Origin of the sequence: Mariniradius sediminis (genome assembly GCF_021491425.1) — a bacterium.
GTDB classification, from domain to species: Bacteria; Bacteroidota; Bacteroidia; order Cytophagales; family Cyclobacteriaceae; genus Mariniradius; species Mariniradius saccharolyticus.
Window position 1 is genome coordinate 1 of sequence record NZ_JAKEVZ010000006.1, and the last position, 57,671, is coordinate 57,671.

Below are 57,671 nucleotides of genomic sequence, written 5' to 3' on the forward strand. Positions count from 1 at the left end.
TTTTGAAGATAGGAATAGGAACTGCCACTTTCCAACTCCTCAACCACATGCTTCTTGAAGCCAATACTGTACCGCTTGAATTCCCGAACCGTTTTTGTCATATTTAACCTGATTTTAGTCTGACCTCTTCTGTCAAGCTATTTCAGGACATGTCACTCATATCTCATATCTTGCTTCTCGCTTCTCACATCTCCCCCATCATTTCTCAAACTCCACCTCGTACAGCGACATATATTTACCCAAATCGGAGAATTTGAAAAACAACCTTGCTTTTTTGCCCAATCGGAGGCTGGTGTATTTGTTGGCGACGTCTTCGGGCGTATTCAAGGGTTGGAGTGAGGGATACCAAATCACATGACCAGGTTTTTGGACCAGCAGTTGGGGTTTGGTCCAGGCTTGGGAATTGTTGCCTTCTCCAAGCTCTTTGTGGGGATTGAAGGAAATGTACAGCTTATCACCAATCCATGATTGGCCTTCGACCCTACCCATCAGCATGACCCAACATTCCAAATAGTCATTCCAACTGACGGATGGCCCCCAATGGAATCCTCCCTGAGGAGATGATGCTGGACCACCACCTTCTTCGGCAGGTATCTGTAAACTCGCCACAGGTTTGCCAATACCATCCCAAGCGGCATTGAAGCCTGTGCCATCCCATCGTTTGGCTTTCCCCTGCGGATCATCCAAATCCGTGATCTTGATGCGTGCGATGCTGATGCACTGTCCGCCCGCCTCGACCAACGGATCATAGCTCGCCGCATCAAACACGCCGGGGTAGCCATATTCTCCATAAAACAGGTACAGGTATTCGCCCACGGCCACCGCAGAGGGGTCACCGACACCTCCAGCAAAAGTCTTGGAGATATTGTGTGGTTTCAAGATCATGCGGGGTTGTTTGTCTTCCAAAAACAAGCCCTTGTTGTCCCAGGACCAACCCCCATCGGTGGACTTCATGACACCGATGCGGCAGACTGCTGCGGGCGTAATTCGCTCTGTCAGCCCAAGTGGCCAATCCTTGTCTATATAGCCCTCGCCTGTTTCAGGATTGTAGGGAAGGGTTTCGGGATAGTTCTCATTGTGGTAAATCGCATAAAGCGTCCTACCACTTGGATCCTTGGAATCCTGATAGACCGTCTCAAACCACACGGCCCCATGTAGGCCAGGCTGTCCAACAGTAGCGTTTTTGGGTAGTTTGGGAGCGATGTATTCAGAAGCGGGCGTGGAAAACACTTCGTCCGCATTGGATCCAGAGGCAAACTTCAAGTCCTCGGCAAATCCCCAAACAGGGTCTTCTCCATATTTTCCCGGAAAAATCCGCAGCGTATCTCCCACCCATACTTCTGCCATATTGCAGTCCACAAAATTGTTGAAATGGAAAGTGTCTGTTTCGATGAGGCGAAATTTGGGGATTTCGAAGGATTCAGCGGTTGGCGGCTCGGTTTTTTCGGTTTTGTTCTGACAGCTAAAAAGTAGGAACGCCGAAGCCGCGAGAGCCAATAGGAATGATTTCATGGTTTTTTGGGATTTTCCTACAATTTAAACAGGTAAACCCAAAAAAGACAAGGCCCGGACTTTCAAAATCCAGGCCTGGCCAAATAATTTGTTATTTCTCAGTTTTCCTCAATCGCCGTTGCCACTTGACCGACGAGATACCCCTTTCGCTGGATCAATTGATCGATGCTCTGGAGTTCGGGCTCCACGTGTTTGCCCTCCTCTTTCAGCTTCAGTAGAAATTCCCGGTATTTCATGTAGGATTCTTTGGCCTTGTCGGGTTGGTTGAGTCGGGAATAGACTATCCCCGCTTCTTTCTCCAAATCAGCCAAGGGCTCAATGGATTTCCGCTTGCCCTTCTGGATGTAATCCAAGGCCAGTTGAATGGAATAACGGTCATTGGATATCCTACGCTGAATCCTACTGAGTAGGAGGTAGTCCTTGTCCGTGGCCAAATCCAGGTTATTCAGCCTTTCGGTCAACTGCATGGCGTAGAAATAGTTTTTCAAATGGTATTCCTGCCAAGCCGCGGTGCTGATGGCGTTGGCTATCACTCCTGTGTATTGGTAGTCGTCCAAGCTTATGATTTCCGGGTATTGTTTCAAAAACGATTTCCCGTACCGCTGCGCCTTGATGCGCTGCTCGCTGGTATATTGAGCACCAATATCCTCCAAAGCGCTGGTCGAAAGGAAATACACCGACATGCCCAAGTCAGCCGATACGCTGTAATCCGGTACATAGCCGTAGTTGATCCCATCGATGGTCTGGGCAGTAGCCATCGTAACCGCTGCAATCGTCGCCCAAGTGCGGGCACGGGCTTCGGTCTTTAGCCGCGCATTGAGATTGATCAGGTTATGTTCCAAAACAACATGTGCCACGCATTCTGCCAAGACATTCAGCAACTCCGCCTCCGTTTTTGTGCTGGCAAGCATTCCCGTGGTGAGCACAATCATCCCATTGTCAAATGCAAATCCAATCTGCTCTGTCGAATTCAATACCACAATCGAAAAGTTGCTGGAGCGTTCTTTGACCAAAGGCGTGGGGTGAATCAGATTGACCATCTGGTACAGATAGTCATAGAGCATATCGTCCTCAAATACCATTTTGTTGCTGAGGGCGGTGGAGTAATAGTCCAAGGCCTCTTGGTGCAGCTCTTCCCTCCTGCCGCGCTCCCACCCGACCTTGTTGACGTTTTCGGCCCGATTTTCAATCCACACCATTTCCCAAAAGTCGTGGCCTTCATCCAATAGTGTGATCTTGTCCTCACTGACGGCCCTGACTTCCGTGAACACATGTACCAAGTATTGGGGTTTCAAGGTATTCGGATTGGTCCTTTTGGCCAAAATGGGGATGGTGTCGCCGACATGATAATGGGCAAAAGGCTTTGAAACGATTCCATTGAGGTAGATTTTCTGCTGCGCGGATAGATGTGTGGAAAACAACAGGACAACAAGTAGGGAGAGCGTCAATTTCTTTTTCATATCAAAAATCTTTATATCCATGATTGGTTACGGCTAATCCAAACTGGAGGTTACTAAAAAATTCGATAAAAGGAGAAAAATTGAAAGTCACACCTTGTGCAAATCAACAGTAATCCAGCCTCATTGTAGCCCATAATTTTCCCATCGTGGAAGTACCATTTCCCTTTTTACCAGCGCTTGAATCCCATCGACCGTGGTAACCGAATCTTGGTGTCGTGCAAAAAAAGCCGGCAAATTGGCAGCGTTGGCAATCACACGGTCGAGCTCGGGATCTGTTTTTCCGAGTTTGAGCAAAGCTCTCTTCTGTTCCAATAGGAGGGAGAGCAAGCTTCGGTTGGCATATTCGGGATAAAGGTTGTCATTGTCAAAAGCCTGCTTTTTGTCCAAACCCAAGGCAAGTTTTTGGACAGCGGCGATCTTGACGGGAACGCTGTCGGGACTTAATTTTTCAACATCCGCCAAGACCACATCGATAGCGACAAAAAACCGATTCAACTTATGGCCGATTTCGAGATCGAGTTTATCGACTATTTCCTCGTACTTGTATTCCTGTTGGACCTTGACCTGATAGTCGCTGTAAGCTTTGGCACCAATCCAGGTAAACGCCGCCGACAAAAGCCAAATTCCAAATTTGGAATCAAAAATTTTAAGGGTCTTAAGCAGGGTGGATTTTGGTGCCTTTTTCTCAAGAATTTCTTCCATTGTCTCGATCCGGTAGGTTTCGAGCGCTTTGATTCGATCTTTTTCTTCGGGCGAAAGCATGGGTAGTATGTTTAGCTCATTTATTTAGCTAAAAGTAAATACAATACTCGCTTTCAAAAAATAGGCACACCCAAGAACACAGCAACATTTATGAAAAATGGGCAAACAAGCCTACCAATTTTCCAAGATCGACAATACCAATCGGGAGGAATTGACTGAAGCAGGGCCGACAAATTGCTCGAAATTGGTGCGTGCATCGTGGTTTGCATTGTCGCTGCAGCTGCGAATCACTACGAAAGGAATCCCCAAGGTCCTACAGATATGGGCAACCGCTGCTCCTTCCATTTCGGCTGCCAAGGCGCCGTATTCCCCATACAGCCACTGCGCCTTGTCTGGACTACTGACAAACATATCGCCCGTCGCAATCAAACCGGTAAATACGCTGGGCTTTCGTCCTGAAAGACTATTGAATTCGACTTGATTGGAAGCAGTTTGGCTTTTGGATACCAACATCGGATCTGAGGGGATAAAAAGCTCCGTTTGGTGCCCGCCTGTGAGTTCGCGATAGGTTGTTACCGAAAAACCGTTTCCGTCGTACTTTCCAAAGTCATGCTGGAACAAGCGATCCCCGATCACCATATCGCCCGGCAAGGATTCGGGATGTAGACCACCCGCGACACCCGTGAAGATTAAGGCATCGACGTCAAAGTTCTGCACCAAAACTGCCGTGCTGTAGGAGGCGTTGATTTTGCCTACACCGGCTTTGAGGACGACAACTTTTTTCCCCCGGATTTTTCCTTTGTAAAAATCGATCCCGCCGATGGGCACTTTCTTTGGACGCTTCATTTCACCCAACAACAACTCAATTTCTTGGTCCAATGCCCCCATCAAAGCGATCCTTTGGGAAAGCGTCTCGGAGACCGGAACCAGCCAAAACACCAGCAAGAAAGTAAATGCCCACAGTTTTTTCATGCCACAAAGATCACAAATGCCCTTTGATCCACCATGGTTTTGGGATGATCGGAGATAAAAAACAAATCAGGGAAGAAAGTCGCTACAAAGACACCGACTTCATGATTCAAAATTCATAATTCGATGTTCGACATTTTTTTGAATTTTGAACAATGAACACCGAATACCGAACGTCGATCTCCAGTCTTGTGTCTTGCATCTTGTGTCTCAAATCTCAAATCTAATATCTCCTCTCTCCCCTACTGCCAAAGAAAAAACAGCGCCAAAACCGAAATCACCGCCAAAATGGGATTGACTTCTCGGTGGCCTCCGGTCAGCAGTTTCAGCACCGTCCAACTGATGAAGCCAAATGAAATCCCTGTCGACAGGCTGTAAGTAAACGGAATCAACACCATGGTCAAAAAGGCCGGAATCGCTTCTTGGGGAATTTTCCACTCAATCTTTGTCAGCGGAATCACCATAAATGAGCCTACCAAAACCAAGGCAATCGAGCTGGCTACAGCCGGAACGATGGAGAGTAAGGGCGAGAAAAACATAAACGGCAGAAAAAGCAAACCTGCCGTGATGGCGGTCTTTCCCGTACGACCGCCTTCCTCGATACCCACAGCCGATTCGATGTAGGCCGTGCCCGAACTGCTGCCCACCAATCCCGCAAACAAAGTCGCAAAGGCATCCGTCAGCAAGGATTGGCGCATATTGCGCGGACTTCCATCTGGGTCCTTCAAGCCCGAGGCTTCCGCCAAGCCCACAAAAGTCGATATCCCGTCAAACAAAATTGTGAAGGTAAATACGAATATCACGGGCAAAAACCCATACCGCAGTGACCCCAAAATATCGGCTTTGAGCAACAAACTGAAATCCGGCGTGGCAAAGAAACCGGAATAATTTACGACCGTCGCCATGCCGAAATTGAACGCAGAGGCGTCGCCCCACCAGCGTCCGATCGGCCAAGCAAAAAGGGTGGTAAACAGGATTCCCAAGATGATGGCGCCGCTTACCTTGCGGATGATCAGCGCCGCTGTCACCATCAATCCAAGCAGAAAGGTCAAGCTGACCGGATCTTTGAACGATGCCATCCCCACCAATGAAGCCGGATTGTCCACGATGAAGTGCGCGTTTTGGAAGCCAATGAAACAGATAAAAAGACCGATTCCAGCCGACACAGCATGACGCAGGGAGACAGGAATCGCAGCAATGATCTTCTCCCTCGTCTTGAAAATGGACAAAAGCAAAAAGATCACCCCCGACCAAAACACGGCACCCAAGGCTTCCTCGTAGCTCAATCCATATCCCTTGACCGCCGTGTAGGCAAAAAAGGCATTGATGCCCATGCCGGGGGCGACGACAATGGGATTTTTGGCATAAATCCCCATCATAATGCTCCCAAAAGCCGACACCAATACCGTCGCGGTCACCACGCCCGAGAATGGCATCCCCGCATCGGCCAAGATGGCGGGATTGACGATGATGATATAGAAACAGGCCAAAAAGGTACTCAGGCCCGCCAGGATTTCAGTTTTGGTATTGGTAGGTTTGATGCTTCCCATGTGATTTTTCCGAAATTGAAAAATAAAGGGAACCGGGATGAAAAGCAAAAGACAAAAAAACGCTACCCCAAAACCCAATACAGCAAATGGAGTATAAGGTCCCTACAGTCGAAATATTTCATAGGTTTGTTCATCCTTGATTTTTCCAATATGAACTTCATTGACCGGATCAACTTCCGAAAAGCAACCCTTGCTGACCGACAAGCCCTTTGGCAAATCATCCAACCCGTCATCCGACAGGGTGGAACGTATGTCTTTTCACCAGATTCGGATGAAGAGAAAATGATGGGCTATTGGCTAGGGAGCGACAAACAGACCTATGTGGCAGAAATTGAGGGAAAAATCGTGGGGACTTTTTATATCAAGGAAAACCAACCGGACCTTGGCAACCATGTCTGCAATGCGGGATTTATTGTGGATCCAAACACAGCCGGACAGGGAATCGGCCGACAGATGGGACTTTTTGCACTTAGTGAAGCGAAAAGGCTAGGTTACCAAGCCATGCAGTTTAACTTTGTCGTCAGCACCAATTCCCATGCGGTACACCTTTGGCAAAGCCTCGGATTCCAGATTATCGGGGAAGTGCCCGATGCCTATCGATATCCCGAACGTGGCATGGTATCGGCCTTGGTAATGTACCAAAAACTCTAAGACCTAATGAAAACAGACTTTTTGATTGTAGGTGGTGGCATTGCCGGACTGACGACTGCCATTGCGCTGAAAAATATCGGCATCCAAGCAATTCTCGCCGAAGCAGCTCCCGAAATCCGGGCCGTAGGCGCAGGCCTCGCCCTTGCCGCCAATGCCATGCAGGCACTTCGACAAATCGGCGTTTCGGAAGTGGTCATTCCGCTCGGCCGGGAACTGAAAGCCTTCACGATCTACGACCAAAAGGGGAAACCCATTTCCAAAACCAATACCGACCCAGCCAACTCCCGGTTTGGCATCAGCAATTTCACCATCCACCGTGCGGCACTGCACAGTGCCTTATTGGCACAGCTCGATGCGGGGCAGGTATTGACGGGAAAACGGTCCATAGACATCGCTGAAGAAGGGGCTTGCTACCGGGTTGATTTTGAAGACGGCAGCTCGATAACTGCGGAAAATGTAATCGTCGCGGAGGGAATTCACTCCCCCATCCGAAAAAAACTCCTCCCCTCATCCAAAATCAGGTACGCAGGCTATACCTGTTGGCGGGGCATCACAGACAATCCAGCGCTCCAAATCGAGGAAACATCAGAAACCTGGGGAGCAAAAGGGCGCTTTGGCGTCACGCCGTTGGCAAACGGACAGGTGTATTGGTACGCGTGCATCAACAGTCCACACGCCAATTCAACTTTGAAGGATTGGGGGAAAAAGGAACTGATGGAGGTTTTCAAGGACTTTCATAGGCCGATTCCGCAGGTGTTGTCGGCGACCAGGCCCGAGCGGATCATTTGGAACGATATTCTGGACTTGGAGCCCATTGATCGTTTTGCCTTCGGACGAATTGTCCTGGTCGGTGACGCAGCCCATGCCACCACGCCCAATATGGGCCAAGGGGCCTGCATGGCAATCGAAGACGCAGCGATTTTGGCGAGTTGTTTGTCCAAGAACACGGACGTCGCGGAAGCTTTTTCGGCCTTTGAAAAAAGAAGGCTCAAGCGCACACACAATATCGTCAAGACTTCTTGGACGCTTGGCAAAGTCGCCCAATGGGAAAACAGCTTGCTCCGCGCCATTCGTGACAAGGCCTTTCGGATGATTCCAGTAAAGCAAAGACAAAAGCAGATCGAGGCGCTATATGCCGTGGATTTAGGTTAGGAGCCCGTAGTATTCAGCCCCCGTCTGTGTAAATGGACCGTTTCAGATTGGTGGCTGACACGATGTTTTCTAAATTTAACCATTCCCAAAATGGACTATGAAACTTGTAAGCCCCCACTTCTACGTTGTCTTCATTCTGATCCTGGCTTTTTCCTGTGGTCAAAAAACCGAACAAACCTCAGCCCCACAGCGCCCCAACATCGTCTTCATCATGTCAGACGACCACGCCTATCAGGCAATTTCAGCCTATGACAACAAGCTGATCAATACGCCCAATATCGATCGGATTGCCAAAATGGGCATGCTGTTTACCAACGCCAGTGTCACGAATTCGATTTGTGCACCGTCGCGGGCGACCATTTTGACGGGTAAACATTCGCATATCAACGGCAAGGTGGACAACCATTTTCCCTTTGACACTACCAACGTCACCTTTCCGCAGATCCTCCATGCCAATGGCTACCAAACGGCCATGTTTGGAAAGCTGCACTTTGGCAACAGTCCAAAGGGATTTGACCAATTCAAGATTCTACCCGGACAGGGCAATTATTACAATCCTGATTTTATCACCAAGAATGAAGGAACCGTCCGCGTAGAAGGGTATGTCACTGACATCATCACGGACATGACCCTGGATTGGCTGCAAAACGAACGCAAAGCCGACCAGCCTTTCCTGCTGATGTACCTCCACAAGGCTCCTCACCGGGAATGGCTTCCCGCAGAGCGACACTTGGCCGAATACACCCAAAAGACTTTTCCAGAACCAAGCACCCTATTTGACGACTACTCGGGTCGTGGAAGTGCGGCCCGCGAAGCAGAGATGAACCTCCTCAAGCACATGAACTGGGCGGGCGATTCCAAAGTCTATCCCGAAGTGATGCAGGAACTCGGAATTCCAGATCTATCGGGCTGGGATAGGCGCGCCTTCGAAGGAGAGCGTGGCAGGCAAAATGACAGCCAGCGTGCCAATTGGGACAAATACTACAAGCCGCTCAATGAAGCATTCAAGAAGGATTTTCCAAAAATGTCCGAAAAAGAGAAGATGCAGTGGCGGTATCAGCGCTACATGCAGGATTATCTCGGTACCATCGCAGCCGTGGACGAAAACGTAGGCCGGGTATTGGATTACCTCGAGGCAAACGGACTGATGGAAAACACGATCATCGTCTATACTTCGGATCAGGGATTTTACTTGGGCGAACACGGATGGTTCGATAAGCGCTTCGTGTACAACGAATCCTTCAAGACCCCACTACTTATTTCATGGCCCGGAAAAATCAAAGCCGGAACCCGCTCCGACGAAATGGTGCAGAACCTGGATTTTGCGCAGACGTTCTTGGATGCGGCGGGGATACCTGCCCCGAGCGAAATGCAGGGCGAAAGCCTGATGCCTCTTCTGACCGGAAATGCCAACCAATGGACCCGTGAGGCGGTTTACTATCATTACTACGAATATCCGGCAGTGCATATGGTAAAGCGGCATTATGCCATCATCACCAAGGACTACAAACTCGTGCATTACTACTTCGACGTGGATGAATGGGAACTTATCGACCGCAAAAACGACCCCAATGAAATGCGCAATGTGTATGATGACCCTGCCTACGCCGAGATCAAAAAGCAACTCCATGCCCAATTAGATGGCCTCAGGGAAAAATACGGTGACAATTCCCAAATCAGCCAAAGCTACATCGACCGCTACCTGCAAGATATTTCCAAACAACGCGCCTTTGGTGCCAACCAACAAAAGGTCAAGGAAATACTCGACAAAAAGGGGCTAAAGGCGGCTTATGAGTTTGATTGATGCGGTGTTGTTCGACGGTTGCACCGTCGGACACCTCGTGAAATCGCTTGTAGCCAGGCAAATGATCGAGCCAAAGGCTCTAAATTCAGCGATCCAAAGGCACAGCCTTCGGAGAACTCGTTTTTCGACGGTTGCATCGGCAAACTCTTTGTGAAGTCGCTTGCAGCGACGAACTAAGAAACCGAGCTGCAGAATCCTTACCCAGAGATCTTAACGTAGAGCTTCAGGATTTCTTAAATCTCAATCCTAAGCCTTGATTCTTTTTTTCAGCCAAACCCAAAAAACAAGCGTCGTTGTGATCCAAACTGGAGGAAGAATAACGAGGAATATAAAAAACCCGTACCCGAAGTTGGTCGATCCGTCATAGTCATAGTCACTTGGTATGACAATCCATCGAATTATAAAAACCAGAACTGGGATAGAGAAGATCGAGAAAACGACCGTCAATAGAATTCTCTTCACAACATTCGATATCGTCATAAGTATGATAAGGGGTTGCCTTCGCTATTTGAGCCGGTTTTTTGTATATTTTTTAATGATATTGTTTAGTTCACTACCTTCTAGCTTCTTATCCGAATCCACAATTACAACACCACTTGCTCCTATCATTTTTGAAAAATCATTGTAAATCATTTTCTCGACCAAGCTGATCTCATGGAATCCTGGTTCCATAGGGTGTATTAGTACCCATACTGCCCTCATCGTTAGGTATTTGCCGCATAGATTCTTCATCATCGCCCTACCCAAATTCTCCGCAAAAACATTATCCGCTATCAACAACCGATCAGTTGAAAATGGCTGATCTGAGTGATATGCTATTGTCCTCCCACTTTTGAGATGGGTGATTTCTATTTTGTTTTTGGTCAAAACCAAGTAAACGAAACGCTTTTCTCGGAATAACCGAATGATCAACAGAAAAAAATCTACAAATAAATTCACATTAAAATTGTTTTGGTAGTTGAAAGATATGAATAAGATGACAAAAAAAGCCGCTTGGTTTCCCATAGCGGCTTTTTTTAATCAATGCGAATATTTTTTCCAACTACTGTTGCTCCCTCGCATTCATAAACCTGATTTCCTGGATGTTCATCAATATTTCTTCGGGTTTAGCTTGGGGATTTTTGAAGATAAAGTAGATATCCTGTTTTCCTTCCACAGCTTGGGTCAGGGCGACTTGGGCCTTGGTGGCATTTTGCCTTCTCCAATCAATTGGATTGACACCTGCGGGCGGACGCATAAAGCCTTGTTCCTTTGGCGCTACCGCATTGCTTGTGCCAATCAACGTGCCTGTAGGTGATCCCAAACGTACTTCCACTTGACCACCTTTGGCTTGTACGCGGGTACTGACCTGCACATACAGGTCGATTTGCTGCACCCCGGTCAAATCAATATCCTCAAATCCGACTTCAGCATCATTCCCTGAAACAAAGAAATTGACTTGCGGAGTGGTCATCAGTTGGACGCCTTTTCTATGCGTGGATACCTGTGGATTAAGATATGGATTCTTCAAAGCCAAAAAGTCCACACCTGACAAAGAACCAACTTGTCCTGCACCTTTATCGGCATAAAACGCCCGCAAAAGATATCCTCCCTGTCCATCTTCACCTTCTGGAACGGCTGGCTTGACACTTCCCTTTAAGGGCAAAGAGGCAACCGTTGGCTTCACTTCATTGACAGACAGGATATATTCAACCATCCTCCTGGCATCTGCCTCACTCAACCCTGGGTGTGCAGCCATGCCATGGTCGCCCCATACGCCGCTGCCTCCATTGATCACCTTGCTGATCAACAGCTTCACGTTTTCAGGGGTTTTCGGATAGCGCTCCGCGACAGCTTGGTAACTCGGGCCGATGGACGTTTTGTCCAATTGGTGACAAGACTTACAATCACTGCCTTCGATCAGGTTCTTTCCCAGGTTCAATACAGCCATACTTTCCGCACCGCTTTGCTTGGACGCGATTTCGATCGGGTCAAAACCTCTTGGCACATAATCAAAAGTGATCGCAACTTCCTCGGGCTTGATTTTTCCGTCAGCCGTACTGCCGTCTTCTTTGTCCTTCACGCTTACCTCGTAGGTGATTTCAGGTTGACCAAAGTAGAAAGTGCGGTTACCGGAAAAAGCAATGGAGACCTGAGGCGGCTCGTTGCCAGCGGTGACTTCGAGGGTTTGGGCGTTCTTTTCGCCTTTTGTATCCGTGACGGTCAACGTCACCTGATAAGTACCCGGTTGGGTAAATTCAAAGCTCGGATTGGCTTCCTTCAAGAGGGTGTTGACTCCGTTGTCGGAACTGATGAGCCATTCGTAGTTGAGCTTGCCTCCATCGTAATCATCATAGTCATTGGTTCCTTCGGAGGAAAACTTGGCAGTAAATGGCACCGCTCCCGCATTTTTATCCACTGCCGCCGCCACGTTGGGCTTGCGGTTGCCGGCATTGTACTCGATTTTGATAAGACGTGAATTGGCATTTCCCCTGAACCAGGCACTGCCGTATTCCAATACGTACAATGCCCCGTCCGGCCCAAAGGTCATGTCGATCGCCGAACTAAAGGTATGGCTTGGCATAAAGCGCTCCATGGAAACATAGTCTCCATTTTTGTCCATCGTCACAGCCATGATCCAGCCCCGCATAAAGTCCACGATGAGCCATTTTCCTTCGTAATAGGCTGGAAAAACAAACGGCGCATCCTTTTTGAAATCCGCTTTTCTAAACACGGGACCACCCGTGGCGCTTCTTCCCGAGCTTCCCAACATGGGAAATTCCTCAGAAATGCCATAGGGATACCAGATCATCGCAGGCACCACCGGCGTCGGTAGCTCCCGCAGGCCCGTATTGTTGACCGATTCGTTGACCGGCTTGTTCACATCGTAGGGCGCGCCATATGTCCCGGCAGCATGGTCGTGGCGGGTATAGGCTTGGTTGTTGCCGATGAAATAAGGCCAGCCAAAAAAGCCCGGCCCCTTGGCCTGATTGAACTCATCGTAGCCTTTTGGTCCCCAAATGGAATCTACCACGGCATCCGGTCCAACTTCACCCCAATAGATAAATCCCGTCTTGCTGTCCCAAGAAACCCGCCAAGGGTTGCGGTGGCCCATGGTGTAGATTTCGGGTCTTGTTTTTTCTGTTCCTTCGGGAAAAAGATTTCCCTTCGGAATCGTGTAGGTACCATCAGGCTCGGGATGGATCCGCAAAATTTTGCCACGTAGGTCATTGGTATTTCCGGGGGCGCGCTGGTCATCGGAGTTTTCATGCCCAGGCCTTTCATCCAAATTGGAACTGCCTTCCCGCGGGTTGACGGTATTGTTTCCAACGGTCAGGAACAGGTTACCATCCTTGTCGAAGGCCATACCTCCACCCGTATGGCAGCATTCTTCCCTTTGGGTCTGAACTTCGAGTACGACTTTTTTGGAGGATTCCACCAACTCATTCCCTTTCAGTTCCCAGCGTGCCAAGACGTGCTTGGGCACATCCGGATCTGCATAGTACATGTAAATCCAGTTGTTTTTCTCATAATTCGGGTCCGCAATCACACCCATCAGGCCTTCCTCCGCTTCCCGTACAACTCCTTCCTTGTTGGTATACTTCGTATTGACAGGAATCGTGGCCACAAGTGTCACTGTCTTGGTCGTTTCGTCCAAAATCTTCACGCCGCCCTTACGCTCGACAAATAGGATGCGCTTACCGGGAAGAAAAGTCATTGCCATGGGTTCGTCCATCCCCTCGGTCAAGACAACTGGCGTGAACCTGTTTTCGTCAGGTTTGACAGCTGGATCGTCTTTTGGCCCACATGCGGCAAACCACAGAAACAGGATTCCCATGGCCAACCATGGGGATTTTTTGAAATGGGAAATATTCATAGTTGTGTTGTTGATTCAAGGAAAAATTAGACCAAGGCCTTTCTGCAAAACTCCAGACATTTTTGGACCTCTTTGACGGCATCCGAACCTTGGGGTACTTGGTATTCGAGCTCAATTGTCGCCGGAAACTTGTACTTGTTTTTACGCATGGTTTGGAGGATTTCAGCAATCGGCGTATCGCCGGTACCCCAAGGGAGGTTTCCTTTGCCATTGGCTGGGGTTTGGCGGTCTTTGACGTGCATGCTCCAAATCCGATCCTGCCATTTTTCGATCAAGGGCATCATGTCTGTATGGCCCGCAGCCACATAATGGCCCGTATCGAAATTCAAACCGTTGCTATCGCTCTGTCCCAAGGCCGTATCCCAAAAAGTGAAAGTCTGCTGCTCGTGGCCATGGTAGCCCACCTTCATTTTATTGGCATCGCCCAATTTGCCAAGACGCAGCGTCTGCTCATCGTTGGATGGATGCTCCAAGGTCACATGACTGGCACCGAGAATCTTCGCCGCCTTCATGCCATATGCCACTTCCGCATCGGAATTGTTTGCTCCAAAAGCATTGGGCTTGAAGGCGTAGACAGATATTCCGGCATCCTTGAACATTTTGGCCGCCTGCTCGAATTTCTTAAAATCAGCCTTGGATCTCCACTCGGATACCACCTTGGCATATGCCTCTGACTGTTTTCTGATGTCCGCCAATTCTGCCTTTTCAGCATCCGTGAGTGTTTCGCCACGGCGTTCCTTCCCCCCCAATTGGAATACTCTCATCCTGTTAAAGGTCGGCTGGGGCATTCCCGCAAAGTACTCCACAGGTTCGCCCATCATTTCCACGGCGCTGATGCCCGATTCCCGGATGTAGCGAATATTGGCCTCGAGACTCTGGTCTTGCATCGAGCGGTACGAATAGGTGATGCAGCCAATCTGTACGCCGTTGATTTTGGAATTGGGCTTGCTAAGGGACTGGATGATCGCGGGGGCACCTTGCAGCCAAGCTGGGGCAAGTGCCAAACCCGTGGCACCGAGGGCGGATTTGATGAGGAAGTCTCTGCGGTTGTTCATGTTGTATTGTCTCAAAAACGAGACAATGTAGATACACAAGCGCAATTTCATTTGCAATTCTTGACAAACGGCGGAAGGAATACTTGGAAAAGAATAATCGAAGAAATATGAAAAAAGGTGAACTGGGAAAATGCAGTGAAATGTTTGGAGACGTGGTTGTCCGGCGGTTGTACTGACTGACTGATGGTAGTATCGCTTGTGGCGACACAAAAGGTCGAGCCAGAGGTTTGAATACCCAAAAATCAGAAGGCACAGCCTCCAGGTAACGGAGGTAAAATTTTTTATCTTCAGAAAAAAACCAAAACCCTCCACATCTCCTTTTCTTTGGGAATCGTAAACCGTATATCCCGCATGAACCTTTTCGAACCTGTGATCGACAAAACCAAAAACCACCTTCCCAAGGATGGGATTGTGCATTACTTTGGCAGGATTTTCAATCAAAAGGAGGCGGATTTTTTCTATGAAAACCTGCTCCATACCATCGAATGGAAAAATGACGAGGCCTACATTTTCGGCAAACAGTACATCACCAAGCGCAAAGTAGCATGGTATGGGGACCGGGATTTTGAATACACCTACTCCAACGCCACCAAGCGGGCGCTGCCTTGGACGAAGGAACTGACAGACTTGAAAAAAGTGATCGAAAGGGAATCAGGAGAAACCTTCAATTCCTGTCTGCTGAACCTCTATCATTCGGGTGAGGAGGGCATGGCTTGGCATAGCGACGGGGAAAAAGACCTGAAAAAAGACGGTGCCATCGCCTCAGTAAGCTTCGGTGCTGAGCGGAAGTTTGCCTTCAAGCACAAGGAAACCCAAGAAAAAGTCGAATTCCTGCTGGAGCACGGAAGTCTGCTGGTGATGGCTGGTACCACCCAAACCCACTGGCTACATCGCCTCCCGCCCACCAAGTTGGTCAAACGGCCGCGGGTGAACTTGACGTTCAGGACGATTGTGGAATAAATTTTTTTATGAGCAGTAAGGGTTCATCGCACTCACTACACGAGTTACACAATCAAAACTTCGGCTTAAAATGATGGGTAATCAGGGAAATTGACTTTGTAATGGGATTGAATACCACCCAATTTGCACAGCCAAAGACCGTTATTTCAGTAGATTTACTTCCGTGAATCTTTGATCGAAATACCAAGCGTTGGGAAATGTAGTATTTGAACTGAAATTCCCGTCCCGCTGGGTAGGCTGATCGGCTTGAAGTACTAAATTCCATTGTTCGATTCCTGCGAAGTAATGCAACTGATAGCGATAGGCCACTTTTTCGAGAGTCCTGCTTTTATTTTCCTTAAGATTTCCCAACTCATCGACCCCGTTCTTCTTACTATACCGTTCAACTTTGCTTTGGGTAGGACTGACGGTAAGGACTCCGCCATCGGCTGAATATTGCCCGCTTTCCCTTACAAGTATGATGTCTTCGTATGCATAGCCAAAATTCCGCTCGGTGTACTGGTAGGTCCCATCCTGGAAAAACTCATACCGGCAAGTCGTGTAGCCCGAGCTGCCCCAAGCTGCTGGATTGGCAAAAAAGGAAGAAACTGAAGCGGACCTATTCCATTTTCCCAGGATTTGCTGGTCGACCACTACTTGCATAGAGGAGGATTTAGAAATAGGTTTTTCGCTGGAAGAAATCGCAGTTGGAAGGGAAAAAGAAGATAATTCCAAGGAACTCCCAAAGTCCTCCAAGTCCTTTTCATAGGCAGTCGTATTACTTAAAAAAACATAGCTGATTTTTTGTCTGCCATTGGATAAAGTTACCAAAACCACTGCCTGATTTTGGTTTTGGTACACGTAAGGTGCTACGCCTATGACTGCATTCCATTCAGAATTGAAAGAAGTTTTGGAAAAATCCGTTAGCTCTTTGGGTTGATAATTTGTTTCAATCAGTGATTGCCAATCTCCTTTAAAATCTTCATCCAATGATCCTGAGGAGGTTTCTGCCTGGTAGAGAATAATTCTGCCAAATTCGCTGGATTCTTGGTTGATTTTGGTAAAAGCCAAGTATCCATTTCCCTCATTTTTAACCCAATCGCCGGGTGGCAAAAAAGCAATATTGCCATATCTTTCTACCTGTTGGCCAAATACTACAGCCAAGGTCCCGAGGTTGATGACAATAGTCAGGAATATTTTCACAATTTGTTCGCAAAATACACCGATTCGTAAAGTACATGTCTTCATAGTGCCATTCAGCTGATTTAACAATGAAAATTATCCTCCTTTTAGGTGGTTGACCATCCCGTTTTTAGGGGATTTTTCTGAATCGGTTGATAAAAAAATCGTGCGTTGTTTTTTCGGTCAAATTGCCTGTTGGATACAGAGATCATTTTAGCAGCATGTTGTGGATTTCCTTGAAGTCCAAGCCTTCCATCATCTTCTGCCTGAAATTATATTTCCAGGCGTAACTTCCTGTTTTATCTTGCGCAGGAGCAGAAAGTTCCACTATGACGAATTGGGGAATATGGTACGGTAATTTCTTATCCATATATTCCTCATTGACAAATACCATGTGAAACCTGCCCTTACGGAAATTAATTTCCGGTTCGTTTTCCATGATGAAATTTCCATGGAAAAATAACTCAGAAACCTGCTTATTGAGCTCTTCCTCGCTACTGTTGCGCAAGTAGTAATCTACCCGCTTGACCGCATTTTCTGTCTGTACCTTAAACTCTGCAAGGCTCTCGTAAACCTGCGAATAACCCTCTGGAAACTTTTTGTATCCCTCCTCAATGCTTTCGATGTATATGTCTCTGTAAGTATAGAGTTCTTCCCTGAACTGGGTGAGGTATTCTTTGCGGGTAACGTACCTAAACAAAGGGACATTTTCTTTCCTGATGACAAACCACTGCTGTCTTGGTTCTCTGCCTCCGTAGATTTCCTCGGTATAATGATCCATCCAACCATTGCTACTGACAAAATTCTCGTGGATAAGAAATACCCTTTGTCCATTGATACCGTAATCTGATTCAGAGCCATTGACGAGGCCGATTCGTTGTTCAGTTCCGGAAATTTCCCGAGCTGTAATGGGAGAAACGAATGGCTCGTAATTGTTTATCTGAAAAGAAAGATAAACTCCTGTTTCATAAGTTTCAGTAACCTTGTCCCCCACCGTACAGACAAATCCCGGATGGCCTATATAAAGCCGGTAACCGAAAGGCAAATAATCATAAATATTAGTGAAGTCCAGGTACTTGTCGTAATTGACATTGCCGCCCATAGGTTGGGGATAGGCTTTTTTGGCAAGATTCAGGAGTTTTTCAAGATTGGCATTTGCTACGCTCTTATCGTAGCTTCCGGGTTTTGCCTTGATGTGTCCTGGCGCTGAATATAGATCGAGCTGTTTCCAAGCCCCGGGATAATTGCTTAAGTTATCGGTGGGACAGGGTGAAGCAGTCTGTGCAGCTGACGAAAACACCTGAAAAATCAAAACAAATGCACAAATGATGCCGGCCTTATACCTGCCATAAAACTTACCAAAATGCTTTTTCATATTTTTAGGGGATGTGTTGGAGTTGATTTAATTAGTAAATTCACTTGATCGGGTATCCCTTACTTTTTACTGAAAATATTCCCTACCGTAGTCACCTTCGGTCCGGTTCCCCTGAACCCGCTCAAAATGGACAATTCATACCCTGTGGAAGCGCTTATGGATGCGGCTTTTCTGATGTCCAATCCGTTGTCATTTGGATCGGTTGATTTGGGGACTTTCAAACCCAATTCAGCCCCAGCGGATGCCTTGACGATTATATCCTTCAAATTCCAGTTGCCGTCAAATTTTACTGTGGTTACCACTCCCGCGCTGAGATCTGAAGCAAGGGCTTTTCCGATGTTATCAGTCACCTTGCCAATTTTCCCACCGAAATAAACTGAGTGCTCAACGGTCTCGAGCGTAGATGGATCATATTTTTGGCCACCGCCGAATTCTACTCCGTAAAGCTTTCCACCAATAGTTGCCTCCTTACAGGTGAACTTACTTTTTACAAAATAGAAATCCAGGTCCCAGTGGGTGATGCAATGCGTGTCCTCCCACACTGACATCTTTCCTTTGGGGTTAACTGATTCACTGACCTGCGATTCGCAACCTTCTTCAGAATAGATGATTACCGGATAAGGATAATATTTCTGAAGTTGGGATAAAGTACTCAGGTATTCTCCATATAAAGCGTATGCAAACTCTGTAGGGTCCTGAGGAAGAAAATACAGTGTGTACCAATAGGTATACTCCTGCAATCGCTGAAATGCCAGCGATTCCATTTGCTGCACGAAAGCATTGTTGATGGGCGCTGTTTTTTCTATTCTTGTTTTGTCCAAATTCTTCCTCATCTCGCAGAGTTGTTTTATCAAGGCATCAATCTCCGCTCCCGACCCGTCACCATCTTCCAGGACTGCGATCCGTTTGGAGATTTCGCCCATTTTTTGGATGTCAGCAGCAAAAGACTCCTCCAGTGCCTTTATTTGCGAATCTCTGGCTTCCTGCAACCTAGCTATCCTTTTGTTGAAACTGCTGGCATAGGAATCGTCCAATTCTGTCATCAAGACTTCCTGCGCCTGAATTTTGAATGGATTCCAGACTTGTGCAGCAAGACTGTATTGCTTTTGCACGTCTTCGAGACTTTTCATGTTCCGGTTATTGACGACCATTTGAGAAGTAATCTTTTGATAGCTGTCGAATAGCTTATCCGTTCCGGAGGGATATTTTGTGTTCAATGCATCTGCAGTGAGGGAGAGACCATGAAAAAAATTAGCGATTTCCTGTTCACGACTTAATGCCCTCTCATTGGACTCCGGCACTACTGGCATCGTAAATCTTTTGGTTACCGCTATTTCCCGGTAATTCCTTTTATGATCCAACTTCAAAATTTCCATCCTATCTTCTTTTCCATTGGGTTCCAAATCCCTCAGCTCAAAATAGGCGTCTTGGGAGAAGCCTCCTTTAAGCGCATTTTTCAGGTAGGATTTCGCCATCGCAGTGTTGTTTTCTTTCATTGCAATGCGTGCCAGACTACGGTTGGCTTCAGGGTGTTGCTCGTATTCACTGACTGTCTGTTCGAGAAAGGGTTTGGCTTTTGCTACCTGACCTAGGCTGAGCCATGCCTGGCCCAGGTTGTTGTTGACGATACTGCTTTGGGGATTTTTTTGATGCAGGTATTCGAGGATGGGAATGCTGTTTTCCGCATAGCCTGCCATGGTGATGACCGAGGCGAGATTGCTTAGCAAAAGCTCATCCTGTGGATCAGCAATGGAGGCCTTTAACATCAAGTAAGCCGCGGGTTCTTGTTTACCGGATAACCACAACATATAGCCTGCTTCTTTTGTCTGCTGCCCTTTGTTCAAATGCGGAGCAACATCTGCGTGTGCCTCGGGGCTCAAAGCCTGATCTGCCCCATTTTCAAAATCCTTCAGGAAATTGAGCATCTCAGCTTCATTCCTCGGAGTGGCTTTAATACTTGCTATCGCATTTTCATCTCGATTGGGAATGGCTTTGGGATCTGCGTCTGCCCCCTCTTCACTCATTTTTCTTTTTATGTCTTCCGGGTCCTGGCCAAATTGCCGGATCATTTTTTCCATCATTTTATCTGGATCATCCTCATCTTCGTCAAATTTTTCCTCATCCGGATCCAGTTCCCCTTCTTTAGACTCCCCCTCGCTTGTTTCGGCTGTTTCACCCTGTGGTGTCGTTTCTTTTTCTTTTGTTGACTTCCCTCCAAGTCCGGCGGGGACTGCCTTTTCTTTCAACTTGGAACCCAAGCCTTTCAAGGGCGATTGTTTTTCTCCTTTATCTTGTCCCTGTGTTTGAAGGGTCACTAGAGACAGGGACAAAAGGATCAAAATCATTTTTAAGGAATGTAAAATCATGTTGGTTTTCATATCGTATTCAAATTTATGGGGCTAATCAATGTTCAATTTGGTATCCATTTCCTGTTGTTTTCCCGCTTGGTCTTTGACACATCGGCAGGAGTAGCCGTTTGTTGCCAGCGTGTATATTCTGCCGACGGCATCTGTATTGTAATGCACGTGGTGGTTCCAGAGGTAAAGCAGCCCATAGCGGTCATCATAGACGGTAGAAGTCCAAAAATTCCCGTATTGGCCCAGGGTGACAAACTCTCCATTGTCTTTTCGGGCACCTGCAGGTTTGATGGTGAGGCCACTGGAATTATCACCTGAAAACTCGGAGGAATTCCAACCGGATGGGCTTTTCAGTTTGGGAGCAATATTTCCCCGATCACCCGTCTGTTCCAATTCAGCAGCAGGTAGCCCAAGAAAACGCTCCAATTCAATCCATTCTTTGTCGGTAGGAATATGCCAGCCCTCAGGACAGAGTCTCCCTGTGGCCACCGCATAACCATTGTACAGGAATCCGTATTGCTCCTTGTTCTTAGCTTCATTCTCGAAAAAAGCATAAGCCCCGCTTTTGATTTGGGACCATTCATTAGCATCCTGCCGGTGGGGAATTTTCACCGTGTCCCGGTAATGGGTCGTCCTAAGATTCTCTTTGAACCAATACTGATTACCGATTTTGATGATTTCGTAGCGGTTGCTGTCGATGTCATAGACAGGCCTAAGATAGATGTCAAGGCTGTCTGATTTGGGATTTTCTTGGGCTTGTTCTTGGCTGAAAGCAATGCTTGCGGAAAGGACAAAGAGTAGGGTGAGGCTGAATCTCATGACTTAATTGCTTAACAGTGAAACTTCACCAAGTAATGATTTCCCTTTCAATGAGGGCCCACTGTTCCAGCCCCAGCGGGCTTCTGCGCCGATGAGCGTCAAGGAAGGATCATCAGAAAAACCCAAAGAGGCTTTGTTATCGGTTATATCGCCCAGATTTGTTCCGAATGTGGCTTTCGCACCCGCCTTCACTCCTACATCGGTTATTCCTTCCCCGTCGAATTCAATAAAGCCTGATAATTCGCCCTTTAGTTCTGCTTTTACTGGACCGAGTTCAGAGGGTTCTGCCAAGTCCACATCAAAGCCAATTTCCACTGATCCTTGGATAATCTCATTGGTATCCATATTCTCCCTGATTTTGAATTTCAAAAACTTGGAGTCCAGCTCAGTGGTCATCTTATTGCATTCGAGGGTAATGGAACCCACTACCATGTTGAGCTTACTTTTCTCTTTGCAGTTCAAGTCATAGAAATCAGCCAATTTCCCGGTGGTTCGTGCCGGCACTTCATTGTATTCACAAAATTTATTTGGGCTGGTAAATTCCACTTCCTGTCCACCGATAATTCCAAGCCATAAAGCCTTTGAGTCAAGAGTTGTCATTTCATACTCTTCAGGTAGAAGTGTAAACCGGTTGTAATTCATCTCTCTGCTGAGTTTCTTTCTATGGTAGTCGATCCATTTGGCATTTCCCTCTTCCAGGTAAGCATTGACTGTTCTTAGGTGTGCACTTTGAATTTCGTTCCATGCCTCACAATAGGCTTGCCTGTCTGCATCGCTGGCTCCTTCCCCGATCCTCCCTTTAAATCGTTCGTCCAATTCTTCAATTTGTTTCTCTACCTCCTTTTCCATGTAATACAGCTTTTCAGGCCGGGTATTTATTTCCTCGATCAATTCCTCATACTTCTGATTTTCAAATCTTTCGTCATTCTCCTCATAATACCTTCTCAAAGCCTGTGCTTTAGGGGCAAAAACCAACTGTGTAATCGGACCTCCACCGTCCATCCTGCCTCCTGTCATTCTGGTCAAGGGGTCATTCATGGAAGATTCCAAAAAACTCTCTGTGAGTTCCTCATTTCTTTGGCTGATTGCTTCAGCTTGGGCATTGATCTCTGACCTGTAAGCCTCCCATTCCTTTTCTAGGGCTTCGCTTTCAAAGACATTTTGGGGATATTTTGGCCAGTTCATGTGGACCAGACCAAGCGGATCTTCATTCAGGGGAGGTTGCCATCTCAGGTCGTTTGGCGTTACTTTATGCCCCAATTCACTGATCCTGTCTTCTTTATCAGGGTTATATCCTGATTTGAGACTCTTTTTCAATGACTCTGCTGCGGCAGTTCTGTTTCCCTTTCTTTCCTCGATGATTCCTTTGGTGAGATTTGCCTGACTGTGATAGGCATAGAGTCGGATGGCACTGTCCAGATAAGCTTCTGCAGTAGGAAGGTCACCAAGACCGAACCAGGCCTGTGCAAGGTTATTGAGCACTGTGCTGTTTTTGGGGTAGCGTGAATTGAGGTACTTCAGTATAGGAAGTGCTGCTTCTTCAGCGCCTGCCATGGTGAGAAAAGCTGCATAGTTGTTCAAGTAGTCGGGGTTTTGTGGAGCAGTTTGGACCGCATTTCCCAAAACCAAAATGGCATAATCCGGCATGCCAAACATCCAAAGCCCATTGGCCAGATGGGCCTTTTCGCCAACATTGGGAGAGTTGGCCATCATTTCATTTGCAGAGGAGGTTCTAGTGCCACCTAGTTTAGTTGCAATTGAGCTATGGACATTTTTAAGGTAAGCTGGCAATTCGGCCTGATTCAGGGAGACCTTTTTTGCCTTTGCGATTCTGGATTCATCCCGGGAGGGGATTTGCCATTTGGCTTCATCGGAATCATCAAAGTCGCCGGATATCATGGACAAATCCGGAAACTTGATGCCCATCTTTTTCATCATCTCTATCTCTTCGGGGTCTAATTCCTCCATCATTTTTTCAGCCTCACTTTTCGTGGAAGGCTTTTTCTGAGCCAAAATTTGACTCGGGCCGAAGAGTAAAATCCAGAAGAAAACCGTCAAGGAGGTAAAAAACAGCTTTTTCATAGTTTGAAATTTTGGATGGAGTGAAATTCCCATTGCAGTAGAAATCTAAGAGGACTCTTTCCAAGTCGAAATCCTGTAAAAAGGGGATTTTTGGCAAAAGCAAACCTGCCTGAAATGGGCAAATACAAAAAATCCCCGAACTCATTCACTGAGTCGGGGGCTACCTAATAGAGGAAACAACCTCAAGAAGACGGATCATCATCTCTCGTCTATAGTCCCTCGTATTGATCTACTTCGAAAAAAATCAAAACTCCAATCTCATTGTCACCTGCGATTGATCTGCAAGCAATGCTTTGAATTCATTGATATTTTCTTCAATGGCTTTAGAAATAGTGGTATAGATATGTTCAAATACCGGATCGCCATGACTGATGGTAAGGACAATGCTAAACATCTGGGGAGCAGAAAGTGGGAGCTTGGTATTGTAATAAGACAAATCAGGTTTGATTAGAATATCGGAATATTGCTTTCCCATTTCCACAAAATCAGAAAGCGGGAAACCATCACCCCTACTTGTTATAATAGCTGGTTCTGAGAGCTCCTCTTCACTTAGGGTTTTAAGCATATTGTTGATTTCATCTATCGGTTTTTGAAACCAAGCCCTAGTAGAAGCATGACTTTCAGTATAATATCGCATGTCTTCTGCTGGAAAGTTTTTGGTTTTAACTAAAGCATAGTTTTTGTCTGCCTCCTCAATCTTGGTATTAAAAATATCCAACATGTTCAGCAGGTATTCCTTCTTGGTGACGTTCCGATATGGCAACTTGTTGTCATAGGTGAAGAGCCAGGTGTATTTTTTGATTTTATCGTTGTAATCCACATCTTCTTTAAAAAAATAGTACCCCTCTTTATTTTCCGGCAGGCTTCGAAACCTAAAAAACTTCTCTTCCCTATCATCGGCAATTTCAGCTGCCTTTACCCAATGAAACTCATTAAAATTAACATACAGGGAAGTAGGCGTCGCCACGTCCACATAATGTTGTCCCGGTTTTTGTTTATCACAAAGGTAGCGAAGGAAATAAGCGCCAAATCCAAATGGATTTGCCGCCCAGTCTTTAGCTACAGCAGGATTGTAGCCATAAACTCCTGACCATGACACTTCACAACCCATGGGCTGGTAATGCTCTTTTATGATATTGAATACTTTTGCTACAATTTCTTTTTCTTTTGCCAAGTCGACTGCTGAGACTCCACTTGTTGAGCCCTTTAGGCCGGCTTTCCAGACTCCAGGCATCTTTGTAAGTTCTTCTTGGCGGCAGGTTTGGGCGGAAGCACCCGAAAATACCCAAGCTACGAATAACATGATAAAGAAAACGTCCATTGTTTTCATAAGCGTTAGCTTTAATTTTTAAATGAAATCATCTTGTGGATTTACGAAGTAAATTTTGGGGAAATTCTAATTTCAAATTAGTATTCCCAATCCCTTAAAAAGAGGATTTTTGATGCGAAACAGCGATCAGCAAATCCTCACCAGCATGTATTCCTCCCCTGCCCGATTGTTTAGATAGAGCAAACGTCCGCCCTTGACCGCCTGGAAATGTGCGTCAAACTGCTGGTTTTTGCCTTGATAGCGATTGGTGAGGGTAACATTCCAATTTGAAATGGTTGAATTTCCTTTGTACTCCTGCTGAAAGGTATTCATCGCTCCTACCGTACCCGTAGTTCCGTTGTGGATGCTGGAGTAAATTTTCCCGAAAAAGAAAAAGTAGCACTTGAGGTAGCGATCTTCGCCCCGGCATAAGCTCCGGTGAAGGAATCATACCGTTGAGTCATTTGACTTCCGCCATTCTGCCAGCTGCAGTTTAGGTCATTGGGGCCGATTGCAAACTTGTTGTATCGGCTCATGGCTACCAGATCGGAAGTCCACCCGTCACCAAGATTGCTGGTGGTAAACTGAAAACCGGAAAACAAAGCCGCGGAAGGGTTTTGCATTGCTTGGTTTTGGCTAGACGCAGGAAATTTTGATGGTATTTGTTGGATGCGGGAATTGCTCGTTTTTGTTCTTGCTGGAGGCAAAGGGGGAATATATGGGGGCGTTGTTAGGTTGGGATTTTGATCTGAGGATTGTGATACTGCGTTCGGAATAGCATTGGACCTGGCGAGATAGAAATTCGTTTCTTCTTTGTCCATCGAAAAGTAAATCAGAAAAGCCTCCGGTCCCTTTACCAACCAAGAAATCAGCTCGTCGTCGGTAGGGATGATTTCGAAACCGGATTTTTCCAACTCTTTGACCAGAATATTGCGATCAAATCCTGACTTGGCAGTAGAAGGAAGCATATATACTTCGGTCGCCCCGAGCTTGATAGTTGGTTCCATAACCTCTGCTTCCAGCAAGGTTCCTGCTGCCACGGTGGAAAGAAACCGCTTGTCCTGCTTGCTTCCTTCGGGAAGTTTGAGATTCAAGGCAGTAATCTGATTTGCCGGGACAACATTTTTCTGGGCGAAGACCATCATCGGAACCAAAAATGACACAAGAATCAGCAGTTTGGACTTCATGGATATAGGGCATTTGAGCGATATAAACCTAGCGTTAATTGTCTCCGTCCAAACTCCCTTAAAAGGAGGATATTTTCTCCCCCAAAAATCCTCTAAAAAGGGGAGGTTTTTGGAATCGGGTAATTTCTTAATTTGTAGTGTTTATAGACACGCCGACTCGCTTCATGAAAAAACTCCTTTTCATTCCAATCATTATCTTGCTGAGTCATGAACTAGCTGCACAACAGCATTTGGTAGACAGCGTCAGATTGACGCTGCAACAAAATCTACCTGATACCACCAAAGCATACAATCTGATAATGCTCGCCATGTACACCGAACCATTGGATTTGGCGAAGGCACACGAAATCTATCAGGAAGCGGTTGATTTTTCCTTAGAAAAAAAATTAGAGTATTATGCTGGACTTGCGTTGTTCTACGAATCCACTCCCCTGGAACTAAGCGGCAAATACCAAAAACAGAAAGAAAACCTGGATCGTGCTGCATCATATTTCAAGCAATCCTCCCACCCCAATGCCAAAAGAGAGGAAGCACGCGTTTTTGGAGGTTTGTCCAATTATTATCGAAATGCAAGTATGCTGGATTCCGCGGTGGAAGCATCACTCAACTCAATCGCACTGCTCGAAGATTTGAAAGATTATGCAAGAGTTTCGACCCATTGCGTGAATTTGGCGATGATTTTTCAGCAGCTTAGTCTCCCCGAGAAACAGAAAGAATATGTGGACAAAGCGTTGGATTTTGCAAAAAAGGCAAATCACCCTGGTAATCTAATGCTTGGCTATTTGCAGCAAGCAAGTTACTTCACGGAAATTCGGGATTTTCAAAAAGCGAAACTTTACGCTGATTCGGCCTCGGTCTATTACAGCGGTAGTTTTGACTTTACGAGGAAACAAAACTTTTTTTTGATAAAGGCTGGTACGTTCCAGAATATCAGCGAATTCGACAGCGCGATACATTATTTCAAGCAAGCATTTGAAAATGGCAAAGAAGCCGGTTCACGCTGGAACATGACAGAGCCCCTCATGCAGATCGGTTACATTAATTTTAAGCAGAAAAATTACGCTGAAGCGGAGAAGTATGTCAAAATGGGACTCGAGATTGCAGAAACAGATTCAGTCCTGGTTTTTATGAAGGAAGGTTACGGTACCCTGAGTGATATCTATGCCGCTAATGGGAATTTTAAAGACGCATACACCTTTCTAACCCGCTACAATACCATCAAAGACAGCTTACAGAGTGAAGATAGGAAAAGATATGCGCTTGATATCGAAAAAAAATATAAATCGGAGAAACAGCGCAACCAAATCCTTCAACTCGAGGCACAAAACGCCAACCAATTGGCCGAGAACCAAAAAAGAAAGCTGACCATCTGGATGCTGGTGATTTTGGCAGTGTCATTGGGAGCGATCATTCTCCTAATATTCAGGAAAAACCAACACAAACAACAGCTTCAAGTTCAGAGGATCAAGGAACTCGAAACTGAAAAACAACTTGCTGCTACTGAAGCAGTCCTCAAAGGCGAAGAACAAGAGCGAAGCCGCCTGGCCAAGGACCTACACGACGGCTTGGGCGGCCTGCTTTCCGGAATTAAATTTTCATTTCAAACTATGAAAGGCAACCTGATTTTAACCCCAGAAAATGCAAGGCTTTTCGAAAGAAGCCTTGATATGTTGGACACCTCGATCATGGAAATGAGGCGGGTTGCCCATAACCTGATGCCGGAAAACCTGATCAAGTTCGGTCTGGATGCGGCTTTGAAGGATTTTTGTGAGGACATCAACCAAAGCGGAGTGATCGATCTCCGCTATATCTCAATAGGTATTGAGGGAAATGAAATCGATCAGACCACCGCAGTTTCGATTTATAGGATCATTCAGGAATTGGTCAACAATATCCTGAAACACGCAGAAGCAAAAACCGCCCTGGTGCAACTCACCAAGAATAGCAATTTGATTCTTTTAGATGTCGAAGATGACGGCAAGGGCTTTGAGCACTCAAAAATGCTGCTTGGAAAGGGAATCGGATGGAGTAATATCAAAAGCCGCCTCGAATACCTGAATGCGAAGTTTACACTCGACTCTGCTCCCGAAAAAGGCAGCAGCATCCACATTGAAATCCAACTTTGATGAAGGTCCGACTTTTTATCGTGGATGACCACTATATGGTGATTGAAGGTATACGCTCACTGCTGCAGCAGGAGGAAGACATCGAGTGGATGGGGCATGCCACCAACGGTGAATCCTGTTTGGCGTTTTTGGAGAAAGATGAACCCGACGTCATATTGATGGACATTAGTATGCCCGGGATGTCTGGCATTGAGCTTTGCAAAGAAGTGAAAAAACAACATCCTGGAATCCGGGTATTGGGATTGAGTACATTTGACCAGCGAAGCTTCGTGGAGAAAATGATTGAAAACGGGGCCAATGGCTATGTACTAAAAAATGCCGGTAAAGATGAACTGCTGAAAGCAATACATGCAGCAAAAGCGTTCAAATCCTATCTGAGTTTTGAAGCAGTGAAGGCACTGAAAAGCGAATCGGGAGAAGCACCAATTTTGACACGAAGGGAAAAGGAGATTTTGGAGCATATTGCCGAAGGCCTGACAAATCAGGAAATCGCCGAAAAGCTTTTCATCAGTGTCACCACAGTCGATACCCACCGCAAGAACCTGATGCTGAAATTTGATGCGAAAAATGTCGCCGCCCTGATCCACCTTGCAGGCAAGTGTGGTTATTTGTGAGAAATCTCCGCTTTATTAAGAAGGGTTTCGTTGATTTCCTTTATTTGCCATACCAAAAACCTTTACTCCACCCTCACCACTGGAAACTCCGTGATCCTAAGTGTCGTGCAGCCATATGGCACCAGGGTGATTTCACGTTTTCGGCGCTCAAGCTCAGCGGGGGAAATAACTTGTGGGATATTCTCGGAAAGCTCGGGTGCGCTCTTGACAGTCCTCCACTCGGGCAAGTGGACTCCCTTTAACCTCAGCTCGATCGGCGCATTCTCCAGATTCCAAGGGTATTCGCCGTTCCATTCTCTCTCTATCAATGCCACATTGCCAGAAATGTTGCCGAGGAAACTTTCTTCCAACGCATAATTCCAATCGCTTTTTGGAAACACTTCCCAAAATGCCCTGAAGCGGTCCTTTCTATCTTTCTGCCGGTTTTCCGACTCGACCTTTAAGCTGAAGACCAATGGTCCTCGTTCTATGGCTACCATTCCTTTGTACCAAGTTGAGGTTTTCAATTCCATGGGCAGGGTTAAAGTAACTTTGTCCCCATTTTTCCAGGTTCTATTCAGGACTGCGACTTGATTGGTGGCTACAAAATCCACTGCCTGCCCATTTATGGTGATTTTGGGATCTTTCGCCCATGCCGGAATCCGCAAGTGGAACGGAAACTCGACTCCCTTGGAGAGTTCCAATGCGAAATCAACGCGATCACGAAACGGAAATCCCGTTGTCTCGACGATCTTGATCGTTACGCCATCGGCCACCGTCATTTGGACCGTACTTGGCGCATACAAAAGGGCCGCGACACCGCGGTCAGGAGTGGCATAGAACAGGTTTTGAACAAATTTCGGCCAGGACTGATGCATATTGGTCGTGCAGCAGGGATATCCGGAGAGCACACCGAACACAAAATCCGTCCCCTCGTGGTTGGTTTTTTCGAAGGAAGTTTCCAGTTGGTCGGTAAGTTCTACCTGATTGGCGGCCTGGAAATATTGTCTCGTCCGGTAATCGTCGGATGCCTGAGTCGGCAGGGCATTGTAGGTGATTCTTTCGAGCAGATCAGCAAATTCCATGTCGCCCGTGATTTTGAGGTTGGTTTCCAAGGAAAACATTTCTTCAGCAATCGAGCACAACTCGATGCCTTGGACGGGATTGTTGCCGTGCAAGGGCTCATCGCCTCCATACATCCCTGTAGGCTGACCGTGGTATTGCTTGAGGTCGCCCAAGGCTTTTTTGACCGCAGGGAGGGCTTGGGAATCCTTGCTCTTCTGGTAATATACCAAAGGTTGCTTTAGGCCTTGGGCCACATTGACCGTATGCAATCCGGGAATTTTTGAAATGGTCAAAACCGCCATTTCCGTCGAATCGAAAGGATAGCGCTTGAGTTTGTTGTAAAACCAAGTGTCGTCAAATTGGAAAGGATTTTCCGCATTGGTATAAATCTTTTGCCAAGGGAAGGTTTGCTCTTGGATCAAATCTCCCAGTTCAAGCAAAAATGCATCTCCAGTGATGTTGTACAGCCAATATACTACCATCAGGTTATCGCCCGCCCTTCGGTTGGCCCAAAGTGAAAGATGATCCAGAGGCTTTTCTGGAAGCATTTTCAATTGGTATTGGAAATATTTGGTCAAGGCTGTAATCACCCGCTCGTCACCCGTGGCTTGGTAATACTGCTGCAGCACTTTGAGCATGACCATCTTTGGCCACCAATCTTCCCTTGGGCCTTTTTGGATGCCGCGTTCGGGCTCAGGTTCCGTCTCAAAAGGAATAGGGCCAAGGTATCCGGATTCGGCTTGGTTGGCCAGCGTCCACTCTATCCAAGGCTGCGCCTTTTGTTTTAGTCGCTCATCGTCGAGGATATACGCCAAGGGCAACAAGCCATCGATCCAATACGGGCCTCTTTCCCAGCCGTCCCCATCTCCGCCAAGCCAGCCATTTCTAGTGCCGACGACCTCGGGATAAATCTCATCCAAATGCCCGGTCAGCCCATCAGCCATACGCCGCAATTGGTCCTCCAGCCAGCCATTGGCTTTGATGCTCCCGAGTGGCAGTTCCAAATACGGTGTAGCTGCCAAAGGCGACCGATTGCTGAGGTAGTGGGCGTTTAGCGCATCAGGTTTTTTTTGTTCAGGCTTGGAACAAGACAGCAGAACTGTCCATAAGAAGAATAACCAGACAGATTTGTACATGGATCGACGAGGTTGATTTTCGGAAAAACCAAGTTAACGATCTGTCTCACAAAAAGGAATAAATGTGCTGAGAGACGGGGGCTGGCCAATTCGGTCGGCGGATTTTTTGATCAAATTTTTTCGACACCATCCACGTCCACTTCAAAAGTCCAAACAAAATCCTGACAATCGTTGGACACATTTGATCCTGGACATTTTTGCTGGGTTCCTGAGATCAGGTAGCCGTTTCCCCCAGACACGGTTTCCAAGGTTTTCCCGTATTCATTGAAAAATCCCCCGTAGGTTTTTTGCCAAATGAGACTTCCCTCTTGATCAATTTTCAGGAGCAATGCATCATAATTTCCTGCCCCAAAGGAACTCGTAGAGCCAAGCACCAAGCACCCTCCATCGGCTGCGGCAAGGGCTTGTCCTGCACGGTCGTAACTGGTGCCTCCAAAAGTTTTTTGCCAAATGATTTTTCCATCAGAAGCCTTTTTGGTGACTTCTATATCGCATTCAGTGGGGGAACCGCAGTTGACTGTAGCGACTTCGAAAACAGAGCCATCGCCGAAATCTGATATTCCTGAGTCGGTCAAGGGCCAAAACAGGTAGGTAGAAAGTGCAAAACAAATAACTCCAATTGCTCCCAATACGGCGAGTTTGCTTGCTGTGAGGGTTTGAATAATGGCATTCATTTTTTGAAAGGGTTTGGATTGTGGTACATGGTTTTTCTCTTCCGACTCCAACAAAATCATCTCCAAATCCACCTCAAGTGCTCGGGCCAGAATTCTCAAGGAATAGAGACTCGGCTTCACTTCCGAGTTCTCTATGCGTTGGACCGTCCGCAGGGATACGCCGCTGCGATCGGACAATTCCTGTTGGGTCCACCCTTTTGCTACTCGAAGCGACCTGATTGTCTTTGCTGAAGTCACGGCCAAAATTCTCCTTTCATTTCCTGTTGTCAAACGTCGACACTACGTCATCCTCACGTCATTTGGATAAACCCACCTGAAGCCGTAATGTTTGTTGTTGTTTTTTTGATTCAAACATTGCTGAATCGTAATCCGTAAAAATCAACTAATTTTGTTTCCAAAATCAACATGTATGCAAGGTAAATTCAATCACATTTTTTGGGTAGCGATTATCAGTCTCTTCATTTGGACTGGATGCAAGGAACCCGTCGAGGTAATGGTTCCAATAGGCGACGATGGACAGGTTTTTGCCATCGACACCGAGGACAGTAAGATTCCCTACATCGTCATCGACACCCGCGGCGCTTCGATTCCCTACGAACCCGGTGTCGTTGCCCAAATGAAAATCTATGAGGAGAAAAAGCTCATCCAAAGCCAAAGGATCGACATCGAGTACAGGGGAAAAACTTCCTTCCGCCTTTCTGACAAAAAAGGCTTCAACTTCGAAACCATCGATGACGCGGGAGAAGGAACGGATGTATCCCTGCTGGGATTGCCAAAAGAGGAAGATTGGCGCTTGATTGGCCATGTGGTGAATGTATCCGAAAAATACATCTGGGACAGGAGCCTGATATACAACCCTGTGGCTTATGAGCTTTCCAATCGGATCGGAAAATACGCCAGTCGCGGAAAGCTTGTCGAGATCGAGGTCAATGGCGAGTACATGGGCGTATATTTTCTCTGCGAAAAACTGAAACGCGATAGCCAGCGGATCGATATCAAGTCCCTCAACGCCAGTTCTACCAACCTGACGGGAGGCTATATCCTCAAGATCGACAAAGCCGACGCGGGACCCGAACATGACGGCGCACCGCTTTCCTATTTTCTCAACAACTGGGACGATGATGCGCGCTACACCGCAAAAAACAGCTTTAGGAGTCAATACGACATCAACCGAAATGTCATCACGTTTCCACCTTTTGCACCACCGTATCACCCCAATCAGTATCTGGAGACCTATTTCATGTACGAGTATCCAAATGCGGAAGACATCACGGACGCGCAGGAGGCCTACATCGCAAACTATCTCTACGAGTTTGAGACCGCTTTGATCCAAGACAATTTTGGGGCGGGCCAAAGGACCTATGCCAACTATATCGAGATCGGGAGTTTTGTGGACTATTTCATCATCAACGAGCTCTGCCGCAATGTGGACGCCTATCGCCTCAGTACCTTTCTGGTGAAGGATAGGGATGGCAAGTTGGCCATGGGACCGGTTTGGGATTTCAATATCGGTTTTGACGAAGGAGGGAGAATCCCAATGGATGACTGGGTGATCAACTACAACAGCCTTGTAGACAGGGATCCTTGGATGCTACCCTTTTGGTGGACCAGACTGATGGAAGACCCCGTGTTCAGGCAAGCATTGAAAACCCGTTGGACAAGTCTGCGTAGTGGCCCACTGAGCAATGCAAACCTCCAAAACCTCGTGGCAGAAACTGCCAAGTATCTCCAAGACAACGAAGCCGTCACCCGCAACTACGCCAAATGGGAAGTAAGCAAAGACCGCACTTACGAGCAAGCTATCCTCGACCTACAAAATTTCCTCAGCCAACGCGCGAATTGGATGGATGGTAGGATAGGGGCGTTTTAGAAACAAACAAGAAGACTTGTCGGGTTTCGAATGCCTGACAGGTCTTCGATTTTCCCACTCCTGTAATTCCCCTATTCATCGCGCGTCGAATGCCTTATTTTTTGACTAAATACAAACCCATTCGACCTCTTATGAAAAAGCTTTACCTCGTTTTGATTTTGGCTGCCTTGTTCGGCCACATTTCGATCCATACACTTAGCGCTTATCCCAAAGTTTCTGATGAAAATACCGCTGCCGCCCCAGGTGATTACCGTTGGGTGGTAGAAGGATTTGACTGGGGACCGGCTGTCAACAAGGTAATTCTCTCGCTCAGTGAATCGGTCAAAGAAGCCAACGCTGCCCAATACCAGGTCTTCGCTTCGAGGAGTCTGGAAGGCGTAGAGATCGCGCCAGAAAGCTCATCCGGTAACCGCACTGTCGTGTATGCCTACGTTTCTGACGAAAAAGGAAACAGAGTCGCTGAGGGAAAACATATCACCTTGGTATTGGCGGTAAGCCCGGTGATGCCATTGGGTTCCCCATTCCAATATACCCGCATCAACAACCGCGGCGGCAACTATTGGGTGGACTATAAGCTGACCATCATCCATACCAGGACTGGACATATCTGGAACAATCCTGTCGGAAAGATCATGCCCCTCGTCGACAATTTTGACCTGACGGGAAAATTCAGCTACGGCAACAACCAAACCATGTCGTATGCCAGCTATACACCTTCAAAAACCACGGGTAAAGTCCCGTTGATCATTTGGCTGCATGGTGGCGGTGAAGGTGGATTTGATCCGACGGTGGCTTTGTTGGGAAATAGGGCGGCAAACTATGCCTCACCGGAAATCCAGGTCCTTTTTGGCGGCGCTTACGTCTTGGCCCCGCAAGCGCCCACTTTCTGGATGCAGGGCCCCGAGGGGATGACAAGGGGCAAGGACAATGACGTGTACAATCAGGCTGTTTTTGCCTTGATCCAGGATTTCGTATCGAAAAATCCCAACATCGATCCAAAAAGAATATACGTGGGTGGTTGTTCCAATGGTGGTTACATGTCGCTCAAGCTGATCTTGGAGCATCCGGATTATTTCGCAGCAGGCTATATCAGTGCGCTCGCCTTCAACAACGAGTTTATCACCGATGCCCAAATCCAAAAAATCAAGAACGTCCCGATTTGGTTTATCCACGCCAAAGAGGACCCAACCACCGTCGCCGACCAAACGGTCGTGCCGCTATACCACAGACTAAAAGCTGCCGGTGCGAAGAACGTCTATTTCACCTTCTACGACCATGTTACCGATATCACGGGATTTTATGGCGGGGAAAATTTCCACTACAATGCGCATTGGTCATGGATCTATAGCCACGCCAACTTGGCCCGCAAGGACGTCGATGGCTCAGCGGTAATGCTCAACGGCAGGCCGGTAACGATTATGGAATGGATGGCTGCACAGCGGAAGAAGTAATTCTGATTTCCAATAACATAAAACCTCAGCTAAGACCTGAGGTTTTTTTTTGCCTGTGTTCGATTCCCAGAGGTAAATCACCTGTTTTCCTGTTGTAAGATTTTATGATCTCCTCAAGATCATGGATCATGCTGGTGCGCTATAAGTCGAAATACGTTCTTCCAAAAAACTCCTGCTAAAAGGAACAGGAAAGCCTAAGTCAGCAACCGACTTTGTTTCCAGGGAACGCTAAAGTCGGCTGAAAATGAATCCTCAACCCCTTTCCCTCCTACACCTGTCGCTGCAATACTTGACTTCATCCCAGACTTTTTCCCACTTTTTTCTCCAGGAAAATGGGCGATTACAGACCACGCAGGTCTTGGTAGGAAGGTGCTGTTTTTTGACGTTTTTGGGCATAATCGTTGTTGTTAGGACTGCGGATCCATTTCTCCCCTGCGGGTATGAATAGCCAGTATACGTTTGTTTTCCTTGATCACGGACGCGTTTTTCCGGTGACCCCATATCTTGTCCCGGGCGTACCTTCCCGCGGCTTCCACATCCACAATCGGCGGTGGATAATCCAGGTTTTCTGACATACCGTACAACTGCCGCTCCATGGGCGACATCGCATAAGGTTCATGGATAAATTGCGCGGGTATATCTTGGAGCTCAGGCAACCACGTTTTGATAAAAATACCCTTAGGATCATGGTCCTGACTTTGTTTGAGTGGATTGTATATCCTTACGGTATTGATTCCGGTCACGCCGGCCTGCATTTGGAATTGAGGAAAGTGGATACCCGGCTCATAATCCAGAAAGAGCCGCGCCAAATGATGGCTCCCCTCCCGCCAGTCTTGGTACAGGTGATGACAGAGGAAACTCACCAACATGGCCCGCATCCGAAAATTGATCCAGCCCGTAGCCTCCAGGCACCGCATGCAGGCATCCACGAGGGGAAATCCTGTTCTTCCCTGTTTCCAAGCCTCGATCATCTCCGGCTTCCTGGGATGCTCTAGCAATTCATAGCCGGCGTTGATGCAATGATTTTCGTAAGTACAGTCCACCTCAAACTTTTGTATAAAATGGCAGCGCCATTTCAGCCGAGTGAGGAAGTTTTGCAAAGGACCTGGGAAACTGGATGTTCTTGCGGCATTTTTGACAAACTGGTAAGCCTGCTTCACGCTAATGTTGCCCCAACTCAGGTAGGGAGAAATACGCCCACAGCTCGTGCGGCTTTCGAGCGGCTTGCCGATATGACGGGTATAGTTTTTTCCCCTGTCTTGGACAAAAGAGCCCAAATACCGAAAAGCGAAATCTTCCCCCGCAGGCTGAAATCCACTTGGATATTGTGCCAATTGTAAACGCAATTCATCTGGAATGGGAAGTGGATTGTAAAACGGAAGTGGCTCTCTCTTGGAAAACGTATTGACGACCAAGGGTGTCTCCATCGTCCGGTACCAAGCCTCATCCCAACCCGCACGGTCGCGAATGCCGCGGACGATGCCATCGCGCTGGGATTGATGCCAATGAATTCCCGCTTTCCGAAAAAACGCGCTAAGCTTCTTGTCCCTTTGGTAAGTCAATCCAATACCGGACTCTTGGTAACTGAATACGTTCCTAATTTGGTACTTACTATGGATAAATGAAAAAGTTTCTATCGCTTCCGCATACATGACGACTATCTCGAGTCCATATTTTCCGATTTTCTTGTTTACCTGTAGGATAGAATGGTACTGGAACTGTAAGTGCCGCAGACTGGTATCGGGATAGGAAATGATCGAAGGCTCCAACAAAAACACAATCAAATAGGGCAAAGAATCCCTTTCGGCAAGCTGAAGCGGCAGGTGGTCCTGGGTACGGATATCCCGCTTCAGCCAGACTAGGTTGATTTCCCTCCGGTCAGTTTGAACATCGATGTGAATGCCATTTACTTCCATTGCCCTCAGATACGCTAAGACCGTTTGGAAATTTTGTTGCCGGTAATGGCACGCTGCCGATCGCATTTAAAGCGATCGATCTCAGGATTCCGCTTCTTGACGTGCTTTTGGCTGATTCCCTGGTTGACCCGCTTTCTCCACAGGTCAAAACTGCTGCGCTTGAGTTGCCCGCGCATGAGTTTGATGACCTCGGCCTCGCTCATTCCAAACTGCGCAAGAATAGCCTCGAAAGGTGTCCGATCCTCCCAAGCCATTTCGATGATCCGGTCGATGTCCGTAGCCGTCAGGTTCAACTTTTCCATGTCCCAAAAAGATCAACGATTGCCTTTTCCCTAAAATCAAAAATCTCCTTCAATTGCTTTTGGATGAACAATGCATTCGCAATTGCTCCCAAAAACCCAAGGGGTGGGCTGTAGGTGACTATGTCGGTCATTTCCACGCCGCCGTTGATTTCCTCCAGTTTATGCTGGTGATGCCAAAGCTTGTAAGGGCCGATGCGTTGCTCATCGACAAAATACTCCAAATCGCGCACGTGGGTGATTTCCGTCATCCACTGGATCGGAATGCCCAACATCGGTTTGACCGTGTAGGTGATGATCATACCGGGGTACATTTTGGCTTGGCCGATATTGCTCGTGACATGGAAATCCATGTAATCAGGCGTTATTTTCTTCAGATTGGCTGGACTGGAGACAAAGTCCCATACTGTCTCCAAACTTGCGGGGATTTGTTGTATGCGGGTGAATTGGTAGAAGGGCATCGAAAGGGGAAATATCCATTGTTTCAACAAATGCCCGCAGAACTTGTTTGAGGCTCAAACCTGAAAATTTCCTCAGGGTAAACAGAAAGACCTATTTCGAGGCGGTTTTTCCTAACATCGGAAAAAGCCGGATGATCTCCTCCTTATTGGGTTGGGTGCCATATTCGCAGACTTCGAAAGCTTCTGCAAATTGGACTTGTGCTGCCTGTTCCTTACCGTACCAAGATTCCAAGGCTTTGAGTACAGAGGCATTTGGAGTGGAAAAACGCTTCGATTTGAGCCAGGCTTTTCTCTCCGCCTGTCCAGTTGGAATCGGCTCGGTCAGGTTTCCGATCCAAGGCAGCCACTCATAAAACTGGGAAACATGGGCATCCATAGCATCGATTTTATTGTCAATCACCGGCGAGATATCGATCGCGATATCCGGCTGAAAGGGGTTGGGCTTTTTGAAATTGTCTTGAAAATAAAGGAAAACGGGATTTTTGCGAAGCGGCGGTGTATCGGCAGCAATGTTGGGTACGCCCACCATATAGGCTGCATCCTGCACCAAAATCCCAGTGTAGCGATGGTCGGGATGGTAGTCATTGTTTCGGTGGGAAATCACCACATCAGCTTCCCATTCCCGGATTTTTCGGATGATTTCTAGGCGATTTTCCAAAGTGGGCAAGAGTTCCCCATCGTGATTGTCCAACACATCGTATTGGATGCCCAGCCGCTTGGCAGCTTCTTGGGTTTCGGCGTACCGCCGCTTGGCAAGAACACCCCCGCCCATTTCCATGTGTCCGGCATCACCGTTGGTCACGGAGATGAACTTGACCTGATGCCCCATGGCTACGAAGAGCGCGGCAGTCCCTCCACCTTTGATATCACAATCATCCGGATGGGCACCGATCATGAGGATTTTGAGGACTTTGCCTTGTGCGAGGACCTGAAATACAGCAAGTGTCAAAAGGGAAAATACCAGTACGATTCTTTTCATGGCAAAAGGATTATGATAAAAATTTAAGGAGAATCAGCCCCACCTGCAATCCCGCAATGTATGGATGGTTCGTTTTTTCTTCACAAGAGCTGTGCCTTTGCCGGTTAATTGTCTGGTTTCATTACATTAGAAGGTCATTCAAGATTTATCTTCAATAAGCAAACCTTCATGAAAATCATTGTCAATATCTTTTTGCTGATGTTGTTTAGCCTCCCTGCCTTCTCCCAGGAAACCATCAAACTCTATCCTGGCAAAGCGCCCGGCTCGGAATCCTGGGATTGGACGGAGAAAGAGACGAGCCCATTTCCCAACAACCGCATGCTGTACAATGTCTCTGAACCTGTGCTGCTACATTATCCCGCGCCGAAGGAAAAGGCAACTGGAACATCCATCATTGTGGCTCCAGGTGGCGCTTTCCATATTCTGTCCATCGACAATGAGGGCATCCGTGTGGCAGAGTGGTTGAATTCGCTGGGGATTTCTGCCTTTGTGTTGAAATACAGGGTGGTCAAAAGCCAAACAGACAATCCCTTTGCAGAACTGATGCCGCTGATGCAAAACAAGGACAAACTGGACTCGATCAATGCACCCGTAGTCGAAATGGCCAAAAACGATGGCATAGAGGCCATGAAATTTGTCCGATCAAACGCTGTAAAATTCGGACTGGATCCCGGAAAGATCGGTTTTATGGGATTTTCCGCTGGAGGCACCGTCACCATGTCGGTGATGCTGAGTGCGGAAGAAAAATGGAAACCTGATTTTATAGCCCCTATCTACTTGTATAAAAAAGCTGTCCTCGGCAGCAATATGCCAAAAAAAGAGACACCGATTTTCGTGGTTGTGGCTACCGATGATAGCTTGGACTTTATGCCGCACAGTGTAGAACTCTACCTCGAATGGGTCTCCGCGGGACATCCCGCCGAATTGCATGCCTTTGAAAAGGGCGACCATGGTTTTGGCTTTGCGCCACGGGGAACTACCTCAGACATGTGGACCAAGAATTTTGAGTTTTGGTTGAAGAAAAGAGGATTGATACCTCAATAAACCAAAACACCGGCTTGCATCATGTCTTTTGAAAAATATTGGAGAGGCTACTCAAAAGGCAAGAGTATTGTTCAAATCCGTTAAATTGTATCTCATGAAAAATGTCGGCATTATATTCCTTTTCCTGATATTCCTGTTCACAAACTCCCAGGCCCAAGAACTTCCCCTCAAAATCGGCGTCGCCGGCCTCAACCATGGCCATGTTCCCTGGGTATTGAATGCCGATAAGCGGCCTGAAATCGACATTGTAGGCATTGCCGAACCGGATCGGGAACTGGCTGAAAAGTACTCCAAGCAATATGGATTCTCGATGGACATCGTTTTTGGATCGATCGACGAAATGCTCGAAAAAACCAAACCTGAGGCCGTCACGGGCTTTGGCACGACCTATCAACACCTCGAAATCGTGCAGAAATGCGCGCCGAAAAGCATCCATGTCATGGTTGAAAAACCACTGGCAGTAAGTCTCGACCACGCACGGGAAATGGCGAACTTGGCAAGAAAACACCAAATCCAGCTGCTGACCAACTATGAAACCACTTGGTATACCAGCCACCAGAAAGCGCTCGAAATACTGGAGTCCGAAAAAATCGGGGATATCCGCAAAATCGTCGTCCGGGATGGACATCGCGGCCCCAAGAAAATCGGCGTAGGACCCGAGTTTTTGGAATGGCTGACAGACCCTGAACTGAACGGTGCAGGGGCCTTGATGGATTTTGGCTGCTACGGCGCCAATCTCAGCACTTGGCTGATGGATGGACAAAGGCCCATATCGGTGACCGCCGTGGTCCAGCAACTCAATCCCGCTGACAACCCAAAAGTGGAGGATGAGTCGACCATCATCCTGACCTACCCAAGCTCCCAGACAATCATCGAGGCGTCCTGGAATTGGCCGATCGGACGAAAGGATATGGAAATCTACGGCCTGACGGGTGCGATTCTTGTCGACAACGGCAAACAACTCAGGCTGAGAATGGCGGAAGGATATGATGGCTTTTCGGAGGAAAAATTTGAAATGGAAAAACGGGAAAAGCCGCTGGATGATCCATTTTCGATGTTGTACGCGGTCGTGCGGGGCCAAATCACCCTTCCAAACGACGATCTCAGCGGTCTCGAAAACAACCTGATCGTGATGGAAATCCTAGAAGCTGCGAAGGAAAGCGCGCGGTCAGGAAAGACAGTTTGGCTGGACAAGCGCTGATGCGCACCAAGAACAAAGTATGACCTAACAGGTCAGCAGATGCAGGCAGGAGATGGGAGAAGCAAGAAGCGAGAAAAATTGAAGGGACGATGTCTTACGGCTATTTACCAAATAACCGAATTTCACTGGCCGAACCATGGCGATTGAAGTTTATCTTTTTCTAACGAGATACTCGAAAAACCTATGCCGACCGAAATTAGTTAATCCGGAAAAACCGATCAACAAGCTGGAAAATGAGGAAAACAACCTTTAAGGTATCAAAAATGGATTGCCCATCCGAAGAACAAATGATCAGGATGAAGCTTTCCGACCTACCAAACATAGCTTCTCTAGACTTTGATATCCCGAACAGAAAGCTGGCTGTTTTTCACACGGGCGATTACTCGGAAGTATTTGATCGTCTTGAAAGCCTGAAGTTTGACACGACCTTGGTTGAAAGCAATTCTGTGGAAAACCAAATAAATGCCACTGAAGACACGGGAAAACAAAGAAAATTGCTTTGGCAGGTCTTGGGGATCAATTTCTTCTTTTTTGTACTTGAAATGACGACGGGTTTTCTGTCAAACTCCATGGGTCTTGTTGCCGATAGTTTGGATATGTTGGCTGACAGCATTGTCTATGGACTGGCCCTTTTGGCGGTAGGCGGCTCGGTTGCACGTAAGAAAAACATCGCGAAATCTGCAGGCATTTTTCAGTTGATACTGGCAGTTTTGGGGTTTATGGAAGTGGTCAGGCGATTCGTGGGACTAGAGGCGATTCCCGGTTTTCAGACGATGATCATCATCTCTATCCTCGCCCTTATTGGCAATGGACTCTGTTTGTATTTATTGCAAAAGAGCAAGAGCGAGGAAGCACATATGCAAGCCAGCATGATCTTCACGTCGAATGACATCATTGTGAATCTTGGTGTGATCGTGGCCGGTGGGCTCGTCTACTTGACAGACTCAAAGTATCCCGACCTTGTGATTGGGACGATCGTGTTTTTCCTCGTTGGACAGGGAGCGTTCAAAATACTCAAGCTTTCAAAATGATTGGGGAAAAAGACCACTGTTTGCCTAAGCATCCATATTCAAATAAGCGCCGTGCATTATTTCCATCGTTTGGCCGATATTTGTCTGAGCCGATTTTCTAAACGAACCATCATGAAAGCCCATCTGACCAAGCTTGCTGTTGTTTTGCTCCTTTGCGGCAGCGATGCCTTCGCGCAGCAACAAACCTACTGCAACCCGATCAATATCGACTATGGCTACACGCCGATCCCCAATTTCTCGGAATGGGGCAGGCATCGGGCGACCGCAGATCCGGTAATTGTAAATTTCAAGGGCACTTTTATCCTTTTCTCCACCAATCAATGGGGATACTGGACCAGCACGGATATGTCCAACTGGAAATTCCACTCCCGCCTTTTTCTCCAACCTTGGAACAAGGTCTATGACGAACTCTGTGCCCCGGCTGTAGGGGTTTTGGGCGATACGGTCATCGTGATGGGCTCGACCTATGAGCGGGATTTCACGGTGTGGATGAGCACCAACCCGACAGCCAATGAGTGGAAGCCCCTTGTGGAGAAATTTGACATCGGCGGTTGGGATCCGGACTTCTTCACAGACGATAACGGCAGGCTCTACATGTACAACGGCAGCTCCAACCGCTATCCGCTGTACGGGATCGAACTGGATAGAAAGACGCTGAACCCCATCGGCACACGCAAGGAGATGTACCTATTAGAACCAGACAGATATGGCTGGCAGCGCTTTGGCGAGCACATGGACAACACCTTCCTCGACCCCTTTATGGAAGGTGCCCACATGACCAAACACAATGACAAATACTACCTGCAATATGGCGCACCGGGGACGGAATTCAGTGGCTATTCCGACGGTGTAGTGGTCGGAAAAAGCCCACTTGGACCGTTTGTACCGCAATCCGATCCCCTGAGTATGAAATTGGGTGGATTTGCACGGGGTGCGGGACACGGGAGTACTTTCAAGGACAACCAAGGAAAATACTGGCACGTCAGTACAATCATGATTTCGGTTAAAAACACTTTTGAGCGACGCTTGGGCATTTGGCCTGCTGGTTTTGACAAAGACGATGTCATGTGGAGCAGTACCGCTCTCGGGGACTATCCCCATTACCTACCGGGCAGCGAAAAAGCCGGAGCCTTCACGGGATGGATGCTGCTCAACTTCAACAAACCGATGGCAGTGTCCTCAACCTTGGGTGGATTTGCACCAAACCTAGCCAATGACGAAGACTTGAAGACTTATTGGAGTGCCAAGACGGGCGAAAAGGGCGAATGGATACAAACCGACCTCGGCCAAATCAGCACCGTCCACGCCATCCAAATCAACTACGCCGACCAAGATGTGGACCAAGACCGCCTCGGCAAGCGCAGCGACCAATTCCATCAATACATCCTCTACCATTCGAAGGATGGAAAAAAATGGGAAGTCTTGGTCGACAAAAGCAAAAACAAGACAGACATTCCGCATGAATATTTAGAATTGGAAAAACCGGTGCAGACACGCTTTCTGAAGTTGGAAAACATCCACATGCCGACCGGAAAATTCGCCTTGAGCGGCTTCCGGGTCTTCGGTCATGGCAATGGCACCAAACCGGAGAAAGTGAAGCAATTCATGGTTTTCCGCACCGAAAAGGACAAACGCAGCGCCTTTATCAAATGGTCCCCCATGGCGGATGCCTACGCCTACAACATCTACTACGGCACCGCGCCGGACAAATTGTACACCTCGATCATGGTCTTGGGCAACAATGAATATTGGCTCAAAACCATGGACCGTTCGAAGACCTACTATTTTACCATCGAAGCCATAAACGAAAACGGGACGAGTGAATGGTATGAAGTCCAAAAGGTAGATTGATAGAAGTCCAAGCGCGGTTTGAATCTTTTACCTGTCAACGTGGTTTTCCCTTCAAATCAAAATGAAAGGGAACCTCCATGGAAATTGGAATAGATAGTTTTGCCGCCTACGTCACCGACTCCAAGGGCAACCCAGTCGGAACTGCCGAAGCGGCGATGACCGAACTCCTTGCCAGAATCAAACTGGCAGACGAAAAGGGATTGGATGTCTTTGGTATTGGGGAGCATCACCGCAAGGAATTTTTGGACTCGGCGACTGTGGTGATTTTGGCCGCTGCCGCGGGGCAAACCAAGCGCATCAAACTCTCGAGTGCCGTGACGGTGCTGAGTGCCGCCGACCCGGTCCGTATTTTTCAACAATTCGCCACGCTCGATCTCGTATCCAATGGCAGGGCTGAAATGGTCGTTGGCCGTGGTTCGTTTACGGAAGCATTTCCCCTTTTTGGTCTGAAACTTCAAGACTATGACAAGCTCTTTGCAGAAAAACTGGGCTTGCTCCTGCAAATCCGCTACCAAGAAACTGTCACTTGGTCGGGCCAATTTCGTCCGGCCTTGCACAACCAACCCATTTATCCCCGTCCGGTGCAAGATCCCCTGCCCATTTGGTTGGGCGTGGGTGGTACACCAGGTTCTTTTGCGAGGGCAGGTTCCTTGGGTCTGCCGCTGATGGTTGCGGTGATTGGTGGGGAAACACACCGCTTCCGTCCCTTGGTTGACCTATACCGTGAAGCGGGAGACAAGGCGGGATTTTCACAAGACCAGTTGAAAGTTGGGCTCCATTCGCTCGGTTATGTTGCCCAGACACATGAGGAAGCAGTGGAGGCCTACTACCCCGGCTATGCGGAGACTTTTACCCGTATTGGCAAGGAACGGGGATGGCCACCCGTGACACGTGGGCACTTCGAGGCACAAAACGCCCGAAGAGGCGTATACCTCGTGGGGAGTCCAGAAGAAGTGGCCGAAAAAATCCTCCGCCACAGCGATTCCCTTGGCGGCATCGACCGTTTCACCTTTCAGATGGACAATGCCGGCCTCAGCCATCAGCAACTCAGTGAATCCATTGCGATGATTGGGGAGGAAGTGATTCCGTTCGTAAAAGCCAAATCCAGTTCCCATGTTTGACAGCCCTGACTATCCTGCCGCTTTGGATGAATCGCAATTTGAGGCTTGGTTCGAAAAAGGCCGCGAAAGCCGAATTCCTTATGCCTACTTGCTGATCATGTGGGATGAGATCGAAGGAAAATACGATCCGATCTATGTCGAAAACAGGAAAGAAATCCAAGAATATCCCCGCTATGGGCAATCCCCCGAAAACAGGTTGCTCGTGGCGGCTTATGATCTGTATTCGGGGGGAAGAGTTGGGTGATGTAGAAAGTTAGAAGTACGAAGTTGGAGGCACGAAGTTAGAAATACGAAGTTGGAAGTATGATTTGCGCGGCAAGGAGGAATTTCATTTTTTATCGAATGAAGAATATTGAACTCCGAATAATGAAATTCGAATATTGGCATACAAAGAGCTAATTACCTAAAAACAATTTAATAAATAACTAAAAGAAGTAAGAATAAGGGGCGAAGTCAGAAATCTTTGGAGGAAATAGAAGACACCACCAAATCCCTCAGGCTGGACATTGCCATTTAGGACAGGTCAAACAAGTCGATGTAGGATTGAAAAGCATAGACCCTGTTTCTCCTGAAGCCTGTCAACTCTACCAATATTCCAAGGTCGACGAGGTCGTTGACCAAGCGAATGGCAGTGGAGACATGCACATCCAGCACTTCTGCCACTCTCGCACTATCGATGATTGGATTGCCGTAGAGAACCTTCAATAGCTTTTTTGCTTCCTGTTGCCTCTTACCTAACTCAATAAGCTTGGTAAACTCAACATTTTCACGCAAGGCCAGTATTCGTTGGAAAGTGTTGATACTTGCCTCAGCAGTTTCGATTACGCCAACCAGAAAAAAACCAAGCCAAGACTGAATATCGTTTTTTTCACGTACCCGCATCAAATGGTCATAATAATCTCTGCGATTTTTTTCAAAGAAGTCGGACAAGTACAAAACCGGTCGCTTCAATAGACCTTTGTCGAGCAAGTAAAGTGTGATCAACAGCCTCCCAATTCGACCGTTCCCGTCTAGGAACGGGTGAATAGTCTCGAACTGATAGTGAATGAGCGCGATCTTAAGCAAATGCGGCACATTGGTCGGAGTATCGCTTGTATCTGCATGGATAAAATACTCCAAATCACCCATCAATTCCGAAACTTCGTCATGGGTCGGCGGGACGAAAATTGCGTTCTTTAGACTCGGTCCTATCCAGTTTTGGCTGGTTCGAAACTCTCCCGGCATTTTTTCCTTGCCACGTGTCCCCTCCAACAATGAAGCATGGGTATGTTTGATCAAGCGTGTGGAAATTGGGATTTTTTCCAATTCCATTATCGCTTGATTCAAGGCCACAATGTAGCGTTGTACTTCCTTCCAGTCTTCTCTTCTTTCGGGTTCAATATCCTGTTCGTTGGCTAAAGCCTCCTGAAAGGATGTTTGTGTTCCTTCAATCTTACTTGAAACCGTCGCTTCCTTGGTGATATGCATCTTGATAAAGAAATCCACATCAGGTATCAATTCTGAAAAAGCATCCAATTTACCTAGGCAACGATCTGCTTGACTCAGTAGATTTGCCAACTTGGGGTCTGAAATCACCCATTCATAATTGATCTTTTCAGGCCTAAAACTCTGGTATTCCATCCGCTTGACCCAGTTTCCTGATTTGAAAGTCTTGATGTCCCTTGTCTCCATACCTGCCTAATTTCTGATTATTATATTTGCAAAAATAATCTTTTTTGCAAATATAAATTAATGTATTTGCACTTAATGGATTTTGTACAAATATGAGAATTCATCTTTGCAGCTCGAGTCGACTTTTGACCAAGGAAAAGTCCCATCGAATACTGGGGCTTTGAGTGTTGAATGAGGACCCGGCAAATAGGTCGATGGATTGAAAAGCATAGACCCGGTATCGCGTATGGCGAGTCAACCCCAACAGACGGCGAGACCAACAAGACATTTGATCTCAAAAAATAGCATTCCAGCTTTGTGCCTCCACTGTCTTCTTTTCCTAACAACTCTTAAAAAACTGCTTTTGACCGAGTCGAGCCTCGATTTCCTTGGCAGTCTTGGTGATGGAAAGTCCGCCTAGATTGGTGCACCTGAGGGTATTGGGGATGCTGTTACCAACCACATACATGGTTTCGATGACTTCGTCGAGCGGAATCAGGTGGTCATAATCTGCCATGGCCATATTTGCGCAGGAAAGTGCATTGGAAGCTGCCATGACGTTTCTGTTGAGGCATGGGGCTTCCACCCGGTTGCCAATCGGGTCACAAATCATACCGAGCGAACTCTGCAATGCCATCGATGCTGCAGAAAGGCTTTGCTGCAAGGTCCCTCCCGCAAGACTGACGATTGCCGCCGCTGCCATGCAGGAACCGGAACCGCATTCGGCTTGGCAACCTCCTACTTCAGCAGCAAAAGTGGAATGCGCCGCAATGAATACGCCGATCAGTCCGGCAACCATCAGGGCCCTTACCGTTTCTTCGTCAGAAAGTCCAAGGGTGTCCGCCACAGCCAAAACCGAGCCCGGCATGGCCCCACAGGATCCTGCGGTCGGCGCCGCCACAATCACGCCCATGGAGCTCTTGACCTCCATGATCGCGGACACATACATGATGATCTTGTTCAGTACGTCCGCAGCGACCAACTTCCTGTCCTCCACCATCGACTTGAACTTGACCGACTGTGGACCCAAGATCCTGTCTTCGAAGTGGGTTCCCTTCAATCCCGCTTCGACTGCATTTTTCATGATCTGACGGATGTCCTCCATCTTGGAAAGGACTTCCGCTTCGGAGATATTGCCCCGCATGCTTTCATAGCGCACCGCCAATTCCCACAGGCTTAGGCCTTTGTCTTGATTGTAGGCCAACATTTCTTCACAAGTGATAAAGGGCACAGTTTGATTCTTGACTGACAGGATTGGCAACACGGGTCCGATTTGTTTCACACTGCTGACAGCCTCCAGCTCGCGCAGGTCTTGGATGAGACTCTCTTCCAAGCTTTCCCATGATCTGATTTCAACAAAGGGCCTATCCCCAACGATGATTTCCAAATTTGAATGATCAACCGTTTGCTCCAAATACCTTTCGATTCCGGCAGGGTCATCGGCAAAAACCAAAGTCACATAGCTATCCCCGGCCATGGACACTTTTGTTCCGTCAATCTCAATGACCTCAATCATTCCTCCCCCGGTGGAAATGGCGATTACCTGATGGCTTTCCCATGGGTTGGTCAGGGTGATTTTGTAGGTGTTAGGGTGTTCTGCCTGAATATCCTTGATGTTGATTTTCACCTGAATTCCTGCAGCTCCCAAATGCTGTTCGGAATGGACCAAGCGCTCGTCATAAGCCTCCCAGCCCAGAAATCCTCCGAAAAGTCCCATGTCGGAACCTTGGTCTTTGTGGGTGGTGGCCAAAGAGCCATTGGGGTCGAAGTCAATTTCTATCGAAGAAATTTGGCCGTCCATCAGGTCATGGCATATGCGCCCAATCCTCAGGGAAGCTGCGCAATGTGAACTCGATGGCCCTCTCATGACAGGCCCCACGACATCATTGAAAATACTTGGGAATGTTTCCATAGGTCCCAATTTATCAAATTTCAATTGAAACATCCTTCATGAATCAAAATATAAACGGCGGCTTGGGAATGTCGCTTCATACTAGATGGGATTGTCAAACTGCACATACTTGAACGTATGTGAACCATCTTCATACAGCTCAAAAAGCCCATAGCCCTTGTTGGTGTTTTCATAGGGCTCGTCGCTCCACCAATTTCCGGATACGGCCCCGCTGCAGTGATAATGGATATTTTGGTAGAGGAGTGATTCTACCAAATGGATATGCCCGCTGATGCAGGCCTTCACGTTTTTGTGTTTGAAAAACAAATTGATCAAAGGCTTGGCATCGATGTGCATCCAGGCTCCTGGTACGATCCAATTGCCCGTTTCGGCATTGTTGCCATCCAAAAATGGGGTCGCGCCCAAGATTGGAATATGGGAAACAATCAAAATCGGCTTCTCCGCGGGTATGGATTGCAGCGTTTGCTCGAGCCATGCTGCCTGCGCTGTATCCAGTTTGGCGGTGTACCAAGTGCCATCCTCCTTCTTGTGCGTACTGTCGAGGACGATGAAATGCCAGCCTTTGGATTCGAAGGTGTAATAAGGCATTTCCATAGCATGTTCCCGCATCACCCAAGCCTTCCCCGGGAAAGGCTCCTCGTGGGGAGTTTTGCCCCAAACGTCATGGTTACCGATGCAGTGGTAAATCTTCAGATCTGGATGGGCGGCACGGATTTTTCGCCACACGGCCCATTGGGCTTCTGTTTCCGCTTCATCCTTTCCCAATGCATCCATGATGAGGTCGCCGCCGTTCACAAAAAAATCGATAGGCTGTTCCTTGCTTAGGATATGGTCAAAGCATCTCTTGACCCCTTCCTCGGCACCAACTCCCGGCTCAATATGCATATCTGTCACATGGGCAAATCGCAAGATGGGAGTTTTGGCTTGTAAGGGTTCAGTTTTAGGGTTGGTACAGGCAAGGGGTAAGACACTTGCGCCCAAAGTCCCCAAACCGAGAGCCTGGAGAGCGTTTCTTCTTGTGATTTTGGATTTCATAGCATTGGTATTTCAAAAACGAAAAACGCGATCAATAAAGATGAACCTTATCTTCAAAGTATAGCAATAGCGAAGATATCCGAATTTTCGGTTTTTGAAAGGTAATTGGACGGTTGTGGGAGGATTCGAAAGACCATCATTCCCGAAATGGAAAAGACCTCAATCGAATCGGATTTTTTGCATAAATTATTCCGTCGATAAACTCAATCCAAACTGATGGTCCCAAAAAGACTCACCGCCACGATTCCGCTTTTCTTCATGATTTGTATAAGTTCATTTTCCCAGCAAATCCGTTTGCGTGAGACCAAAACAGGAGTCGATTTCCTATCAGGCGGAAAAGTCTTGTTGACCTACCAAACATCCACGGCTGAGGTGCCCGAGGGCGTGAAAGCTGAATTCAGAAAATCCGGCTTTATCCATCCGCTTTTTTCCCCCTCCGGTCAGGAACTCACCCGCATACAGCCACCTGACCACTTCCACCATTATGGCATTTGGGGCCCTTGGACAAAGACCTTGGTAGAAGGACGGGAGGTGGATTTTTGGAATTTGGGAGACGGAAAAGGCCGGGTGGATTTTGACCGTTTGATCTCCAAAAAAGAAAAAAAGGATAACGCCGAGATCCTCGTCCGACAAAAACACACCGATCTCCTTGCTCCAAACGGCGCCCAAGTCGCCATCGAGGAAGATCTCGGCATCCGCGTTTGGAGTATGGAACAAAACAGATATGCCGTGGACTATACCACGGAAATTTCCACCCCCTTGAAAACTCCCGTGGTTTTGGAAGCCTACAGGTACGGTGGCGGAATCGGCTTCCGGGCGACGGCAAGATGGGATGCAAGCAACAGCCATATCCTTACCTCCGATGGCAAAGACCGAAAAACCGCCGATGGCAGCTATGCCAAATGGGTGATGGTGTATGGGGTTTCCGACGATCCTTCCGGGGAAAGTGGAATCCTTTTTCTCAGCCATCCGGATAACCGGGCCCATCCCGAACCCATGCGCGTATGGCCCGAAGATTCAAATGAGGGCAAGGAAAATGTCTTCCTTGAGTTCTGTCCCATCCGTCACCAAGCTTGGGAAATCCTCCCCGGCAAGACAAATACTTTAAAGTACCGCATGATCGTCTTTGACGGTAAAATGACCGCGACGGAAGCGGAGAGTTATTGGAAAACATTTGCAGCACGATAGAAAAACCCAAGGTTCAAACCACATGAAACGAAGAGAATTTATCAAAACCACCGCATTGGCAGGTACCGCCTTGGGTTTCCCGACCATTGTCCCCGCATCGGTATTCGGTAAAAATGCCCCCAGCAATAAGATCAATATCGGCCAAATTGGCTGCGGAAGGATCGCACGGTCACACGACCTTCCCGGAACCTGGGCACATGATGTGGCCCGCATCGTAGCAGTATCGGATGTGGACAGCAAAAGGATGGCGGACGGAAAAGCCTTGATCGAGGCTCATTACACCCAAAAAATGGGGAAGCCTTATCTCGACGTCAAGCAGTATGGGGATTACCGGGAGATGCTGTTGGACAAAGACATCGACGCCGTGATCATCAGTACACCTGACCATTGGCATTCCCAACCGGCCATAGAAGCTGCTTTGGCCGGAAAACACATCTACCTTCAAAAACCGACTTCCCTCACCATCAAAGAAGGCCGTCAACTGACGGAAGTGGTGAAGAAATCCGGAGTAGTCCTGCAGTTGGGTACCCAACAGCGGTCCAGTCCTCAGTTTCGTATTGCCGCCGAACTGGTTAGGAACGGCAGGATCGGAAAATTGCATACAGTCCGTATCGGGCTTCCGGGCGATCCTTCAGGGCCCAAGGCCAGTCCGATGCCTGTTCCGAAAAACCTGAATTTTGACATATGGCTAGGGTCCACGCCGGAATTGCCCTACTCCGAAATCGGCGTGCACCCGCAGGAAGGATACGATCGTCCTGGTTGGCTGCGACATGAGAATTACGGTGCGGGCATGATCACAGGCTGGGGACAGCACCATTTTGACTCGGCGGCATGGGGCATGGATACCGAACTCACCGGACCACGTTTCATAGAAGCGGTAGCGGAATTCCCCAAGTTCGGATTTTGGAATGTCCACGGCGATTTTATGGTCAAGGCCGAATACGAAAACGGCGTCACCATGCTCACGAGCGGCGGCTTCCCCAACGGCATTCGGTACGAGGGTACGGAAGGTTGGATATGGGTCTCCCGGGGGGATTATGTGGCTTCTGCTAGCGACCCGGTTGCCAAAGACAAAAGTTCAAAAGCATTAGACGCCTCTGATCCAAGGCTATTGGAATCCGTGATCGGGCCTAATGAAATACATCTTTATAAGAGTGCAGACCAACACGGCAATTGGCTGGAATGCATCCAAACGGGAAAGGAACCTATCTCACCGATCGAAATCGGCCATCGCTCTTGCTCGGTATGCTTGGTCAGCCACGTGGCGATGAAAGTAGGAAGAAGACTCGAATGGGATGCAAAAACCGAAAAGTTTGTCAATGACGATGAAGCCAATACCCATCTCAGCAGATCCCAACGAGCTCCTTATGGGACGGATTTTGTCAAAGTCTAATCAGGAAAATTGAACTTGATGAGGTGTATTATCGCATTTTCCCTTTTACTTATCATTGGTTGTGTGCAGCCAAAGGAAGAGACCATGGCCGACAAACGCAAGATTACCTTTATGTCCCTTGATCCGGGACATTTTCACGCAGCACTCATCCACAAGTCCATGTATCCCCACGTGGATTCGACCGTCTATGTCTTTGCTCCTCCGGGTGACGAACTCAAGGATTATCTTGGGAGGATCGACAGCTACAATTCCCACCCTCAGAATCCCACAGCATGGAAAATTGAAGCATACGTAGGCACTGATTTTTTGGACAAAATGATTTCCCAAAAACCAGGGAATGTCATGGTAGTGGCCGGGAAAAACGACCAAAAGATTGACTACATCATGGCAGCAATCCAAAATGGCATCCATGTCTATGCTGATAAACCATTGGTAATCAATCGGGAAGGATATGGGAAATTACGGGAAGCCTTTGTCTTGGCAGCCCAAAAGGACTTGCTGCTCTACGACATCATGACGGAGCGCTTTGAGATTGGTTCGATGTTGCAGCGGGAGTTATCGATGAATCCCGAGGTATTCGGCGAGCTGGTTGAAGGCACTTTGGAGGAGCCCGCGATCACTAAAGAGAGTGTGCATCATTTTTACAAGCAAGTTTCGGGAAAGCCCTTGGTCCGGCCGGACTGGTTCTTCGATGTCAGGAAGCAAGGTGAAGGCTTGGTAGATGTCACGACGCATTTGGTGGATTTGATCCAATGGGCGGCTTTCCCGGAGCAAACTTTGGACACTGCAGATGTACAAATGCTTTCAGCCAAAAGATGGCCGACTCCACTTTCCATTGAGCAATTCCAGCAGGTAACTGGAAAAACGGCTTTTCCCGAATACCTGAAAAATGACCTTCAAGGTGATACATTGCAGGTGTTCGGCAACGGGGAATTGCACTACACCCTCCGCGGTAAGCATGCAAAGGTCAGCGTGACCTGGGATTTTCAGGCTCCGGAAGGTGGCGGAGACACGCATTTTAGCATCATGCGGGGCAGCAAAGCCGAACTTATCATCCGGCAGGGCACCGAACAAGCCTTCAAGCCAACTTTATATATCAGGCTACTTGAGGGACAGGAGAAAGCGCTGGAGGATGCCATTCGCATCGCCATGCAGACGAGGTATCCCGGACTTGACTTGGAAAAACTGTCAAACGGCGAACATCAGATTTTGATTCCTGACGAATACCATGTCGGACATGAGGCACATTTTGCCCAAGTGACAGAAAAGTTTCTGGAGTATTTCCTAGAAGGAAAAATGCCCGCTTGGGAGGTCCCCAATATGTTGGTAAAATACCATACGACTACCCGGGCCTTGGAACTTGCGGGCAATCATCCTTAGGCGACGGATCGAACCAACGACTCTTTCTCAAGCACTTTTTTACCCGCCGGGTTTAAGGATTACCTTTTTGATTTCATAAAAAATACTTTTCGAACTCTGAAAAACAGGGTGATTTCATGACCGTTGTCATATGATTTTTGAAATCTACTTTTTGGGGTAAGTTTATTTAGATTTTTTAAAAATAGTGATTGTTTAGAATCATTCTAAGCGGTATGTTTGCATCACTATTTTAACTCAGTCTAAATAAACAAGATGAAAGCGATATACTTATTCCTCCTGTTATCCCTAGTTCCCCTGATAGGAATGGCACAGGAAAGTGCTCTAAAGGGAAAAATCTCCGACAAAAACAACAACCCGCTGCCCTATGCTTCGATCCAACTGGTAGGCACCGTCAGGGGAGTCCAGAGCAATACGGATGGGAATTTTGTAATGAACAACATCCCCAGTGGGACCTACACGGTCAAGGTGATGAATCTGGGCTATGAGGATGGTTCTAAGGAAGTCGTGCTGGTTCCGGGACAAACCACAGAGCTTGAAATTGTTCTTTCGGAAGAACCAATTTGGATCGATTCATTTGAACTGTTGAGCAGCCGGGGGATTTTGGGCCAGGAAAAACTCCCGGAAGTCGAGGATTTTCGCATCAATGCCGGAAAGAAAAATGAAGTCATCCGTGTGAGGGACTTGGACGCGAATCTTGCGATGAACAACAGCCGGCAGATCTTTGGCCGTACACCAGGGATATCGATCTGGGAAAATGACGGTTCGGGAATCCAATTGGGCGTGGCATCAAGGGGACTTAGCCCCAACCGATCCTGGGAATTCAACGTGCGCATGAACGGCTATGACATTACGCCCGACCCGATGGGCTATCCGGAGGCTTATTTCACTCCGCCGATGGAAGTTGTGGAAAAAATCGAGGTGATACGAGGCGCTTCTTCACTCCAATTTGGACCACAGTTCGGAGGCCTTCTCAATTTTGTTTTGAGAAAGCCCGACCAGTCTACCCGCTTCACGGCCGAGACACTCAATACATTCGGCAACAACGGGCTTTTCAGCACCTTCAACTATATCGGCGGGACCGAAGGCAAATGGAGCTATACAGCTTATTACCAAAAAAGAATCGGCCAGGGATGGAGGGAAAATGGCTATTTCAACACCGACCATGCCCATTTGGAAGTCAGTTATGCAGCCAGCAACAGACTCAGACTTGGCTTTGAAGCGACTTATATGACCACGGAAAGCCAACAGCCAGGCGGATTGACCGATGCGCAATTCAATGAAGACTCTCGCCAAAGTACACGCAGCCGTAACTGGTTCAGCACGCCATGGTTTGTACCTTCATTTTCCGCCCAATATATCGTCTCCCCCTCCACCAAGCTGGATTGGAAGGTTTTTGCGACGATTGCTGAGCGCAACAGCGTCGGTTTCATGAAGGCAATCAACATCGAGGATGACTTTGGCAACCGTCAGGTGGACAGGGATTTTTACACTACCTATGGTTCTGAACTCCGCATGACGACCGAGCATTCCCTTTTTGGATTCAAGAATACGCTTGCGACAGGTTTGAGGTATTTCAATGGCAAAATAGATCGGATGCAATCCGGAGTTGGAGACAATGGCACGGATATGAATTTTGAATTGATTCCGGGAGCATCCTACCCTAGGGATCTGGATTTCCGAAACACCAACTTGGCTGCATTTGCCGAGAACATATTCCGGTTTTCGGAAAAATTCCTCCTGACTGCAGGCCTCAGACTGGAGCAAATCCAGTCAGAAAACAAAGGGCAGTTTTCGGTGAGCAATGGAGTCCCGATTTTCATGGAACCGGTAACGAGAACCAGGTCATTTGTCATTGGCGGACTAGGGGCAGAATACCACATCACTCCGACAACGGAACTGTACTCGAATCTTTCCCAAGCATACAGGCCGGTGTTGATTTCAGACCTGACTCCGCCCGCCACTACAGACGTGATCGACCCCAATTTGCAGGATGCACGGGGTTACAACTTTGACTTCGGATACCGCGGCAATATCGGGACGGTTTTCAACTTTGATGTCAGCTACTTCCACCTGAACTATGCCAACCGTATCGGCACCATCACCCAACTCGACCAGGCCGGACAAAGCTATCAGTTCCGAACCAACTTGGGTGAATCCGTAAGTAAGGGCTTTGAAGGCTACCTTGAGTTTGATCCTGTGACGGCCATTTTCAAGACATCACGGTATGGTTTCCTCCATTTCTTTGCTTCACTTGCCTTTGTGGATGCCACTTACCAGGATTTCCTGACCACAAGCTTGGTAAATGGACAATTGGTCGAAAGCAACCTGAAAGGCAACCAAGTCGAAAATGCACCAAGAAAAATCAACCGCTACGGTGCGACCTATAGATTCAGAACCTTCTCTATGACCTGGCAACTGAGTGACATTGGTGAGACGTTTGCGGATGCCTCCAACACGGTGACGCCCAATGCGGCAGCAACGACCGGTCTTATCCCTGCCTATAAGGTCCAAGATTTATCCGCCAGCTATACCTTCAAAAAGCGATATAGCCTCAAAGCCGGTATCAATAACTTGACCGACGAACGCTATTTTACGCGCAGGGCAGGTGGCTATCCCGGACCGGGCCTGATGCCAGCCGACGGGCGCACTTTCTATACCACATTTGGCTTGAGATTCTGACAAATAGCTTTTCAAAAAGCAAAGCCGCGCGGGATTTCCGTGCGGCTTTGTTTTTTGGTGCTTGGTGAAAGTTTTGAAGGCCGACTCGGATACGCACAGAATTTGGATGAGCAATATCCAAGAACCAGAATGTGGACGAGTAAGCTTTTTTTCAAATAATCTCTCCCTGCCAAAGCCGCTCCAAGAATATTTTCCAAGGAACGATAGAAATGTTCCCAGCTTTCCTTTCCAATGGATCGTCACTTACTACGATCAGCTTTTTTACGGAATATTCCTCTGAAAAGCTCTTTAACCCTTTCAAATGCCTCGGCTGTACATTGTCCGTCCCTTTCACTTCGATTGCCACCTCATGGTCGCCGAGTATAAAATCAACCTCGAACTGAGAAGTAGTACGCCAATAAGAAATCATATAGTCCTTTTCGGAATACTTACTGTGTGCATGTAACTCTTGGTAAATAAAATGCTCAAAAGCATGTCCAAAAGACTCACTTTTAGCCTCTATTCTACCCCGTTTCAGAAGCTTGTTGACGATGCCCAAATCAAAGTAGTAAAACTTTGGAGCCAAAATTACCCTGCGCTTGGGCTTTTTTTGAAATGAAGGTAAAAAACGGCCCAATAAAGTGTGTTCCAAGATCTGGAAATACTCTTTAACAGTATTATGGCTAACACCACATTCGGTAGCAATATTGGAGTAGTTGACGATCTCGCCGTTGGAGAAAGCAGCAGCTTCGAGAAACTGCGTAAAGGCATTTATATTCCGAATCTTCACTTCAGCCAAAATTTCATCCTTTAGGTAATTCCCAATGTACGCTTCAATCAATTTTTTGGGGTTTTCCGACAAATAGTGGCGCGGCAACAGCCCGTTGTTTAAGGCCCTCAACAATTCAAAATCGGGGATTTCAGCGTGAATGAGCGGATACAGTTCATACCTAAGCGCCCTCCCTCCAAACAGATTGTTTCCGGCTCGAATGATCTTTCTAGGGCTTGAGCCGCTGAGGATAAACCTCACAGAATGGTTTACGATCAGCCAGTGGATTTCATCCAACAAAGCTGGAATTTTCTGTATTTCATCAACAACGACTGGAACAGTATTGCCACTCGCCAATACAGCCTGTCGAAACTGCTGTGGTTCGGATTGATACCTCAAAAAAGTGTCAGACAATAATAAATCGAACCATAACGCATTAGGAAAAAGACTCTTCAACAAGGTACTTTTCCCTGTCTGACGTGCGCCCCAAAGGAATAAGCTCTCATTTCCAGAACCCTCCAAAACTTGCTTTCTTGCAAACATAGCTCAAATTCTACTTACAAATATCATGATATTTGTAAGTAATACTTACAATTATCATGATATTTTTAAACCATATTCACAAAAATCTTGGAAAACAAATGAAGAACTCCGGAGGCAACCGGGATTGACCAATCGCCATTCCCGAGCTTCATGGATCATATCGGAATAAACAACTCAAAATACTCGCGGAAAGGATTCAATCCCTACACCTCCTCCACCACGGAATATCCTTCCGACATTTCTCCAGAAGTCCAGGCCCATTTTTCATGCAGCCGAATTTTGCCATTGGGAAGGATTTCGGGGATGGAATGGCACTTGCCCGTCATGATTTCGCCCCTATCATTGATTTGGTGGTACACCATAT

General features: G+C 47.5%; 46 protein-coding genes (1 of these 46 running past the window's edge). 18 read left to right on the plus strand and 28 right to left on the minus strand.

Annotated elements, in window-relative coordinates:
- Positions 1-198: 198 nt before the first annotated feature.
- From L0U89_RS08745 to L0U89_RS08765, 5 genes are all read right to left on the minus strand, one after another.
- Complete coding sequence (locus L0U89_RS08745) at positions 199-1,512, minus strand: hypothetical protein (RefSeq protein WP_234861192.1); 1,314 nt, start codon at positions 1,510-1,512, stop codon at positions 199-201.
- A gap of 98 nt (positions 1,513-1,610) precedes the next feature.
- Entirely contained in the window at positions 1,611-2,993 is a 1,383-nt protein-coding gene (locus L0U89_RS08750; protein ID WP_234861193.1) for a M48 family metalloprotease, read from the minus strand.
- Positions 2,994-3,092: 99 nt separating this feature from the next.
- Positions 3,093-3,734: a hypothetical protein gene (locus tag L0U89_RS08755; RefSeq protein WP_234861194.1), complete on the minus strand. Its 642-nt coding sequence runs from the start codon at positions 3,732-3,734 to the stop codon at positions 3,093-3,095.
- A 111-nt stretch (positions 3,735-3,845) separates the two neighbouring features.
- Positions 3,846-4,646 (minus strand): 5'-methylthioadenosine/adenosylhomocysteine nucleosidase, encoded by an 801-nt coding sequence (locus tag L0U89_RS08760; RefSeq protein WP_234861195.1) that lies wholly within the window; start codon positions 4,644-4,646, stop codon positions 3,846-3,848.
- Positions 4,647-4,885: 239 nt separating this feature from the next.
- Positions 4,886-6,193 (minus strand): NCS2 family permease, encoded by a 1,308-nt coding sequence (locus L0U89_RS08765; RefSeq protein ID WP_234861196.1) that lies wholly within the window; start codon positions 6,191-6,193, stop codon positions 4,886-4,888.
- Between the two features lie 150 nt (positions 6,194-6,343).
- Between L0U89_RS08765 and L0U89_RS08770 the strand changes: the two genes are divergently transcribed.
- The 3 genes from L0U89_RS08770 (at position 6,344) to L0U89_RS08780 (ending at position 9,800) form a co-directional block, all read left to right on the plus strand.
- Positions 6,344-6,844 (plus strand): GNAT family N-acetyltransferase, encoded by a 501-nt coding sequence (locus L0U89_RS08770; RefSeq protein ID WP_234861197.1) that lies wholly within the window; start codon positions 6,344-6,346, stop codon positions 6,842-6,844.
- Between the two features lie 6 nt (positions 6,845-6,850).
- A complete protein-coding gene (locus tag L0U89_RS08775; RefSeq protein ID WP_234861198.1) occupies positions 6,851-7,996 on the plus strand; it encodes an FAD-dependent monooxygenase in 1,146 nt (381 codons plus the stop codon).
- Positions 7,997-8,093: 97 nt separating this feature from the next.
- On the plus strand, positions 8,094-9,800 hold the full coding sequence (locus L0U89_RS08780; protein WP_234861199.1) for a sulfatase family protein: 1,707 nt from the start codon (positions 8,094-8,096) through the stop codon (positions 9,798-9,800).
- 504 nt (positions 9,801-10,304) lie between these two features.
- On the opposite strand, the gene L0U89_RS08785 is transcribed toward L0U89_RS08780, so the two are convergent.
- The 3 genes from L0U89_RS08785 to L0U89_RS08795 are packed head-to-tail and all read right to left on the minus strand — an operon-like array spanning position 10,305 to position 14,711.
- Positions 10,305-10,805 carry a hypothetical protein gene (locus L0U89_RS08785; RefSeq protein ID WP_234861200.1) on the minus strand — a complete coding sequence of 167 codons (501 nt, stop codon included), beginning with the start codon at positions 10,803-10,805 and terminating at the stop codon, positions 10,305-10,307.
- A gap of 37 nt (positions 10,806-10,842) precedes the next feature.
- The gene (locus L0U89_RS08790; RefSeq protein ID WP_234861201.1) at positions 10,843-13,656 is read right to left on the minus strand and encodes a PQQ-dependent sugar dehydrogenase; all 2,814 of its coding nucleotides are present in this window, start codon (positions 13,654-13,656) and stop codon (positions 10,843-10,845) included.
- 26 nt (positions 13,657-13,682) lie between these two features.
- A complete protein-coding gene (locus tag L0U89_RS08795) occupies positions 13,683-14,711 on the minus strand; it encodes a sugar phosphate isomerase/epimerase family protein (protein WP_234861202.1) in 1,029 nt (342 codons plus the stop codon).
- 351 nt (positions 14,712-15,062) lie between these two features.
- On the opposite strand from L0U89_RS08795, the gene L0U89_RS08800 reads away from it, so the two are divergent.
- Entirely contained in the window at positions 15,063-15,671 is a 609-nt protein-coding gene (locus L0U89_RS08800) for an alpha-ketoglutarate-dependent dioxygenase AlkB family protein (RefSeq protein ID WP_234861203.1), read from the plus strand.
- Positions 15,672-15,812: 141 nt separating this feature from the next.
- Here L0U89_RS08800 and L0U89_RS08805 read toward each other — a convergent pair whose 3' ends face one another.
- The 8 genes from L0U89_RS08805 to L0U89_RS08840 all read right to left on the minus strand — a co-directional run bounded on the left by L0U89_RS08805 (position 15,813) and on the right by L0U89_RS08840 (position 25,961).
- A complete protein-coding gene (locus tag L0U89_RS08805) occupies positions 15,813-16,853 on the minus strand; it encodes a hypothetical protein (protein WP_234861204.1) in 1,041 nt (346 codons plus the stop codon).
- A 187-nt stretch (positions 16,854-17,040) separates the two neighbouring features.
- Complete coding sequence (locus L0U89_RS08810) at positions 17,041-18,207, minus strand: hypothetical protein (protein WP_234861205.1); 1,167 nt, start codon at positions 18,205-18,207, stop codon at positions 17,041-17,043.
- A 59-nt stretch (positions 18,208-18,266) separates the two neighbouring features.
- The gene (locus tag L0U89_RS08815; RefSeq protein ID WP_234861206.1) at positions 18,267-20,552 is read right to left on the minus strand and encodes a tetratricopeptide repeat protein; all 2,286 of its coding nucleotides are present in this window, start codon (positions 20,550-20,552) and stop codon (positions 18,267-18,269) included.
- 54 nt (positions 20,553-20,606) lie between these two features.
- Positions 20,607-21,383 (minus strand): fibrobacter succinogenes major paralogous domain-containing protein, encoded by a 777-nt coding sequence (locus L0U89_RS08820; RefSeq protein WP_234861207.1) that lies wholly within the window; start codon positions 21,381-21,383, stop codon positions 20,607-20,609.
- A gap of 3 nt (positions 21,384-21,386) precedes the next feature.
- Positions 21,387-23,465 (minus strand): tetratricopeptide repeat protein, encoded by a 2,079-nt coding sequence (locus L0U89_RS08825; protein ID WP_234861208.1) that lies wholly within the window; start codon positions 23,463-23,465, stop codon positions 21,387-21,389.
- 244 nt (positions 23,466-23,709) lie between these two features.
- Positions 23,710-24,795 carry a hypothetical protein gene (locus tag L0U89_RS08830; RefSeq protein WP_234861209.1) on the minus strand — a complete coding sequence of 362 codons (1,086 nt, stop codon included), beginning with the start codon at positions 24,793-24,795 and terminating at the stop codon, positions 23,710-23,712.
- 126 nt (positions 24,796-24,921) lie between these two features.
- Entirely contained in the window at positions 24,922-25,107 is a 186-nt protein-coding gene (locus L0U89_RS08835; RefSeq protein WP_234861210.1) for a hypothetical protein, read from the minus strand.
- A 5-nt stretch (positions 25,108-25,112) separates the two neighbouring features.
- Complete coding sequence (locus L0U89_RS08840; RefSeq protein ID WP_234861211.1) at positions 25,113-25,961, minus strand: hypothetical protein; 849 nt, start codon at positions 25,959-25,961, stop codon at positions 25,113-25,115.
- A gap of 164 nt (positions 25,962-26,125) precedes the next feature.
- Here L0U89_RS08840 and L0U89_RS08845 point away from each other — a divergent pair, with 164 nt between their 5' ends.
- Complete coding sequence (locus tag L0U89_RS08845; RefSeq protein ID WP_234861212.1) at positions 26,126-28,087, plus strand: tetratricopeptide repeat-containing sensor histidine kinase; 1,962 nt, start codon at positions 26,126-26,128, stop codon at positions 28,085-28,087.
- Positions 28,087-28,701, plus strand: coding sequence for a response regulator (locus L0U89_RS08850; protein ID WP_234861213.1), 615 nt, complete (start codon positions 28,087-28,089; stop codon positions 28,699-28,701). Before L0U89_RS08845 ends, L0U89_RS08850 begins: the two co-directional genes overlap by 1 nt.
- A gap of 62 nt (positions 28,702-28,763) precedes the next feature.
- Here L0U89_RS08850 and L0U89_RS08855 read toward each other — a convergent pair whose 3' ends face one another.
- Positions 28,764-30,881, minus strand: coding sequence for a beta-L-arabinofuranosidase domain-containing protein (locus L0U89_RS08855; RefSeq protein ID WP_234861214.1), 2,118 nt, complete (start codon positions 30,879-30,881; stop codon positions 28,764-28,766).
- 110 nt (positions 30,882-30,991) lie between these two features.
- Positions 30,992-31,792: a helix-turn-helix domain-containing protein gene (locus L0U89_RS08860; RefSeq protein ID WP_234861215.1), complete on the minus strand. Its 801-nt coding sequence runs from the start codon at positions 31,790-31,792 to the stop codon at positions 30,992-30,994.
- Between the two features lie 172 nt (positions 31,793-31,964).
- On the opposite strand from L0U89_RS08860, the gene L0U89_RS08865 reads away from it, so the two are divergent.
- Positions 31,965-33,425 carry a CotH kinase family protein gene (locus L0U89_RS08865; protein WP_234861216.1) on the plus strand — a complete coding sequence of 487 codons (1,461 nt, stop codon included), beginning with the start codon at positions 31,965-31,967 and terminating at the stop codon, positions 33,423-33,425.
- Between the two features lie 131 nt (positions 33,426-33,556).
- The gene (locus L0U89_RS08870; protein WP_234861217.1) at positions 33,557-34,876 is read left to right on the plus strand and encodes a prolyl oligopeptidase family serine peptidase; all 1,320 of its coding nucleotides are present in this window, start codon (positions 33,557-33,559) and stop codon (positions 34,874-34,876) included.
- 252 nt (positions 34,877-35,128) lie between these two features.
- Here the strand turns inward: L0U89_RS08870 and L0U89_RS08875 are convergent, their stop codons facing one another.
- The 5 genes from L0U89_RS08875 to L0U89_RS08895 all read right to left on the minus strand — a co-directional run bounded on the left by L0U89_RS08875 (position 35,129) and on the right by L0U89_RS08895 (position 38,531).
- Positions 35,129-35,272: a DUF2256 domain-containing protein gene (locus L0U89_RS08875; protein ID WP_234861218.1), complete on the minus strand. Its 144-nt coding sequence runs from the start codon at positions 35,270-35,272 to the stop codon at positions 35,129-35,131.
- An 11-nt stretch (positions 35,273-35,283) separates the two neighbouring features.
- Complete coding sequence (locus L0U89_RS08880) at positions 35,284-36,792, minus strand: cryptochrome/deoxyribodipyrimidine photo-lyase family protein (RefSeq protein WP_234861219.1); 1,509 nt, start codon at positions 36,790-36,792, stop codon at positions 35,284-35,286.
- Positions 36,793-36,806: 14 nt separating this feature from the next.
- A complete protein-coding gene (locus tag L0U89_RS08885; RefSeq protein WP_234861220.1) occupies positions 36,807-37,094 on the minus strand; it encodes a TIGR03643 family protein in 288 nt (95 codons plus the stop codon).
- Positions 37,082-37,507, minus strand: coding sequence for an SRPBCC family protein (locus L0U89_RS08890; RefSeq protein WP_369413244.1), 426 nt, complete (start codon positions 37,505-37,507; stop codon positions 37,082-37,084). Before L0U89_RS08890 ends, L0U89_RS08885 begins: the two co-directional genes overlap by 13 nt.
- A 136-nt stretch (positions 37,508-37,643) precedes the next feature.
- Positions 37,644-38,531: a PIG-L deacetylase family protein gene (locus L0U89_RS08895; RefSeq protein WP_234861222.1), complete on the minus strand. Its 888-nt coding sequence runs from the start codon at positions 38,529-38,531 to the stop codon at positions 37,644-37,646.
- 168 nt (positions 38,532-38,699) lie between these two features.
- On the opposite strand from L0U89_RS08895, the gene L0U89_RS08900 reads away from it, so the two are divergent.
- The 6 genes from L0U89_RS08900 to L0U89_RS08925 all read left to right on the plus strand — a co-directional run bounded on the left by L0U89_RS08900 (position 38,700) and on the right by L0U89_RS08925 (position 45,023).
- Entirely contained in the window at positions 38,700-39,575 is an 876-nt protein-coding gene (locus L0U89_RS08900) for an alpha/beta hydrolase (RefSeq protein ID WP_234861223.1), read from the plus strand.
- A gap of 94 nt (positions 39,576-39,669) precedes the next feature.
- Positions 39,670-40,776 (plus strand): Gfo/Idh/MocA family protein, encoded by a 1,107-nt coding sequence (locus L0U89_RS08905; protein ID WP_234861224.1) that lies wholly within the window; start codon positions 39,670-39,672, stop codon positions 40,774-40,776.
- Positions 40,777-41,009: 233 nt separating this feature from the next.
- Entirely contained in the window at positions 41,010-41,807 is a 798-nt protein-coding gene (locus L0U89_RS08910; RefSeq protein ID WP_234861225.1) for a cation diffusion facilitator family transporter, read from the plus strand.
- A gap of 111 nt (positions 41,808-41,918) precedes the next feature.
- The gene (locus L0U89_RS08915; RefSeq protein ID WP_234861226.1) at positions 41,919-43,658 is read left to right on the plus strand and encodes a family 43 glycosylhydrolase; all 1,740 of its coding nucleotides are present in this window, start codon (positions 41,919-41,921) and stop codon (positions 43,656-43,658) included.
- A gap of 77 nt (positions 43,659-43,735) precedes the next feature.
- Complete coding sequence (locus tag L0U89_RS08920) at positions 43,736-44,779, plus strand: LLM class flavin-dependent oxidoreductase (RefSeq protein WP_234861227.1); 1,044 nt, start codon at positions 43,736-43,738, stop codon at positions 44,777-44,779.
- Entirely contained in the window at positions 44,772-45,023 is a 252-nt protein-coding gene (locus L0U89_RS08925) for a hypothetical protein (RefSeq protein WP_234861228.1), read from the plus strand. Before L0U89_RS08920 ends, L0U89_RS08925 begins: the two co-directional genes overlap by 8 nt.
- 269 nt (positions 45,024-45,292) lie before the next feature.
- Here the strand turns inward: L0U89_RS08925 and L0U89_RS08930 are convergent, their stop codons facing one another.
- The 3 genes from L0U89_RS08930 to L0U89_RS08940 all read right to left on the minus strand — a co-directional run bounded on the left by L0U89_RS08930 (position 45,293) and on the right by L0U89_RS08940 (position 49,376).
- Complete coding sequence (locus L0U89_RS08930) at positions 45,293-46,450, minus strand: Fic family protein (protein ID WP_234861229.1); 1,158 nt, start codon at positions 46,448-46,450, stop codon at positions 45,293-45,295.
- Between the two features lie 319 nt (positions 46,451-46,769).
- A complete protein-coding gene (locus tag L0U89_RS08935; RefSeq protein ID WP_234861230.1) occupies positions 46,770-48,341 on the minus strand; it encodes an L-serine ammonia-lyase, iron-sulfur-dependent, subunit alpha in 1,572 nt (523 codons plus the stop codon).
- Between the two features lie 81 nt (positions 48,342-48,422).
- Complete coding sequence (locus tag L0U89_RS08940) at positions 48,423-49,376, minus strand: metallophosphoesterase family protein (protein ID WP_234861231.1); 954 nt, start codon at positions 49,374-49,376, stop codon at positions 48,423-48,425.
- Between the two features lie 216 nt (positions 49,377-49,592).
- Here L0U89_RS08940 and L0U89_RS08945 point away from each other — a divergent pair, with 216 nt between their 5' ends.
- From L0U89_RS08945 to L0U89_RS08960, 4 genes are all read left to right on the plus strand, one after another.
- On the plus strand, positions 49,593-50,564 hold the full coding sequence (locus tag L0U89_RS08945) for a DUF6807 domain-containing protein (RefSeq protein ID WP_234861232.1): 972 nt from the start codon (positions 49,593-49,595) through the stop codon (positions 50,562-50,564).
- Positions 50,565-50,586: 22 nt separating this feature from the next.
- Positions 50,587-51,957: a Gfo/Idh/MocA family protein gene (locus L0U89_RS08950; protein ID WP_234861233.1), complete on the plus strand. Its 1,371-nt coding sequence runs from the start codon at positions 50,587-50,589 to the stop codon at positions 51,955-51,957.
- A gap of 18 nt (positions 51,958-51,975) precedes the next feature.
- Positions 51,976-53,337, plus strand: coding sequence for a putative oxidoreductase C-terminal domain-containing protein (locus tag L0U89_RS08955; RefSeq protein WP_234861234.1), 1,362 nt, complete (start codon positions 51,976-51,978; stop codon positions 53,335-53,337).
- Between the two features lie 252 nt (positions 53,338-53,589).
- Positions 53,590-56,016 (plus strand): TonB-dependent receptor, encoded by a 2,427-nt coding sequence (locus L0U89_RS08960; protein ID WP_234861235.1) that lies wholly within the window; start codon positions 53,590-53,592, stop codon positions 56,014-56,016.
- A 151-nt stretch (positions 56,017-56,167) separates the two neighbouring features.
- On the opposite strand, the gene L0U89_RS08965 is transcribed toward L0U89_RS08960, so the two are convergent.
- Both L0U89_RS08965 and L0U89_RS08970 read right to left on the minus strand, forming a co-directional pair.
- Positions 56,168-57,307 carry an ATP-binding protein gene (locus L0U89_RS08965; protein ID WP_234861236.1) on the minus strand — a complete coding sequence of 380 codons (1,140 nt, stop codon included), beginning with the start codon at positions 57,305-57,307 and terminating at the stop codon, positions 56,168-56,170.
- Positions 57,308-57,510: 203 nt separating this feature from the next.
- Positions 57,511-57,671, minus strand: the 3' portion of a protein-coding gene (locus L0U89_RS08970) for an avidin-fold protein (RefSeq protein WP_234861237.1). 178 nt of this gene lie beyond the right edge of the window; only the last 161 of its 339 coding nucleotides appear in the window; the start codon falls outside the window, past its right edge; it ends in the stop codon at positions 57,511-57,513.

Bases quoted from the DNA above. Each gene is read 5' to 3' on its own strand.
- L0U89_RS08925 (WP_234861228.1), top strand. From the start codon at position 44,772: ATGTTTGACAGCCCTGACTATCCTGCCGCTTTGGATGAATCGCAATTT.
- L0U89_RS08895 (WP_234861222.1), bottom strand. From the start codon at position 38,531: ATGAAAAGAATCGTACTGGTATTTTCCCTTTTGACACTTGCTGTATTT.
- L0U89_RS08825 (WP_234861208.1), bottom strand. From the start codon at position 23,465: ATGAAAAAGCTGTTTTTTACCTCCTTGACGGTTTTCTTCTGGATTTTA.
- L0U89_RS08785 (WP_234861200.1), bottom strand. From the start codon at position 10,805: ATGGGAAACCAAGCGGCTTTTTTTGTCATCTTATTCATATCTTTCAAC.
- L0U89_RS08885 (WP_234861220.1), bottom strand. From the start codon at position 37,094: ATGGAAAAGTTGAACCTGACGGCTACGGACATCGACCGGATCATCGAA.
- L0U89_RS08950 (WP_234861233.1), top strand. From the start codon at position 50,587: ATGAAACGAAGAGAATTTATCAAAACCACCGCATTGGCAGGTACCGCC.
- L0U89_RS08945 (WP_234861232.1), top strand. From the start codon at position 49,593: ATGGTCCCAAAAAGACTCACCGCCACGATTCCGCTTTTCTTCATGATT.
- L0U89_RS08935 (WP_234861230.1), bottom strand. From the start codon at position 48,341: ATGGAAACATTCCCAAGTATTTTCAATGATGTCGTGGGGCCTGTCATG.
- L0U89_RS08775 (WP_234861198.1), top strand. From the start codon at position 6,851: ATGAAAACAGACTTTTTGATTGTAGGTGGTGGCATTGCCGGACTGACG.
- L0U89_RS08835 (WP_234861210.1), bottom strand. From the start codon at position 25,107: ATGAATACCTTTCAGCAGGAGTACAAAGGAAATTCAACCATTTCAAAT.
- L0U89_RS08940 (WP_234861231.1), bottom strand. From the start codon at position 49,376: ATGAAATCCAAAATCACAAGAAGAAACGCTCTCCAGGCTCTCGGTTTG.
- L0U89_RS08820 (WP_234861207.1), bottom strand. From the start codon at position 21,383: ATGAGATTCAGCCTCACCCTACTCTTTGTCCTTTCCGCAAGCATTGCT.
- L0U89_RS08955 (WP_234861234.1), top strand. From the start codon at position 51,976: ATGAGGTGTATTATCGCATTTTCCCTTTTACTTATCATTGGTTGTGTG.
- L0U89_RS08965 (WP_234861236.1), bottom strand. From the start codon at position 57,307: ATGTTTGCAAGAAAGCAAGTTTTGGAGGGTTCTGGAAATGAGAGCTTA.
- L0U89_RS08780 (WP_234861199.1), top strand. From the start codon at position 8,094: ATGAAACTTGTAAGCCCCCACTTCTACGTTGTCTTCATTCTGATCCTG.
- L0U89_RS08855 (WP_234861214.1), bottom strand. From the start codon at position 30,881: ATGTACAAATCTGTCTGGTTATTCTTCTTATGGACAGTTCTGCTGTCT.
- L0U89_RS08760 (WP_234861195.1), bottom strand. From the start codon at position 4,646: ATGAAAAAACTGTGGGCATTTACTTTCTTGCTGGTGTTTTGGCTGGTT.
- L0U89_RS08960 (WP_234861235.1), top strand. From the start codon at position 53,590: ATGAAAGCGATATACTTATTCCTCCTGTTATCCCTAGTTCCCCTGATA.
- L0U89_RS08770 (WP_234861197.1), top strand. From the start codon at position 6,344: ATGAACTTCATTGACCGGATCAACTTCCGAAAAGCAACCCTTGCTGAC.
- L0U89_RS08930 (WP_234861229.1), bottom strand. From the start codon at position 46,450: ATGGAGACAAGGGACATCAAGACTTTCAAATCAGGAAACTGGGTCAAG.
- L0U89_RS08875 (WP_234861218.1), bottom strand. From the start codon at position 35,272: ATGCCCAAAAACGTCAAAAAACAGCACCTTCCTACCAAGACCTGCGTG.
- L0U89_RS08870 (WP_234861217.1), top strand. From the start codon at position 33,557: ATGAAAAAGCTTTACCTCGTTTTGATTTTGGCTGCCTTGTTCGGCCAC.
- L0U89_RS08905 (WP_234861224.1), top strand. From the start codon at position 39,670: ATGAAAAATGTCGGCATTATATTCCTTTTCCTGATATTCCTGTTCACA.
- L0U89_RS08865 (WP_234861216.1), top strand. From the start codon at position 31,965: ATGCAAGGTAAATTCAATCACATTTTTTGGGTAGCGATTATCAGTCTC.
- L0U89_RS08795 (WP_234861202.1), bottom strand. From the start codon at position 14,711: ATGAACAACCGCAGAGACTTCCTCATCAAATCCGCCCTCGGTGCCACG.
- L0U89_RS08800 (WP_234861203.1), top strand. From the start codon at position 15,063: ATGAACCTTTTCGAACCTGTGATCGACAAAACCAAAAACCACCTTCCC.
- L0U89_RS08830 (WP_234861209.1), bottom strand. From the start codon at position 24,795: ATGAAAACAATGGACGTTTTCTTTATCATGTTATTCGTAGCTTGGGTA.
- L0U89_RS08915 (WP_234861226.1), top strand. From the start codon at position 41,919: ATGAAAGCCCATCTGACCAAGCTTGCTGTTGTTTTGCTCCTTTGCGGC.
- L0U89_RS08850 (WP_234861213.1), top strand. From the start codon at position 28,087: ATGAAGGTCCGACTTTTTATCGTGGATGACCACTATATGGTGATTGAA.
- L0U89_RS08880 (WP_234861219.1), bottom strand. From the start codon at position 36,792: ATGGAAGTAAATGGCATTCACATCGATGTTCAAACTGACCGGAGGGAA.
- L0U89_RS08790 (WP_234861201.1), bottom strand. From the start codon at position 13,656: ATGAATATTTCCCATTTCAAAAAATCCCCATGGTTGGCCATGGGAATC.
- L0U89_RS08910 (WP_234861225.1), top strand. From the start codon at position 41,010: ATGAGGAAAACAACCTTTAAGGTATCAAAAATGGATTGCCCATCCGAA.
- L0U89_RS08810 (WP_234861205.1), bottom strand. From the start codon at position 18,207: ATGAAAAAGCATTTTGGTAAGTTTTATGGCAGGTATAAGGCCGGCATC.
- L0U89_RS08920 (WP_234861227.1), top strand. From the start codon at position 43,736: ATGGAAATTGGAATAGATAGTTTTGCCGCCTACGTCACCGACTCCAAG.
- L0U89_RS08900 (WP_234861223.1), top strand. From the start codon at position 38,700: ATGAAAATCATTGTCAATATCTTTTTGCTGATGTTGTTTAGCCTCCCT.
- L0U89_RS08755 (WP_234861194.1), bottom strand. From the start codon at position 3,734: ATGCTTTCGCCCGAAGAAAAAGATCGAATCAAAGCGCTCGAAACCTAC.
- L0U89_RS08765 (WP_234861196.1), bottom strand. From the start codon at position 6,193: ATGGGAAGCATCAAACCTACCAATACCAAAACTGAAATCCTGGCGGGC.
- L0U89_RS08845 (WP_234861212.1), top strand. From the start codon at position 26,126: ATGAAAAAACTCCTTTTCATTCCAATCATTATCTTGCTGAGTCATGAA.
- L0U89_RS08745 (WP_234861192.1), bottom strand. From the start codon at position 1,512: ATGAAATCATTCCTATTGGCTCTCGCGGCTTCGGCGTTCCTACTTTTT.
- L0U89_RS08840 (WP_234861211.1), bottom strand. From the start codon at position 25,961: ATGAAGTCCAAACTGCTGATTCTTGTGTCATTTTTGGTTCCGATGATG.
- L0U89_RS08750 (WP_234861193.1), bottom strand. From the start codon at position 2,993: ATGGATATAAAGATTTTTGATATGAAAAAGAAATTGACGCTCTCCCTA.
- L0U89_RS08815 (WP_234861206.1), bottom strand. From the start codon at position 20,552: ATGATTTTGATCCTTTTGTCCCTGTCTCTAGTGACCCTTCAAACACAG.